Consider the following 57,234-nt stretch of genomic DNA (forward strand, 5'->3'; position numbering starts at 1 on the left):
AGCTGCAGCTGCGCGAATCCCCCGCTCGCTTGCGCCAATGGGTGATGCCGCTCGCCGCCAACTACGGCCTCGATTTTTTGCGCCTGCGCAGCGGCAGCGAGCTGGATCTGCTGCCAGCGCAGGATCGTGCGGCCCTCGCCGCCGGGTGCAGCGTCAGCCACTTCGTGGTCTGGTCGCGGGAGCAACTGCTGGCGCTCTCGCCGGCACTGGCCAGCCGCGCCGTGCTGGAGCGGGAATATGATCCGGTGGCGGGGCAGGAGACCCGTGGCCTGGTCAGCCTCTCGCTGACCCCGGTGATGGGGCGGGACGGCAGCCTCTGGGGTGTGCTGGAGGGGGGCGAGCTCATCAACGGCAGCACCCGGCTGGTGGATGAGCTCAAGGGTCAGGTGTTTGCCAAGAACACCCTGCCGGCCGGCAGCATCGGCACCGTCACCCTGTTTCTCGGCGATCTGCGGGTGAGCACCAACGTGCCCGCCAGCAGCAGTCGCCAGCTGGGGCGGGCGGTGGGCACTCGGGTGTCGGCGCCGGTGCGCGAGCAGGTGCTGGGGCGCGGTGAGCCCTGGATTGATCGCGCCTTCGTGCACGACGCCTGGTATGTGTCGGGCTACGAGCCGCTCTTGGGCGCCAATGGCGAGCGCATCGGCATGCTCTACGTCGGTTTTCTCGAGTGGCCCATCATCCGTACCTACCTCACCAACCTGCTGGAGCTGGGCTCCGGCGTGGTGGTGTTGCTGCTGCTCTCCGGCCTGCTGGTCTATCGCGGCGCGCGGGACTTGTTCACCCCTATCGAGCGGATGCACAAGGTGGTGCGCCAGGTACAGGCGGGTCAGCCGGCCCGCATCGGCGTGCTGGCCCTCGACCCCGATCACGAGCTGGCTCAGCTCGGTCGCCAGTTCGACGCCATGCTGGATCAGCAGGCGGCGCACCAGCAGCAGCTGGCCCGCAGCGCCGACGAGCTGGAGCAGAAGGTGGCCGAGCGCACCCAGAGCCTTGAGCAGAAGACCGCCGAGCTCGAACACCACATCCACATGTTGACCCAGGCCCGCCAGCAGCTGCTGATCAGCGAGAAGCTGGCGGCCCTCGGCGAGCTCTGCGCCGGGGTGGCCCACGAGATCAACAATCCGCTGGCGGTGATCCTCGGCAACGTGGAGCTGATGAAGCTGGAGCTGGGGGAGGCGGCCGCGCCGGTGAGCGAGGAGCTGGCGCTGGTGCTGGCCCAGATCGAGCGCATTCGCGCCATCACCCGCAGTCTGCTGCAATATTCGCGTCCCGGCGACTACGAGACGGCGCCGGTGTGGCAGCACCTCACCCCCATCATCGAGGAGAGCCTGACCCTGGTGCGTTCCGCCCTGCGCCAGCAGCAGGTGAACCTGGTGGCCGATCTCAGGGCCCAGCAGCCCATCGAGGCGGATCGCCAGCAGTTGCTGCAGGTGCTGATCAACCTTTTGGTCAACGCCAGCCATGCGTTGGGGGAGCAGGGGGAGATCCGGGTCGAGAGCCGCGACTGGCTGGATGACGCCGGGGCCCTGCAGGGGGCCGAGGTGCGGGTCATCGACAACGGCAGCGGCATCGAGGCCGCCATCATCGACAAGATCTTCGACCCCTTCTTCACTACCCGTGCCACCGGTACCGGGCTGGGGCTGGCCTTGAGCCACCGCATCATCAGTCGCTGGGGCGGGGAGCTGTTGGTAGATTCCACCCCGGGGCAGGGCAGCTGCTTTACCATCCGCCTGCGCAGCCACGCCCGGCTGGCCAGCGGCGGCGAGCGCGCCCGGCTGGAGGGGTGGCGCATCGCCCTCAACGCCGAGGGGCGTGATGCAAGCGTCGAGCCCCAGCCATGACAACATCATAAAAAGCCCGCCGAACTTGAAGGGCGTGCATTGCCCTCAATGGGGAGGGTGACTGTCGCAATTCAGAGTGAGGCACAAAAAAGCCCGCCAAACTTGAAGGGCGCGTATTGCCCTCAATGGGGAGGGGGTGACTGCCGCAATTCAGAATGAGGCACAAAAAAGCCCGTCAATATTGGCGGGCTTTTTTACGGGCGAGTGAGGGGATACTTACTGCGGACTCCACACCAGCTTGCCGCTCTGGGTCAGGTCATAGCCGCCGAGGCGGGCTGCCAGCTCGCGCCCCTCGGGGGATTGCAGCCAGCCGATCAGCTGCTGCAGCAGGGTGCGAAAGAAGACCCCCTGCGGCATCACCAGATCGAAGCACTCCTGGGAGAGCGGCATGAAGTCGAGGGCGAATTCGGTGGCGGTGCTCTGGGCGCCGGGCCCGACGTCGGCATCGCCGCGGCTGATGGCGGCGGCCAGCTCCCGCTCGCTGTTGACCTCGAGGGTGCGATCCAGCCGGGTCAGTGACTCCCCTTGTGTTTGCAGCCACTCCTGCAGAGCGCGCTGGCTACCGGCCCCCTCCTGGCGCATGGCCCAGCGCCAGTCGAGCGCTTGTCTCGCCTCTTTCGGTTGCAAGCCCCGGCGCAGCACCAGCCCCTGCACCCGCCGAAATCCATGTACGATCACCCATTGTCGGTGGCCCTGATACTGCTGCACCAGCGCCGGATGGCGCAGGTGGGCCTCCTCGGCCTGACCCCAGTGGATGGCGCACAGATCCACATGGCCGCGTGCCAGCATCGCCAGCCCCTGCCTTGTGCCACACGGGGTGTAGCCCACCAGTGCCTGGGTGCCGAGCTGCTGGGCCAAACGACTGCTGGCGTAGTGCAGCAGCACGTCGTCCGAACCCACCAGCAGCAGCCGGTCGTTCATCACCCCCTCGTGGCAGCTGCCAAGCAGCCAGCGATCGAGCAGGGAGCGCGGAAACAGCCACTTGCCGGTCGCCTTGGTGGCTGGGATGCGCGCCTCGTTGGCGAGCTGGTAGACCTTCTTCTCGTTGAGATCGAGGTATTCGGCCACCTGCTTCACGTTCATAAACTCGTTCATGGCTTGCGTTTGGCCCTCTGGCTGGTCTGATCGAGATACAGCGCGATCTGTTCGGCACTCATCAACTCGTTCATGGCTTAATCCCGCATCCCGCGACCGGCCGAACTGGGCGCCAGCACCGGCGGCTTCTCGTCCAGCACCAGCTGGTCATGGCCGCTGAATACCTCGAAGTGGCGCCCCTTGGCGCGGGCAATCATGGTGATGCCGAGCTGACGGGCCAGATCCAGCCCCATCTGGGTGACGCCGGAGCGCGACAGCAGCACCGGAATGCCCATCTGCGCCACCTTGATCACCATCTCCGAGGTGAGTCGCCCGGTGGTGTAGAAGATCTTGTCGCTGCCACACTCGCCGCGCATCCAGAGCTCGCCCGCCAGGGTATCCACCGCATTGTGGCGCCCCACATCCTCGACAAAGGAGAGAATTTCGGCGCCGCGGCAGATGGCGCAGCCATGGACGGCGCCCGCCATCTTGTAGGTTTCGTTATGGGCCGACAGCGCCTTGAGCAGGGCATAGAGGGTGCTCTGTTTAAGCTCAGGCGCCGCCAGTACCACCCCTTCAAGTTTCTTCATCACGCTGCCATACATGGTGCCCTGACCGCAGCCGGAGGTGACCGTCTTCTTCTCCAAGGATTTGTCGAGATCGGCTGCCTGCTGGCTGCTCACCACGGCGGCGGCCTCGCTCTCCCAGTCGACGATCACCGACTCGATAGCCGAAATATCCTCGATAAAGCCCTGATTTTTCAGGTAACCCAGCACCAGCGCCTCGGGGCGGGCCCCCAGCGTCATCAGGGTTACTATCTCCTTCCAGTTGAGGTAGACCGTCAGTGGCCGCTCACAGGCGATTTGGCGGGTTTGCAGCGTGCCCTGCTCATCCATCACCTCGACGGCCATGGTGAGCTGGGCGGCAGCATTGCTTTTGATAAAGGTCGGTGTCATGGGCCCCTCGCGACCGGTTGCCGGGATCTAAGGGGAGGGATACAGCAAGTTTTGTTCCAGATTATGTGAAATTAATGGTGGTGGGTACGAAATGAGTGTTGGATCTTAAATCATTAATATGCATTCATTAGAAATGCAATATGGTCTAGACGAGTTCCCTTGACTAAATGATAATATTGATAATATTTCTATGGGGCAAAGAAAATGTCGGGTGATGAAATTAAGTACGGGGCTATTCTAGTCGATACATCAATTTTTGATGGTAATGGATTAAAGCTAGAAAAGGGATTGTTAGGGAAATTGGCACAATTTAAGAAAAGCCCTATAGAATATATTTTACCTGATGTGGTAAAAAATGAAGTTCAGCGACACCTAGAAACTAGGATTAGTACTTCGCGTGCAGCTTTAGAAAAAGCACTCAATGAGGCTGGTGACCATCTATTCTTCGATGGTAGTGAGTTGAATGATGCAAAGAAAATGCTCATTGACAGTAAAGAGGTTAATGGGCTTGCTGAGAGCAGAATGAATAAATTTATAGATTCGACAGGAGCTTTAGTCCTAGAAACTGGAAGTTATGTTTCAGTCTCTGACTTACTTTCTAAATATTTTTCCAATGAGCCACCATTTGCAGAAACAGGGAAAAAGAAAAATGAATTCCCTGACGCTATAGTTCTTATGGCTGTTGAAGCATGGGCTGATAAGAATGATGAATATGTTCTAGCTATTGCCAAGGATGGAGATTGGAAAAGTTTTTGTCAGGACTCAACGAGAATCGACTATCAAGATGACTTTTCTCGTGGCTTGGAAGTTTTTAACCAAACCAATGCACCATATACGTTGTTAGCAAATCTTGAAGCAGCTTTAATTTCAGGTTCAGCCTCGAAGTTTCTTGCTGCAATAAGCTCACGTTTAGAATCTGCCTTGGATGGATTCACTCCAGATCAAGAAGCTGATTCAGCGTTTTATTGGGAAGCTGATGGTAGTCATGGCTGGTTTAACGATTTTTCGTTGCTTGAACATGAGTTTCGTATAGTTGATAAGGATGAGGACAGGGTTGTGTTAGAAGCTTTGGCCTCAATTTCCGTGGAGGCTGAAGGTGAGTTTTCATTATCCATGTATGATTCTATAGATAGAGATCATGTATCGATGGGAGGTGTAACTGTACAGGTGGTACGTGAGTTCGAGTCGGAAATACTAATTACAATTTCGGGTGATCTAAATGGACCGATTGATGAACTGTCAATAGATGAGGTTGAAATTGTAAGTCCTATAAATACCATTGATTTTGGATATATAGAGCCAGAATATGATGATTACGAAGAATAGTTTCATATCATGGGCCAAATCGTAGGTTGGCGCAGAACGAAGTGAAGCCCAACATTTACTGCGAATATTCTTATCAAGGCAATAATCGGATAATTCAGGCTTACTCGATTATTGCCATCCCCTCGCTCCTGCACAGGTTGATGGGTTTTACGCCGCATGTTTGGCTTCGCTGCGTTCTGCACCAACCTACGCCCGCACCAACCCATGTCCCGCACAACGCGCCAACCTGTATCAAAGCCCCCATCAACCTCCAAACCGGCCTTGGCCCCACTCTTGCTATGTCTTATCCCATTGATGGCCGTGGCTGCCCTGAATCTCCTGCCGTAACCAGCCCCGAACGGGGTGGTTCACGGGGGAGGGCGGCCCGGCAGAGACCTTCTGATGGGAGCCGTGACAGTGCAAGACACCACCAATACCTTGCCCCCGCAGCGCTGGCTGCAACTGGAGTTAAAGGCCATCGACAGCCAGGTTGGCCGCTGGCAGAGCCGCCGTTTTGAGATAGCTGCGCTCCATCCCGCTGAACCTGAGACTGCCGGTGCCTTGCCCCTTACCCTGTTTCGCGATGAGCGGGGGGATTATCGCTTCAATCTGAGCTCCGGCTCGCCCCGCCTCTTTGTGACCGGAAGCCGCGTTGACAGTGGCTTTGTGGCCGATGGCCTCACCCTGAGCCAGACCGTGGCCGCCGCCTATATGGATGGCGAGCGGCAGGTGCTCTCCTGCCCGCTGCCCGAGGCGCTGCAAGCCTGGGTGGAGGCCTTTATCGGTCGTCACGGCGAGCTGCTGGAGGCCCGTCGCAAGGGCAAGAAGGGCAAGGGGCGGGCGCAGGATCAGCTGGGTGTCGATACGGTAGGTCAAGCCAGCTGCGGCGCCGTGAAAGCCACCGGCCCCGATGGTCGCGCGTGTGGCAGCGACGCCGGAGCCAGTGCCGGAAACAAGGCCGGAAACAGCGCCCATGAGTGAGTTCCTCAAGCGTTGGTCGTCTCGCAAGAGTGAGGCGCGCAAGCATCAGGCATTGCAGCCACGGCAAGAGGTCATTACTGAGGCGCTTGCACCCCCCATCGATGGCAGTGGCGAAGCTGAAATCCCAGATACTGCGCCAGATAGCCCCGTAGTCAGCACTGACAAGGGGAGTCGTGAGCAACTTATCATTGAAAGGGCTGAGAGTGGCGAACTGCAGCTGAAAACGGCCCAGCTGGGCAAGGCCAAACTCCCCGACAGGGAGGCGCTGCGGGCCATGTTTCGCAGCCATAAACCGGATGGACTCGACGACTACACCCAGGATTTCAGCCAGCCCGAATTGCTGCCCGCAGCCCTGAGTGCCGGGCTGCGCAACTGGCTGGTGGAGCAGTCGACGGCGCCCGATGGGGAAGCCCCTCACTCAACCGCTGCCGCACCCGAACCGGCGATTGTGGCCGTCACGGCCATAACCAGCGAACCGCAAGGGTTGGCTGATAACCATTCTCAAAACCCCACCGACGATCGGGACATTTTGGTTGACCATGATGGACAAAATGTCCCAACCAAGGGTGGGGGAATGGAGCATTTGGGATCCTGACTCCCTGCCAGTCACTTTTTTCCTGGGGGAGTTGGCTCGGCTCTTGCTCTCCCAGCTGACCAACAAGCACGCCATCCCACGAGGTGGCGCGCACAGGAGTGCATGTGAGCATCGAACAACCCATAACAACATCCGTCGCAACTCTGACCGCCGATGGCGTGGCCGCGCGCAACGAACATGCCCGCGCCCATGCTCTGCAGCATACGGTCAAGACCGACAACCTGATCCCGGCCACCGTCTCCTACCAGAGTCAGGGGCGCCTGCTGCTGGTCGGCCCGGAAGACTGCATTCGCCGCGCCGCCAGCCTGCTGCCCCAAGGCGTGATGCCGACCCTGCTGGTGACCGAATCCGTTTATGACGCCGAGGCGGCGGATCTCGAGGCCATCTTCGAGGCTACCGCCGCTCTGGATGCCCTGACCCTGCGCGAGCCAAGCCTGACCGGGTATCTCGGTCAGTTCCAGCTCACCGGCCTTAACGGTCAGGGTGAACGTATTTCTCTGGCGGCGCTCTGTTTTACTCAGCAGGCCGCTGCAAATGGCGAACCGCGTTTCGATCTGGTGGCCGATCTGGGCCGCGTCCCGCTGTTTGCGCTGGAGCGCCCGCCGGTCGGCTATCTGCATCTCTTTGATGACGCGGACCTGGCCGAGCGGCTCGCCGAGCTCTGTGCCCTCACCGGTATCTTCGACAAGCCGCGCTATTTTCGCCTCGACCCCGAGGCCTGCGCCTTTACCGCCCGCGGCGTGCCCGGTTGCAGCCGCTGCCTCGATGTCTGCCCGACCGATGCGCTCAAGCCCATCAATGGTCGCATCCAGATCGATCCCCATCTCTGTCAGGGCTTCGGCAGCTGCGCCTCGGCCTGTCCGACCGGGGCGATTGCTTATCACCAGCCCGACGCCAACACCAGCGGCGACTATCTGCTGCGCTTGCTCAAGCATTATCGGGAGGCGGGCGGCGAAGCGCCCCAGTTGCTGATCGCCGGTGAAAGCGAGCGCGAATGGGTGGAAGCCGAACTCACCCGCCTGCCCGCCAACTGGCTGCCGATCTGGGTGGAGGAGAGCGCGAGTTTGGGTATCGAGAGCTGGTTTGCCGCCCTCGCCTATGGCGCCAGCGCGGTACGCATCGCGCTGGGCGACGATGCTCCCGCCAGTGTACGGGCTTTGGTTGAGCGGGAGCTGGCGAGCGCCGCCGTGCTGCTGGCGGGCGCCGGTCTTGCTGCCGATCGCATCGCCTTGTTTAACCCGGATGCCGAATTAGATAAGCCGATCTCCGGTGAGCCGACCCTTGCCCTGCTGGACAAGCCGCTCAAAGGAGACAAACGGGAGAACCTGTTTGCCGCCTTCGATGCCCTCTGGCAAGCCAACAATGGCGGCCGCGAGCCGCTGGCTGTGCCCCACGGCGCCCCTTACGGCAGTGTCGAGCTCAAAGAAGCTGACTGCACCCTCTGCATGGGCTGCGTGGCGGTCTGCCCGAGCCGCGCCCTGCATGCAGTGGGCCATGCCCCCGGCCTCAACTTTATCGAGCAGGATTGCATCCAGTGCGGCATGTGCGAAAAGGCGTGCCCCGAGCAGGCCATCGTGCTGATGCCCCGCCTGCAACCCGTGCCCGAGGCGCGCCGCGCCGTGCAGAGCCTTAAAGCCGAAGAGGCGGCCTGCTGCATTCGCTGTGGCAAGCCGTTTGCGCCGGCCTCCCTTATTCGCCGCATCCAGCAAAAACTGGCCGGTCACTCCCACTTCCAGAACGAGGCCGCCCAGCGGCTGCTGATGTGCGAGGACTGTCGGGTCAAGGATGTGTTTGCGGCGCTGGCGGCGGATCCCGTCTCCCAGCTCAAGGTGTGAGGGGCTCTGATGACTGAACAACGCAATGACTACCCGGAGGCGCCGGCAATGACCGACCTGGATCGCAATAGCGCCGACATGTACGCCCTGCTGGCGAGCCTCTGGCGCGCCGCCCCCCGTGGCGAGCAACTCGCCTGGCTGCAAGGCCTGCAAGCCATGCCCGGCCCCTTTGCCAGAGGACTGGGGCTGGTGCAGCTGGCAGCCAGCAGCCACCACGAAAACGAGCTTGCCGAGGAGTATCAGGATCTCTTTATCGGGCTGGGGCGCGGGGAGATAGTGCCGTTTGCCTCCTGGTATCTCACCGGCTCCTTGATGGAGCTGCCGCTGGCGGTGCTGCGCGCAGACCTGCAGTCCCTCGGTTTCGAGCGCCAGAGCGGGGTGTGCGAGCCGGAAGATCACCTGGCCGCCCTCTGCGAGGTGATGGCGGTGTTGATTGCCGAGCAGCACCCGGAGCGCAACCGCTTCTATGAGCGCCACCTTGCCCCCTGGGTACTGGCCTGCTGCCGCGATCAGCAACAGGCGAAAGGGGGCAGCTTCTACCGGGCGGTCGGGGCGCTTGCCGAAGACTTTTTCAAGCTGGAACAGGAACTGCGCCTGCCCTTTGGCAGCCCGGTGGTGACGCAGCCATGACGCTGCGCCACCCACTCATAGCAAAACCGGCTCACCGCAGCCGACCATAACAACAGAGGTCACAGAAAGATGAGCGATGAACAGCTGAAAGACCCGTCCCGCCGCAATCTGATCAAGGGGGTGGGGGTGGTTGCCACCATAGGCGTGCTGGCCGGTGCCACCGGCCGGGTGGTGGGCAAGGAGGTGCTGACCCACGACACCGAGCCGGACAAGGGTTATCGGGAGACCCCTCACGTTCACGACTTTTATCGCACCCTGCGCGGCACCGACTGAGCCGACTCAGTGAAGGAGAACTCATGAAACTGACGAAACGTGCCGAGCAGCCCCAGGCGGGCGAGCAGGGCAGCTTGCAAGGCGGTTTGCAAAATAATGGGGCCGCTCGCGGTCAGGGGCTGACCCGTCGCGCCTTTATGGTCAACTCAAGTCTGGTGGCCGGTGGCGCCGTGGCCGCCGGTTGGCTGGCGCCTGCCATGATGCAACGGGCCGAGGCCAAAACCGTGGCGGCCGAGGTGCCGGTCGAGGTGAAGCGCACCATCTGCTCTCACTGCTCGGTGGGCTGCGGCGTCTATGCCGAGGTGCAAAACGGCGTCTGGACCGGGCAGGAGCCGGCCTTCGATCACCCCTTCAACTTGGGCGGTCACTGCGCCAAGGGGGCGGCCCTGCGCGAGCACGGCCACGGCGAGCGTCGCCTCAAGTACCCGATGAAGCTGGTGGGCGGCAAGTGGCAGCGTCTGAGCTGGGAGCAGGCCATCGAAGAGGTGGGCAATGAAGTGCTGCGTCTTCGCAAGGAGTCCGGCCCCGACAGCGTCTACTGGCTCGGCTCCGCCAAGCACTCCAACGAGCAGGCCTACCTGTTTCGCAAGATGGCCTCCCTGTGGGGCACCAACAACGTGGATCACCAGGCGCGCATCTGCCACTCCACCACGGTGGCCGGGGTCGCCAACACCTGGGGCTACGGCGCCATGACCAACAGCCTGAACGACATGCACAACAGCAAGTCGATCATGTTTATCGGCTCCAACCCGGCGGAGGCCCACCCGGTCGCCATGCAGCACATCCTGCTGGCGAAAGAGCGCAACGGCTGCAAGATCCTGGTGGTCGACCCGCGCCGTACCCGTACCGCCGCCAAGGCGGACATGTACCTCTCCCTGCGTCCGGGCACCGACGTCGCCTTTATCTGGGGCATGCTCTGGCACATCTTCAAGAACGGCTGGGAAGACAAGGAGTTCATCCGCACCCGCGTCTACGGCATGGACGAGGTGCAAAAAGAGGTGGCGCGCTGGACCCCGGCCGAAGTGGAGCGGGTAACCGGCCTCAACGAACAGCAGGTTCATGGCGCCGCCAAGCTGCTGGCCGACAACCGCCCCGGCTGCGTGGTCTGGTGCATGGGCGGCACCCAGCACACCACCGGCAACAACAACACCCGTGCTTACTGCATCCTCGAACTGGCCCTCGGCAACGTGGGCAAGAGCGGGGCAGGCACCAACATCTTCCGCGGTCACGACAACGTGCAGGGTGCCACCGACTTTGGCGTCACCTCCGACTCCCTGCCCGGTTACTACGGGTTAGAAGAGGGCTCCTGGAAGCACTGGGCCCGGGTGTGGGACGTTGATTACGAGTGGATCAAGGCCCGTTTTGACAACAAGGCCTACAACGGCAAGCTGCCGATGAACAACAACGGCATTCCGGTCTCCCGCTGGGTGGACGGGGTGCTGGAGAACGCCGATCTCATCGAGCAGGGCTCCAACATCCGCGCCATGTTCTACTGGGGCCATGCGGTCAACTCCCAGACCCGCGGTCCCGAGATGAAGAAGGCGATGCAAAAGCTCGACATGATGGTGATTGTCGACCCGTACCCCACGGTCGCTGCCGTCATGAACGATCGTACCGACGGCGTCTACCTGCTGCCAGCCACCACCCAGTTCGAGACCTATGGCTCCGTCACCGCCACCAACCGCTCCATGCAGTGGCGCGACAAGGTGGTCGAGCCGCTGTTCGAATCCAAGGTCGACCACGAGATCATGTATCTCCTGAGCAAGAAGCTCGGCTTTGCCGATGAGCTGTTCAAGCACATCAAGGTGGAGAACAACGAGCCACTGCTGGAAGACATCACCCGTGAATACAACCGCGGCATGTGGAGCGTGGGCTACACCGGCCAGAGCCCGGAGCGGCTCAAGGCGCACCAGCAGAACTGGCACACCTTCCACAAGACCAACCTCAAGGCCGAGGGCGGCCCGGTCAGCGGCGAAGTGTACGGTCTGCCCTGGCCCTGCTGGGGCACCCCGGAGATGAAGCACCCCGGCAGCCACATCCTCTACGACACCAGCATTCCGGTCTCGGAGGGGGGCGGCGGTTTCCGCGCCCGTTTCGGCATCGAGTACCAGGGGGTGTCACTGCTGGCCGAAGACTCCTGGCCGAAGGGGAGCGAGGTGGAAGACGGCTATCCCGAGATCACCGCCGATCTGCTGAAACAGCTTGGCTGGTGGGATGAGCTGACCGAGGCCGAGAAAAAAGAGGCCGAGGGCAAGAACTGGAAGACCGACCTCTCAGGCGGCATCCAGCGGGTGGCCATCAAGCACGGCTTCGTGCCCTACGGCAACGCCAAGGCGCGCTGCGTGGTGTGGACCTTCCCGGATCAGGTGCCCAAGCACCGCGAGCCGCTCTACACCCCGCGCCGGGATCTGCTGGCCGACTACGCTACCTGGCCGGACGCCAAGAGCCTGTGGCGCCTGCCGACCCAGTACGCTTCGGTGCAGGAGAAGGACGTCAGCAAGGAGTTCCCGATCATCCTCACCTCCGGCCGTCTGGTGGAGTACGAGGGGGGCGGCGACGAGACCCGTTCCAACCCCTGGCTGGCAGAGCTGCAGCAGGAGATGTTCGTCGAGATGAACCCGGCGGATGCCAACGACGTCGGCGTGCGCGACGGTCAGGATGTGTGGGTGGAGGGGCCGGAAGGGGGCCGGGTCAAGGTGAAGGCGCTGGTGACCCCGCGGGTCAAACCTGGGCTCGCCTTTATGCCGTTCCACTTCGGCGGCCACTTCGAGGGCCAGGATCTGCGCGCCAAATATCCGGAAGGGTCAGACCCCTATGTGCTGGGAGAGTCGGTCAACATAGTCACCACCTATGGCTATGACCCGGTTACCCAGATGCAGGAGACCAAGGTCACCCTGTGCCGTTTTCGCCAAGTAGGAGCCTGATCTCATGGCCAGAATGAAATTCATGTGTGACACCAAGCGCTGCATCGAGTGCAACGGCTGTGTGACGGCGTGCAAGAACGAGAACGACGATGCCCTGGAGTGGGGCATCCAGCGCCGCCGGGTGGTGACCCTCAACGACGGCCTGCCGGGGGAGACCTCCATCTCGGTCGCCTGCATGCACTGCACCGACGCCCCCTGCATGGCGGTCTGCCCGGCCGACTGCTTCTATCACACCGACGACGGCATAGTGCTGCACAACAAGGATCTCTGCATCGGTTGCGGCTACTGCCTGTTCGCCTGTCCGTTCGGGGCGCCCCAGTTCCCGAAGACCGCCGCCTTTGGCGATCGCGGCAAGATGGACAAGTGCACCTTCTGCGCCGGTGGCCCGGAAGAGGATCACAGCGAGGCGGAGCGCCAGAAGTACGGTGCCAACCGCATCGCCGAGGGCAAGCTGCCCATGTGTGCCGAGCTCTGCTCCACCAAGGCGCTGCTGGCGGGGGATGCGCAGGTGATCTCCGACATCTTCCGTGAGCGGGTCGCCTATCGCGGCGCCAAGGAAGCGGGCTGGGGCAGTGGTGAAGAGCTGTTTTACGACGCCAGCAAGGCGGGCAAGGGAGGGGCGGCATGAAAACCTGGCTAATGGCCCTGTTTGCCGCCCTGCTGCTGGTGAGTACCGCCAGCTTCGCCGACGCCGAGAAAGAGGCGGTCGGCTTTGCCGGCGCCGACTACTGGCGGGCGGTGAAGGACGGGCAGGAGGGGGTGACCACCTCCCGCTCGCCGGAGCACGGGGTGCTCATCTCGGTGCCGGGCCAGCTCTGGTTCGAGGTGAAGACCAAGTGGGTGTCGCCGCTCGGTGCCATCGCCATCTTCGGGTCGCTCGCCATGTGCGGCCTGATGTACTGGGCGGTGGGGCCGACCAAGCTCTCCAAACCGCGCACCGGGCGCAAGCTCAAGCGCTGGAGCCGGCTGGATCGGGCGCTGCACTGGACCACGGCGGGCATGTTCCTGACCCTGTCCGGGTCAGGGCTGGCCATCATCTACGGCAAGCACTTCATCAAGCCGGTGGTGAGCATCGGGGTGTGGGAGAACTGGATCTGGTTCGCCAAGGTGTTCCACAACTACGTGGGGCCGCTCTTCTTCCTCTGCCTGATTGGAGTGCTCATCAAGTGGTTTCGCCACAACATCGTCAACATGGTGGACGTGCGCTGGTTCATGAAGGCGGGCGGCATGCTGGGGCCCCACAAGGGCAGTCACCCCTCGGCGGGCTTCTCCAACGGTGGCGAGAAGGCGATCTTCTGGCTGCTGATCTGGTTTGGCGGCATCGTGGTGGCGACCGGGCTGTTTCTGGACTTCCCCATCTTCGGCCAGCTGCGCCGCCAGATGGAGTGGGCCAGCTTCATCCACATCGTCGGCGCCCTGATCCTCATCTGTGGCTTCATCTTCCATATCTACATGGGCCTGTTCCAGCTGGAAGGGGCGCTGGAGGGGATGATCAGCGGCGAGGTGGACGAGACCTGGGCCAAGGAGCACCACGACCTCTGGTATGAAGAGGTGAAGCATCAGCTCGACCAGCCCGACACGGGCAAGTCAGGCGGGCGCTGACCGCGACATCAGGATGTAAAGAGAAGGGGCGCTGCGGCGCCCCTTTGTTGTGCCTGCCGCTCAGAGCGGCGGCTGCAGCGGCAGCCGGATGCGGTAGCAGAGCCCCTCGCCGGGCGGGCTGGTGACGGCGAGCTGACCGTGCAGGTTGTTCTCCACCAGGTTGTGGATGCGACAGGCGCTCAGCCCGCAGTGGCAGGGGGCGCCGCGCAGGGTGGTGAAGAAGGGCTCGAACAGGTGGGTCAGCTGCTCGGCCGCCATGCCGGGGCCGTTGTCCCGGTAGATCAGCAGCAGCTCGCTGCCGGCCCGCTCCACCTGCAGGGAGAGGCGGTGCTCCCCCGGCCCCTTGAAGGCGTGCTCCATGCTGTTCTTGATGAGCTCCTGCACCAGGTCGAGAAACAGCGACTCGGGGGCGGTCAGGGTGACCTCCTCGCCGCCCAGCTCGGCGTTGACCCTGGCGATGAGAAACTCGGGGGTGAAGGCCTGCAGCAGCTTGCGCAGGCTCTTCTGTACGGCAAAGGGGGTGGCGGGCAGTTCGGTCTGATCCCGGGTCAGCTCCTTGAAGCGGGTCACCAGCAGGGCGACCCGGCGCAGGCTGGATTCCACCAGCTCGGTGCCCTCCTTGATGTCGGTGAGCTGCTGCTGGAGCAGGCGCTGCCCCAGCATGCCGTTTTGCACCGCGCTGGCCAGCAGATCGCCGGCGCCGTGAATGAGGCTGGAGGCGGTGATGCCGATGCCGATGGGGGTGTTGATCTCGTGGGCGATGCCGGCGGTGAGCTGAAACAGGCTCTGGTAGAGCTGCACCTTGGCCTGCTGGCGTCCCAGCTCCTTGAGTCGCAGCTGGTTTTGCACCCGGGCCAGCACCTCGAGCTGGTGGAACGGCTTGGAGACATAGTCGCAGCCGCCGGCCTGAAAGGCCTGTTCGAGCGCCCCGATCCCGCTGTTGGTACTGATGAAGAGCACCGGCAGGCACCACTGGCCCGGCAACTGCTTGATGCGGCGGCACGCCTCGTAACCGTCCATCACCGGCATGTTGATGTCCATCAGCACCAGATCGGGGGGGAACTCGGTGGCGGCATCCACCGCCTGCAGGCCGTCGGTGGCCTCCCGCACCCGGTAACCCGCCTCTTCCAGCAGACTGCGCAAGATGTAGCGGTTGGATGCCATGTCATCGACGATCAGGATTTCACTCATCTGTTTGCTCTCTCCTGCCCCCGGGAACCTCTCCCTGCCGGTGGCCTGCTGTTGAGCATAGTTGGACGCTCTCTGTGGCGCGTGGCCGGTATGAGACCATCATCCACCTCGGCGCGGATTTTGGCCGCAGGGTATGCCCAAGCTCACAAAACTAAACAGGCAAACGTCATATGATTGATTTCATTATGAGTCTTGCTCTCCTGCCGAACGGCAATTTCACGTAAATCAAAGAGAATGACTATGGCTACCGGACAATATCTGCTGTGGAAAGATGCACAGGGACAAGATTTTCGCCCCGTCGCACTGACTGGCACCGATCTGCTCAACGATCGCAATCTCAACAAGGGCACCGCCTTTACCGAACAGGAGCGCGCCGACTTCGAGCTCGACGGCCTGTTGCCTCCCCAGGTGCAAACCTTCGAAGCCCAGCTGGATCGGGTCTATCAGGGCTTTCTGAGCGCCTGCAGCGACATCGAGAAGTATCAGAACCTGCGGGCATTGCAGGATCGCAACGAGACCCTGTTCTACGCCCTGCTGGCGCGCCACGTGGAGGAGATGACCCCCATCATCTACACCCCGACCGTGGGCAAGGCGTGTCAGGAGTTCAGCCACCGCTACCAGAAGGCGCGCGGCCTCTACATCACCCCGAAGAACGTCGATGACATGGGCTCCCTGGCCCGTCAGCTGGATGCCAAATCGGTGCGCATCATCGTCGTGACCGACAGCCAGGGGATCCTGGGGATCGGTGACCAGGGAGTGGGCGGCATGGGCATTCCCATCGGCAAACTCTCCCTCTATACCCTGGCTGCCGGCATTCACCCCGCCTGCTGCCTGCCCATCGCGCTCGACGTGGGCACCGACAATCAGGCGCTGCTGGATGATCCCATGTACCTGGGTCAGCCCCACAAGCGCATTCGTGGCAAGGAGTACGACGACTTCATCGACAAGTTCGTGGCCGGGGTCAAGCGCCACTTCCCGAACGCCGTGCTGCAGTGGGAGGACTTCAGCAAGTCCAACGCCTTCAACAATCTCTCCCGTTATCAGCAGTCGCTGCCGTCGTTCAACGACGACATCCAGGGCACCGGGGCCGTGGTGCTGGCGGGCATCATAGGGGCGGTCAAGGTCAAGGGCGAGACCCTGGGCCAGCAGAACTACCTGGTTTATGGCGCCGGTGCCGGCGGGGTCGGGGTGGCGGATCAGATCTGCGCGGGCATGATCCGCGAAGGGCTGGACCCGCAGGCGGCCCGCGATCGCATCTACATCCTGGATACCCAGGGGCTGGTGTGTGACAACCGCGAGGGGCTCGACGAGTACAAACGCCGCTACGCCAAGCCGGGCCTGCTGCTGGCCGGCTGGGACACCGAGGTGCCCGGCAAGGCCAACCTGACCGACGTGCTGCGTCACGTGCCGATCACCGTGCTGCTGGGCACCAGCGGCTCGGGCGGCGCCTTCAAGGAGGAGCACGTGCAGCTGATGCAAAAACACTGCGCGCGCCCCATGGTGTTCCCGCTCTCCAACCCGACCGCCAACTGCGAGGCGCTGCCGGACGACATCTATCGCTGGAGCAAGGGCAAGGCCATCGTCGCCACCGGCAGTCCGTTCAAGGATGTGCACTACGAAGGGCAGGAGTTCCGGGTCGGTCAGGGCAACAACGTCTTCATCTTCCCGGGGGTGGGTCTGGCGGCCATCGTCAGCCAGATCCGCGAGATCACGCCGGACATCTTCACCACCGCCGCCTTTGCGCTGGCGGAGTGCGTGAGTGAGGTGGACCTGGCCAAGGGGGCCGTTTATCCGCGCATTCGCGAGCTGCGCAACATCTCGGTGCACGTGGCGACGGCGGTGCTCAAGGACATAGTGCGGCGGGATCCTTCTCATCCGCTGATCGGTCAGGATCTGCAGCAGCACATCCTCAACCACATGTGGGAGCCGGTCTACCTGCCCTATCGCCGGGTATGATGGCCGTAAGCTTGCAGTTGCAATAGAAGAGGGGTGGCCACGGCCACCCCTCTTTTTTGTTACCTGAGCTGTCAGCCGCGCAGCGGCAGCCAGTGCCCCACCTTGCTGCGGCAGGCGGTGTCCTGCCACTGCTGACTGGCCTGGCCTATGTAGAGCTGCTCGCGGTAGTCGCGGCACCAGAGGCCGTTGGGGTGGCGAAAGGTGCGCAGTGGTGTGACGCTGCCCGAGTGGCGGTTGGCTGGGTTGAACCAGGTGAGGCTCTGGCCCTTGGGGCGGGTTTGCAGCGCCTCGGCCAGCGCCTGATTGGCCAGCGCCACGTCCTGCTTGTCCATCTGGTGATAGAGCGGGGCGGCTGGCTGGGTGACACAGGCGGACAACCACATTGCCAGGCAGATCAGCAGATAACGGTTCATGGTTGCACCTTGCTGTTGAACCCTTGCTGGATCAGCGCTTGCTCCTGCGCATCGGTCAGGGTCTGGCCGCGATCGTCTATCGTGCCGTCGCCCCGGATCTCGTTGCCGTTGTCGTCGACCGTGCCGTCGCCCCGGATCTCGTTGCCATTGGCGTCGACGGCGTCTACCCCCTTGTCGTCGACCGTGCCGTCACCCCGGATCTCGTTGCCGTTGTCGTCGACCGTGCCGTCGCCCCGGATCTCGTTGCCATTGGCATCGACGGCGTCTACCCCGTTGTCATCGAGGCCGTTGCCCAGGCCACGCCCGCCACCATGACGATCTCCGCCGCCGTGGCGGTCCCCTCCGCCATGCTGCTCACCACCGGCATGCCGAGCGCCCCCTGCATGCTGCTCGCCGCCGGCATGTTCCCCACCGCTGTTGTCCTCACCGCCATGGCTGCTGCCGCCATCGCTGTCATTGCCTCCACCACTGCTGCCGCCGCCATCGCTGTCGCTGCCTCCACCGCTGCTGCTACCGCCATCGTTGTCACTGCCTCCACCACTGCTGCCGCCGCCATCGCTGTCGCTGCCTCCACCACTGCTGCTGCCGCCATCGCTGTCGCTGCCTCCACTACTGCTACCGCTACCACCTCCGCCGCTACTTCCTCCTCCACCGTTTCCACTGCCATCGCCATCCTTGTTGTGAACGATCAGCCCATTGGCGACATAGCTGTGGCTGCCATCCAGGATCAGGTTGAACAGTGCGGTGGTGGGCGGGGCGTCAAGCCAGCAGAGGGACTCCACCAGCAGTGGGGTGGGGTGAGGTGCCAGCGCCAGGCTGCCTGCGCTGCCGTGTTCCGACCAACCCAGCAGATACATGCCGGTAAAGAGCGGCAGCACAGCGAGGGTCGGGTTTTCGCTGTGGGTCATGGCCGGGGTGATGGCCGCCCAGCCGCGGGTGGTCAGCAAGGGGTGTTCGGCGGTGAAGAAGGGGGCCAGCCGGTTGAGCCCGTACAGCCGGCGCGCTCCCAGTAGTACCCGCTCGACCGCCAGGATCCGGTTGCTGTGGCCATATTGATCCCGCACCCGTTCACCGACCCGCAGGGTCTCGATGGGACGTTCCTCCCCATCGGCCATCAGGATGCGGGTGCCGGCCACGAAACAGGACTTGGCATAGGCCTGATTCAGCTGCCATTGATGGTGGCTGAAGTCATAGCTCAGCGGGGTGGCAAACAAGGCCAGGGCGATGGCCGAGCCCACCAGCAGTCGACGCTGGCTGGGCTTGAAAGCGGGCAGTGACATGGGGGACTCCTTGTCCGGCTGGGTTCACGCCATCAAGTATAGAGGGGGCCGGTGGCGGGGCAGGGGCAACACCTGACAACAAAACCGCGTGGAAAAACGATTGGCGTCGGCGATAAAAGTGCGTAAAATCGCTTCCTCGATGCTTGTAGCAACGAATCCCGCCTAAAAAGCCAGTTTCATGCCCTCCCCAAGCAGTAAGAGGCAACAAATGACGCCGAATGGCTCATTCAGTGCCTTGAAAAAGTCTTGTGATAACTGAAAAGTGTCAAATATCCCTGTCAGTTATCAAAAAATTAAGGACATCCATGTTTTCCTTAGTCAAGCAAAGTGTCGCCGGGCTGCAAATCCTGTTTGTCGCCTTCGGTGCCATGGTTCTGGTGCCCCTGCTCACCGGACTGAACCCCTCCATGGCCCTGCTTGGCGCCGGTGTGGGCACCCTGCTGTTCCAGCTCTGCACCCGCCGCCAGGTCCCGATTTTCCTCGGTTCCAGCTTTGCCTTCATCGCCCCCATCATTTACGCCACCCAGACCTGGGGCCTGCCCTCCACCATGTTCGGTCTGTTTGCCGCCGGCTTCATGTACTTCATCCTGGCCGCGCTCATTCGCGTGCGTGGGATGGGCTTCGTGCACAAGCTGCTGCCGCCGGTGGTGATTGGTCCGGTGATCATGGTGATCGGTCTGTCGGTCGCCCAGGTGGCCTGCAACATGGCGATGGGCCGCGCCGGTGGTGAGCAGGTCGTGCCAGCCTCGGTTGCGCTGACCCTGGCCGGCATCTCGCTGGCGGTGACCCTGATTGCGGCGGTGTTCTGCAAGGGCTGGATCAAGCTCATTCCCATCCTCTCCGGCGTCATCGCCGGTTACGTGGCCGCCGTGCTGATGGGTCAGGTGAGCTTCGATGGCATGGTGAACGCCCCCTGGTTGGCGCTGCCCCACTTCGTGACCCCCGAGATCAACTGGGCTGCGGCGCTGTTCATGCTGCCGGTGGCCATCGCCCCCTGTATCGAACACATCGGCGGCGTGCTGGCCATCGGTGGCGTGACGGGCAAGGATTACACCAAGAACCCGGGTCTGCACCGCACCCTGGCCGGTGACGGCATCGGCGTCTGCTTCGCCGGCTTCATCGGTGGTCCCCCCGTTACCACCTACGCCGAAGTGACCGGCGCCGTGATGATCACTCGCAACTTCAACCCGGTCACCATGACCTGGGCCGCGGTGTTCGCCATCATTCTGGCCTTCTTCGGCAAGTTCAACGCTCTGCTCACCTCCATCCCGATGCCGGTGATGGGCGGCATCATGCTGCTGCTGTTCGGATCCATCGCCGCCATCGGTCTCAAGACCCTGGTGGAGTCCAAGGTGGATCTGGGGCTGTCGCGCAACATCGCCATCGTGGCCGTGACCCTGACCGTGGGTGTCGGTGCGCTGGAGATGAAGATCGGTGACTTCGCCCTGGCGGGCGTGGGTCTGGCCTCGGTGGCCGCCATCCTGCTCAACCTCATCCTGCCCCAGCACTCCGAAGAGGGGGCCATGGAGAGCGCCAAGGATTAAATCCCTGCGTTGACTTGCATTGAGATGATGAAAAAGAGGCCACCCCAGGGTGGCCTCTCTGTTTTGTCGGTGCGCCGGGCTCGGGGCTAAGTGCTCAGAGCTCAGGGCGCCAGCGTCAATACCCGCACCCACATGGCCCCTTCGCCCACCGGCTGGCGTGCCTGCAGGGTCAGGGCGCCGCTGGCCGGATCGATGCGGTGCAGCGCCAACTGGTGGGAGGCTTGCCCTGCCGCCAGTAGCCAGCGGCCCTGCCCGTCGATGGCAAAGCCGCGCGGCATGGTTTCGGTGGGGAAGTGGCCGACCACGCTGAGCTCGCCATCTGGCGCAATGGCGAACTGGGTCAGCAGGCTGCTGGCCCGCTCGCTGCTGTAGAGAAAGCGTCCATCCTGCGTCACGTGTAGATCTGCGCCCCAGTACTCCCCCTGATATCCGGCGGGCAGCATCTCCAGACTCTGGCACAGTGTGATGCCGCCATCGGCGCTGTGTCGGTAGCGGTTGATGGTGCAATCGAGCTCGTTCAGGCAATAGAGGTCGCCATTGCTTGGATGCAGCGCCAGATGGCGCGGGCCGGCGCCGCTGGCGGTCTGCAGATCCCCCAGCGGATGGGGGCGCAGCCGACCCTCCCGGCAGAGCACGAAGCGGCGGATACGGTCCTCCTTGAGGCAGGCGACCAGCACCTCCTGCTCGCCCTGGCCATCGGCGGCCAGCAGGGTGACCGAGTGGGCGGCCTGCAAGCCGTCGAGCTGCTGGTGGGGCGGTGCTGCCCGACTGGTGCTGCCGATGGCGGAGACGGTGACGTGATTGAAGGCATAGGATGCTGCCAGCAGGAAGCGGCCGTCGGCCGAGATGGCGGTGTGGGAGGCGCTGCCCGCCAGCGGCGCCGAGCCCGGCTCGCTGAGTCGGCCATCCACACCAATCCGGTAGCTGATGAGCGCAAAATCGGGCCGCACGGCGGCATGGAGCCAGTGTCCGTCCGGGCTGATCACCAGCGGCTGGACCTGGCCCGGGGTGTCGACCACCTGCAATGGCGCGAGCTCCCCGTGCCCGGCCAGGGCGAATACATGGATTTGCTGGCTGGCGGGACTCGCCACATAAACGACCTGCTGCATCTGCTCTCTACTCCTTGTCATGGGCAACGGCGGTCATCTTATCCTCTTTCGGGCCTGCTCTGGCCTACTCTTTTGCCCGCCCCGGGCAGACCACCTGACGGGCCTTGAGGTGATAGAGCTCCACCTGCGGGTGGCTGAAGAAACCCACTTCCCACGGGTTCTTCTGCACGAAAGCGGCGCGGATGGGTTCGAACAGCGGGTGATCCTGCGGGATCTGGTAGGCATCGGCGGCGATGATGGTGTAGTTCCACTCGATGGCGCGGGTGTAGGTGAACACCGCCCGCGAGTCGATGGCGAAGTGGCAGCGGCCGTCGCGCTTGAGCAACTGCGACTTGAAGGTCTCGGGGAAGGTGATGAAGAAGATATCGTCCTCATCGGAGGAGAGAAACGCCAGCACTGTGGTGTGTGGCTGGGACTGGGCCCGGGTCACCAGCACCCCGATCTTGTTCTCCACTTCGCGCAGGTCAGGCACCGGCAGGCCGGTGAGCGGGGTGACCGGCAGCTCGCGGGCGGGGCGTTCATCGGCCGGATGTTGATAGTCCGGCCGGGCGAAGCCATAGACCACCCGGTTGCCGTACCAGAGCTCGAACTGCAGCGGGGTGACCTGCACCTTGTCCGGGGCGGTTTTTGTTATCACCCCCTTGTAGGAGACGCGGTAGATGCTCAAGGAGGCGTCGTACTCGTCGACCCCGGTGCGGTTGTCCAGATGCAGGGTGATCTTCTCCCCCACCGCCAGCTGGTGCCCCTTGGGAAAGCTCAGTAGCAGCTCGTCGCCGGCCTGGATCTCGACCCCGCAGATGTAGACGCCGGTCTCCTTGCTGGCGGGGTCGACATAGGTGGCGGCCACCCCGAGCAGGGGAGAGCCGAGAAAAGAGAGCAGAGTGGGTTGGGAACTCATTGGCGCACCTTGGCAAATGTGGGGGTTGGCCCCTCAGTGTATCGCGGCCGACCTCGATTGGCAGGTCGGCGAGCAGGGGATAAGCGCTTCAGGCTAGCGGCAAACGGTGTCCCATTCTGGCCGGCACGTCACAAAACCAGCGTAGATGGCTGGCCGCCGACCATAAAAAAGGCCCCTTGCGGGGCCTTCGAATGGCATGGCGTGCTGCCTTAGCCGGGCTGGGCACCCGGCAGGGCGGGAGGCTGGGCGGAGTCGGACTCCACCTTCTGCTCTTCGCCCTTCATGTTCTTGATGTAGACGTCCATCTGGTTGAACGCGATCTCGATGCCGTTGGCCTTGAACAGGGCGTCGATCTTGCGGTTCAGCTCATCCACCGCCGGGTTGCGATCGCCGAGCTCGCTCACGAAGAAGCGCAGCTCGTGATCCAGGGTGCTGGGGCCGAAGGTGAGGAAGTAGACGATGGGGGCCGGGTCTTTCAAGACGCGGCTGTTGTCGTCCGCCGCCTGTTTCAGCAGGGTACGGGTCAGCTCCAGATCCGAGCCGTAGGCCACCCCTACCCGCACGATGACGCGGGTGACGGTGTCGCTCAGTGACCAGTTGATCAGCCGTTCGGTCATCAGCACCTTGTTGGGGATGATCACCTCCTTGCGGTCGAAGTCGGTGATGGTGGTGGCGCGGATGCGGATCTTGGAGACGGTGCCGGAGAAGGTACCGATGGTGACGGTGTCACCGATCCGTACCGGACGCTCGAACAGTATGATGATGCCGGAGACGAAGTTGCCGACCACCTCCTGCAGACCGAAACCGATACCGACCGTCAGACCGGCGGCGAGCCACTGCAGCTTGTCCCACTGCATACCCATCAGGGAGAGGGCGGTGAGGGTACCGACCCCGATCAGCACGTAGTTGAGCATGGTGGTGATGGCGTAGGCCGTGCCCTGGGCCAAACGCAGCTTGGAGAGCACCAGCACCTCCAGCAGACCCGGCAGGTTGCGGGCCAGCGACCAGGCCGCTCCCAGCATGAAGATGGCGGTCAGCACATCGCTCAGGCTGACGGGGTAGAGCACCGCATTGGCGCCGGAGCCCACGCTCTTGTGCCACAGCACCATGCTGTCGAGGTAGGAGAAGACCGCCACCAGATCGGACCAGAGCCAGTAGAAGGCGACGCCGAACACCAGCAGCAGCACGGTGCGGGTCAGACGCAGGGACTGCTGGCTGACATCCTCCAGATCCATGGGCTGCTCTTCGATGGACTCACCCCCTTCCGCATCTTCCGAAGACTTGTGCTCGCGCTTGGCCACCGCACGGCGATAGGCCAGACGGCGGGCCGCCAGCTCCAGCCCGCGCAGGGCGGTACGGTAGACCAGGCTCCAGATGATGATGAGGTAGAAGGATTCGATCAGCCGGCCGGTCAGCTTGAGGGCGGTGTAGTAGTAACCCAGTCCCACCAGCACCATCAGCGCCACCGGTGCCAGCGCCAGGGCGATGGCGGTGATGGACTGCTGCATGCTCGCCTCGCCCTTGATGCGGGCGCGGGAGATGGGGAACACCAGGTAGGCGGCCAGCCCCAGCAGGGCCAGGGTCAGCGCCTGACCCACCACGTCGTTGCCCAGCGATGAGGGTTCTACCACTGCCTTGGTCGACAGCATGATGAGCGGCAGCAAGGGCACCCACAGGTAGCGCATGCTGGTGCGCTTGGCCTGCAGTTCGGCTCTGGCAATGCGGAAATGGGTCTCGGCAATGCCGCCCGGCCTCATCACCGCCAGATAGACGCTGAACACCAGGTAGCCGAGCGCCAGGTTGAGGGTGATCTGGAAAATCAGCTTGGGACTGAGCAGGCCGCAGTAAGTGAGCCAAAGACCGGCGGCCAGAATGAACAGGCTGCCCGGCAGGCGCTGCAGCACGGTAAACAGCAGGGCACGCGGGGTGTGCCACTGGCTGTCCTGGCGAAAACGCCCCAGATCCTTGGTGATCTTCTTCTGCCGCTCCACCAGCGCCGGGCGCTTCCAGATCAGCAGACCGCCCACCAGCAGCAGCGGGAAGGCGAGCAGGGAGACGGGCAGCAGCATCTCGCCCCAGCCGCTCCAGTCCGGTTTCAGCACCCAGTCGGAGGCCTGCTTGTAGGCCTGGGCCGGCCAGTTGATGAACCACTTGCCATCGATGGGCTTGTTGCTGCTCACCCAGAAGATGTGCTGCTGCAGGGTAAATTCGATGGAGGAGTAGATCCGTGCCAGCTGCTGCTGAGTCAGCTGCAGGCTGATGGCGTTGGTCAGCTGGGCATCCAGCTGGCGGTTGAGCTGGTCGAGCAGGCTGATGCGGGTGTCGAGCAGCTTGGAGAGGCTGGTTCTGTCCTCCTCGCTCACCGGCTCGCTGCTGTTCGCGATCAGGTTGTCCAGATACTGGGTCTTCTGGAACAGCTGGTCGCGCTGCTGGCTCAGCTCGAACTGGGCCAGGTGCAGGTCGGCGATCTGCTCTTCCAGGTTCTTCACCAGCGTGGAAGGCGATGACTCCAGCTGCTGGTAGAGCTGGTAGAGAATGCGTGACAGCAGCAGGTTGCCCTTGAGCATCTGCACCTGTTCGTTGAGGTTGCGCTCGGTCTGGGTGCCGCGCTCCAGCCAGCTCTTGGCCTGCAGGTTCTTCTGTACCAGCGAGTTGAGGTTGGTGGTGGCGCTGACCAGCTGCTGGCTGAGCTGATGGTTGAGCTCCTGCTCTTTTTGTACCAGCGGATTGTCATCCGCGGCGACCAGCTCGCCGGTCTGTTCGGCGGTCTTTTCGGTGTCACCGAGGCGCTTGGCACTGCTCTGCTCTTGCAGCAGTTGCAGCTTCTGCTCTTCGCTCGCGAGGCGGGCGCTCTGGTAGTCGCGCTGCTTGACGGCGAGATCCTGCATGCTGGTGCGGTTGTCCAGCTGCTGTTGCAGGTTGGCCAGTTGCAGCTCCTGCAAGGCCAGCTCGGCGCCCAGCTTCATCTTCTCGGCACCGCTCACCCCATCACCGGCGTTGAGGCGGGTACGGATCTCCTGGCTGCGCTGATAGGCGCGGCTCATCAGGGCCTGGGCCCGTTCCGGCAGGGTTTGCAGGCTGGTGATCTGGCTGCCGATGGTGCCGAGGGCTTCCTGGGCATCCTGCATGTTGGCCATGACGTCGGGCTGGCGACTCTCCAGCTCGCTCAGGCTCATGCTGGCGTATTCACTCTTGATCTGCTCGGCACTCTTGTTCTGGGTCAGGGCATCGAGCTTGGCGCTGATGTCCCTGAGCTCGGCCGGCAGAGAGCGGATGCGCTCGCTCTGGCTCTTGGCCTTGCTCTTCTCCTTCTCGATGCTGTCGAGCAGGGTGAGGGTGTCGGTCAGGAATTTCTGGTCGGCCTGCTGGCTGACGGTGAGGGTATCAGACTTGCCAAGGGCATCGAGCGCCCGCTGCACACTGGCACGTGAGGGCACATCCTGCGCCATGGCCTGCGGGGCGCAGAGGCTGACGAGTAAGCAGAGCAGCGGCAACAGGGTGGCCGAGGCTCTTTTGAAGCGTGTTGAGAGCATAAAACTTCCGGGTTATTACGCGATATTTGGGAATTTTCCCACTTGGATTAAATCCGCGTGGATTCTAACACCGGGCAGGAATGGGCAGCAGGGGGGCAGATAAAAAAAACGGCGCCCGCAGGCGCCGTTTTCAGCTTGTTCAGTTCCGATTAAAGAACGTGAACAGAAGCGGTGTTGGTGGTGCCGCTCGGTACCAGGGCACCGGAGACCATGACAACCACGTCACCCTTCAGACCCATGCCGCTGGCCAGCGCCGCTTCTTTACCGATGCGATAGAAATCGTCGGTGGAGGCGATGCTGTCAACCACGTGAGCAACCACACCCTTGGTCAGTACCAGCTGGGCAGCGGTCTTCTTGTTGGTGGTGATGGCCAGGATCCAGGCTTTCGGGAAGTACTTGCGGATGGCCTTGGCAGACTTGCCGCCTTCGGTGGCAACCACGATCAGCGGGGCGTCCAGCTTCTCGGAGGTCTCTACCGCGCCTTTACATACGGCTTCGGTGATGCGCAGCTTGTTGCTGTCGTTGGCAGCAGACAGGTTGGACGGCATCACGGCATCGGTACGCTCGCAGATGGTGGCCATGATGGTCACGGCTTCCAGCGGGTATTTGCCCTTGGCGGACTCACCGGACAGCATGACTGCGTCGGTACCGTCCAGGATGGCGTTGGCCACGTCGCCGGCTTCGGCGCGGGTCGGACGCGGGTTCTTGATCATGGAGTCCAGCATCTGGGTAGCGGTGATGACCACTTTGCGGGCTTTGTTGCACTTCTCGATGATCATCTTCTGGGCGAAGATAACTTCTTCAACCGGGATTTCGACACCCATGTCGCCACGAGCAACCATGATGCCGTCGGAAACAGCCAGGATCTCGTCGAAGTTGTCCAGGCCTTCCTGGTTTTCGATCTTGGAGATGATCTGGATGTTCTCGCCACCGTGGGCTTTCAGGTGCTCACGAATTTCCAGCACGTCTTCTTTCTTGCGAATGAAGGAGGCGGCAACGAAATCAACGCCTTGCTCGCAACCGAAGATCAGGTCGCGCTTGTCTTTCTCGGCCAGGGCCGGCAGCTTGATGGAGACGCCCGGCAGGTTGATGCCCTTGTTCTCGCCCAGATCGCCGTTGTTCAGTACTTTACAGATGACTTCGCGCTCGGTGATCTCGATGACGTCCAGACCGATCAGGCCATCGTCAACCAGGATGCGGTTGCCGACGCGCAGGTCGTTGGCGAAACCGGCATAGGTCACGGCTACTTTGTCTTTGTTGCCAACCACGGTCTGGTCGGTGGTGAAGGTGAAGGTCTGGCCAGCGACCAGGGCAACGTCGTTGCCGCCTTCCAGCTTGATGGTACGGATTTCCGGACCCTTGGTGTCCAGCAGAATGGCTGCGTGCTTGCCGGTTTCGGCCATGACAGCGCGCAGGTTGCTGATGCGACCACCGTGCTCGGCGTAGTCGCCGTGGGAGAAGTTCAGGCGCATGACGTTCATGCCGGCGTCCAGCATCTTGGCCAGCATTTCTTTGGATTCGGTCTTGGGACCGATGGTGCAGACGATTTTGGTCTTTTTCATGTCAGTCTTCATGGTTAAGGAGTTTCCGCCGTGCAATATACACCAGTTTTTGGATACTTTTTATGATCCAGAAACAACGTTTTGACCAGATAACGTTTTCTTTTCAGGGATAACGTTTTCCTCCTGGCTACTTTTTAGGGCATAAATTAACTGGTCCGCGCAGATTTGGCATAAATGTCGCCATATGTATCTCGGCGCCGGCCCGCCTCGTCAGATGTTGTAAAATGACGATCCCGTCCCGTCATCAAACCGTCATCGGTCCTCGACAAGAATAGACACTCTGCTGCCACCGTAGTGCCGCGAAGAGTGTCGCAAGATGGCCCCTTATCTGTTGCTGTTGTCCGTTGCCCTGCTGGGCGTGCAGGCGCTGCCCGCCAGCTGCTGGCCGGCGGATCCCGCTCCTCGCGATGGCGCGCTGCGCGCGTTCGAGCGCCTTGAAATGCACCAGGCCCAGGCCGCCACGGCCCGCGCGCAGCAAGGCTTGCCGCACCCCAATACCCCGCTTGACGGGGTACATCGACGGTCCTGAGCGGCAGATGCAGAGACACAAGAGGGAGGCCTGGCCTCCCTCTTGTTTTAGGTGCGTCACCTCGCCTTGGCGGCTCAGTTTATCTTGCCCATCTCGATGGCGAAGCTGGTGGCCAGCTGGGCGAACTTGAGGGCGTGGGCAGCCGAGGGATCAGAGTTTTGCAAGGTGTCCTGGGCGGTGTGGATGTTGGGGTTGTAGTCGTTGAAGCGCGACTCGAACGGCATGGCGGCCGGGTAGCCCTGATTGTGCCAGGAAGCGTGATCCGAGCAGCCGTAACCGCAACTGTCATAGCCGTAGCGGATCTGGGGCAGATAGGCGTCGAGCAGCTGGGCCAGATAGCCGGTCAGCCCCTTGTCGGTGTAGTCGGTCATGAAGACGATATCTTCCGCTGAGCCCTGGTAGTTGGTCATGTCCAGCTGCAGCGCCGCCAGTACCTTGGTGTTGGCCGCCTTGTAGCGGGTGGCGATGTCCTTGGAGCCGCGCAGCCCCACCTCTTCCGCCGCATAGCCGATGAACTGTAGGGTGCGCTCCGGCTGGCGGCCCTGCTCGGCGATGACCCGCAGCACTTCGGTCAGGGTGGCGATGCCGGAGGCATCGTCATCGGCGCCGGGGGCCAAGGTGCGGCTGTTGGGGGCCGAGCCCGCGGTGGAGTCGAGGTGACCACCGAGCACCACCACTTCGTCCGGGTAGCGGCTGCCCTTGAGGGTCAGCACCACGGATTGCTGCGGATAGCCGCTGTGCTTGACCCGACTGACGCTGGCCCAGGGCAGGGTGGCGCTCAGGGTCTGCCACTGGCCGGCCACCCAGTCCGCCGACTGCACCCCTGTGGTGGTGGTGTAGTAGCGGTTGCGCCAGCTGGCGAGCTGGCTGATGGTGCCGACTATGTTGCCCTGATCCAGATAGGGCAGCAGCCGGTTGACGCTGGCCCCCTGGGTCAGCGGCGGGGCGCTGAACAGGTTCTGGCTGATGGGCTGGGCCATGCTCTGCAGGGCGTCGGCCAGGGTGCTGTGCACCACATAGCCGCCGCAGCGCTGGTGCCCTTCGTGCATCAGGTGGGAGAGGGTGCCAAGTTCGCTCGCCTCGACCTGGGCCAGCTGGACCGGGGCGCCGCTGGCGCTGAACAGGGGGGCCAGCTTGGCCTTGACCTGCTTGAGCTCGACGCCGCTGTCGGCACCGACCGTGATCCAGACGGGCTCGGCGGCCTGTACGGCGAGGGGCAGCAGGGGAAGCAAGAGGGCGGTCAACAAGGGTTTCATAGCGGATCCTTCCAGAGTGAGTTGCAGGCATGTGTGCCAAGTGGGTGTCATAAGACGACTGGCCCAGTCTAGCCAAGGTAGCTGACCGGCGAATTTGCCCATCTGGCGCGACCCTACCCCCGTCCGGTGGGGGCCGCTGCAGGATCTGCTGTCTACTGCGTCCCGCTGGGGGTAACCGCTGGAGCTTTGTGCTGGCGAGGGGAAGCTGTGCAGCGTGCCCGCCGCAGAGGCGGTGCACAGCCCTGACCTGGGGGGCTGACAAAGGGAGTCAAATTGTGCCATATCGGCGCGAGACGCCGGCGGGCATGGGTGGGGAGGGGCCTGGGTACCCAGAAGCTCGGGTGTAAAAAGAGGCGTAAAAAAGAGGGGCCAAAGCCCCTCTGGTTCACTGGATGGCGGTTTATGCGGTGGCCTGTGCCAGCATGCCGAGGGCTATCTCCCGCTCGCCCATGATCACCTTGTCCGCCCCCTGCTTGGTGAGGAAGCTCACCTCGTCGTCGCTGTGGGCACGGGCAATCACCCGGATCGCCGGGTTGATGAGCTTGGCCTGGGCGATGGCCTCGCCGGCCTCGAAGCTGTTGGGGATGGCCACCAGCAGCCAGCTGGCGTCGGTGATGGCGGCGCGGCACAGCACCTCGTCATCGGCCACGTTGCCGTTGACGTGGGGAATGTCGGCCTGGCGCAGGCTCTCCAGCCGGTGCGGATCCTGCTCGATCACCACCAACTCGCGCCCGGCCTGCTGCAGGCCGCTCACCAGCAGGCGGCCGACCCGGCCATAGCCCACCAGTATGGTGTGGGCCTTCATCTCCACCGCCGGGCATTTGCACTCTGCCAGCACCTTAGCGTTGTCGGCGTCCGGGTGTTTCTCCAGGTAGCGCTCGACGGCGTTGAACACCAGCGGGTTGAGCATGATGGAGAGGCTGGCGCCTACCAGGATCAGGTCACGGGCCCCTTCCGGCACCAGCTTGAGCACGATCGCCAACCCGATGAGGATGAAGGAGAACTCGCCGATCTGGGCCAGGCTGGCGGAGATGGTGAGGGCGGTGCGCCGGCTGTAGCGGAACAGTCGCACAATGGCGTAGGCCGCCGCCGACTTGCCGAACATGATGATGAACAGGGTGGCCAGCACCGCCAGCGGCTCGGTCAGCAGCACCGCCGGGTTGAACAGCATGCCCACCGAGACGAAGAACAGCACGGCGAAGGCGTCCTGCAGCGGCAGGGTGTTGTTGGCGGCGCGGTGGCTCAGCTCGGAGCGGTTCATGACGATGCCGGTGAAGAAGGCGCCGAGGGCGAAGGAGACGCCAAACAGCTTGACCGCGCCGAAGGCGATGCCGAGCGAGCAGGTCAGGACCGCCAGGGTGAACAGCTCGCGCGAGCCGGTGCTGGCGGTGTGGGCCAGCAGCCAGGGAATGAAGCGGCTGCCCACCACCATCATCAGCGCCACGAACAGGCTCACCTTGCCGAGGGTCCAGCCCAGATCCAGCGCTATGCTCTGCCAGCTCAGGGTCTGCTCGCCGAACTGGATGTCCGCAATGATCGGCAGCATCACCAGCGCCAGCACCATCACCAGATCCTCGACGATAAGCCAGCCGATGGCGATGCGCCCCTGCAGGGTTTCTAGATTCTGGCGGCTCTCCAGCGCCCGCAGCAGCACCACAGTACTGGCGGTGGAGAGGGCGAGGCCGAACATCAGGCCGGCGACCGGATCCCAGCCCAGCAGGGAGGAGAGCCCCATGCCGAGCAGGGTGGCGACCGCGATCTGGGCGATGGCGCCGGGGATGGCGATCCGCTTCACCGACATCAGATCGCGGAAGGAGAAGTGGAGCCCCACCCCGAACATCAGCAGGATCACCCCCAGCTCCGCCAGCTCGGGCACCAGCTTCATGTCGGCCACATAACCCGGGGTGAAGGGGCCCGAGATCACCCCAGCCGCCAGATAACCCACCATGGGGGAGATCTTGAGGCGCTGGGCAAACATGCCGAGGATGTAGGCCAGCACGAAGCCGCCGACCAGGGTGGTAATCAGGGGAAGGGAGTGGTCCATGTCGTCACCTCGCTAATGGCAGTCAGGGGGCTACCAGATCACCGCGCGGGCGAAGAGGGCAGCTGTCAATGAGCAGGGGGCGAAAGAGACAGATGCTGGCCGCATGCACAGAGGGTGTGTCTGGGGGACAACAGTTGCCGTTTCTGTTGAAAAATAATACGTTTTTGGTAGAAAAACAATATTTATCCACATTTAAGACTTAATTTGCGATTAAAACTGTATAAGTGGCTGTTTTGAGGTGAAAGCGCGCTTCTCTGGCGGTCAGGCTGGCAACAGTAATCAATCGGTGATGGTTTTTCTGGTCGCAGCTGGAGGAGGGAGGAGCACAAAAAAGCGGCCGGTCGGCCGCTTCACTGCGTGGGGTTCCGAGTGCAGATGTAGCCGAGCTCACTGGCCCTTGGCGATCCCCTCCCGGCGCGGATCGGCGGCGCCAAGCCAGCCATCGGCGTTGCGCTGCACGCCCTGCAGGCCCGAGGTCTGCTCGCTCAGCACCACCTCGTGCCCCTTCGCCTTGAGCGCCTCGACCACCGCGGCCGGGGTGCGGCCCGCCTCCAGCTCGGTGGGACCGTTGCGACTGCCGAAGTTGGGCAGATTGATCGCCTGCTGCAGGTTGAGCCCCCAATCCTGGGTGCCCAGCAACGTCTTGCCCACGTAGTTGATGATGGCGGAGCCCCCCGGCGAGCCCAGGCTCATCTCCAGCTCGCCGCTGCTCTTGTCAAACACCAGCAGGGGGGACATGGAGGAGCGCGGCCGCTTGCCCGGCTCCACCCGGTTGGCCACCGGCAGCCCGGCGGCGTCCAGCGAGGTGAAGGAGAAGTCGGTGAGCTGGTTGTTGAGCAGGTAGCCGTTGACCATCAGCCGCGAGCCGAAGCCGTCTTCGATGGAGCTGGTCATGGAGACCGCCATCCCCGCCTTGTCGACGATGGAGACGTGGCTGGTGGAGGGGAGCTCAGGGGTAGCATCCTGGCCGCGAGCCGGCGCCAGCGGCGGGGTGCCCGCTTTGGCCAGGCCCATGGAATGCTCGCCGATGAGGGCGCCGCGCCGGGCCAGATAGTGCTTGTCGAGCAGGCCGCTGACGGGGACCGCCACATAATCGCTATCCGCCACGTACTGGTTGCGATCGGCAAAGGCGAGCCGCGCCGCCTCGCTGTAGAGGTGGATCGCCTCGGCGGAGGCGACCGGCTGGCCCTGCTCCCCTTGCACCGGCTTGAGGGCCGCCATGTCGCGGCTCTCCAGCATGCCGAAGATCTGGCCGAGTGCAATGGTGCCGGACGAGGGGGCCGGGAAGCCGCACACCCGGCTCTGGCGATAGTCAAAGCAGAGGCCGTCGCGCAGCTTGGCGCGGTAGCTGGCGAGATCGACCGCACTCAGCACCCCGGGGTTGGTCGGGTGGGCGTGCACCTTGGCCACCATGGCCTCGGCCAGCGGGCCGCGATAGAAGGCGTCCGGCCCCTGGCTTGCCAGGGTTCGCAGTACCTTGGCCAGCGCCGGGTTGGTCAGTCGGGTTCCCGCCGCTTTGGGGCTGCCGTCGGCCTGATAGAAGTAGGCCCGTGCGTCCGGGTCCTTGGCAAGGTAAGGGTCCTTGGCCAGCAGCGCGGCCAGCCGCGGGCTTATCACGAATCCCTGCTCCGCGAGGGTGATGGCGGGCTCGAACAGCGCAGCCCACGGCAGCTTGCCGTAACGCTGGTGGGCCAGCGCCAGCGCCCGCACCGTGCCGGGGGCGCCCACCGAGCGCCCGCCCACCACGCCGTCGTAGAAGGCCATCGGCTTGCCATCCTTCATGAACAGCTGATCGGTAGCGGCGGCGGGGGCCGTCTCGCGGCCATCCACCGCCGCGACTTTCTGGCCATCCCACACCAGCATGAGGGAGCCGCCACCGATGCCGGAGGATTGCGGCTCCACCAGGGTCAACACCAGCTGCACCGCGATGGCGGCATCCACCGCGCTGCCACCGGCCTGGATCATCTGGTAGCCCGCTTCCACCGCCAGCGGGTTGGCGGCAGCCACCATGAAGTCGCGGCCTTGCCAGCCTTGTTTGTCCTGCCAGCCGCTGGCGGCCTCCGGCGCGATCAGGGTGTGGGCGGGGGGAGTTTGCAGGCTCTGCTGAGCGGCGCAGCCGGCCAGCAGTGCGAGGGCGATGGCCAGCCCCAGTGGTTTGCGCAACATGACACTCTCCTTGTCTGTTTTATGAGCATGAGTGGTGGACTATGTCACGATTGGCGCTAATGGCTCAAGTTGTTGAATCAGATCAACAAGTTACTCATCTATCAACAAGTCACGCCGGCGTACGTCCATAAAAAAACCGCCCGGAGGCGGTTTTTTGCAATCAGGCTGAGCCAAGTCGCTTAGATGGACTGCTCTTCACCGCCCAGGGCGGCAAACAGGGCCGGGATGAACTGGGCCAGCTCGGCGGTGACCAGGGCGAAGTCGGCATCCAGACGGGCGGCCGGATCTTCGCTGGTGACGTCATCGTTCTGCTCGCGCAGCTCTTCGCTGAATTTCAGGCGCTTGATGGAGAGATCGTCCCCCAGCACGAAGCTCAGGGTTTCGCCCCAGTTGAGGGCCAGCTTGGTGACCAGCTTGTCGTTGGCTAGGTGGTTCTTGATCTCGTCCGTCATCAGATCCTGCTGCTTGCAGCGGATGATGCCGCCGTGCTCCATGGCGCTGCGCAGCTCGGCCTCGTCCTCCAGGGTGAAGGAGGCGGGCAGGTTGCCCTCGTTCAGCCACTCGGTCATGGTGATCTCGGGCGGGTTCTTGAGGGCCACCGGTACCACCGGCAGGGTGCCGATGGATTTGCGCAGCAGGGCCAGCAGGTCGTCCGCCTTCTTGGCGGAGCCCGCGTCCACCACCATCAGGTTGTCGGCCGGATTGATCCAGGCGAAGGTCTGGCTGGTGCGGCTGAAGGCGCGCGGCAGCAGGGTGTGGAGGATCTCCTCCTTGAGCGCTTCCTTCTCTTTCTTCTTGAGGGCGCGGCCCTGCTCGAACTCGATCGCTTCTACCTTCTCCGCCAGCATCTCCTTGACCACGGTGCCGGGCAGCATCTTCTCTTCCTTGCGGGCACAGATGAGGATGTGGCCGGCGGCGGAGTGGGTCAGGGTGGAGCCGAATTTGCCAAGGGGCTTGACCCACCCGAACCGGGAGATGTCCTGGCTGCCGCACGGGGTGAAGGCACAGGCTTCCAGCTGGGTTTCCAGCTGCTCGACGGTCAGCTCGAAGGGGCGGGTAAAGCGATAAATCTGCAGGTTTTTAAACCACATGGCGTCCTCGGTCTCATAGATTGTCCGGCGGGCATTGTACTAGAGAGGCGCTTTGTGATCAGCCAATCATTCTTGTTAAATAAAGGGCGATCGACTTCACAGGGAGTCATATTCGTCCCCAAAGCCGTCATCAAACTCCCCTAGACTGCGGATGTTCAGGTTGTTAACAAGGATACCAATATGCTGAGGGCGAGTCGGTCCGACGACATGGACGAGATCGTCGAAATCTGGTTGCTGGCCTCCCTGCAGGCCCACGACTTTGTCGATGCCTCCTGCTGGTGGCAGGCTCAGGAAGATCTGCGCACCCGTTATCTCGATCACGCCCGCATCTGGGTGTTCGAGGAGCGCGGCGAGCTGCTCGGTTTCATGGCGCTGGTGGATGACTACCTGGCGGCCCTGTTCGTGCGCCCCGACCGCCAGGGGCGGGGGGTGGGCCATGCCCTGCTGCAGGAGGCCAAATCCAAGGGGGCCCGGCTGCATGCGCGGGTGTTCGTGGAAAACGATCTGGCGGTGCGCTTCTATCGTCGCCACGGTTTCGTGATCGAGGGGGAGGTGGCCGATCCCCTCACCGGCCATCCCCAGTACCAGATGTGCTGCGAGCCCGCCTGAATCTGCCGGCCGCGCCGGGTATGGCTTGAAAAAGGGGAGGCATATCCTCATCTTGTCTGCATCGGGTGCCGCTGACACCTCCTCCATACGAGCCGTTTTTCATGAAGATCCTGCATACCGCCGACTGGCATCTTGGCCATCAACTCCATGGCCACGATCGCCGTTTTGAACACGATGCCTTTCTCGACTGGCTGGCCGACACCATCAAGCGCCGCGACATCGACGCCCTGCTGGTGGCGGGCGACCTGTTCGATACCGCCAATCCTCCCGCCAGCGCCTGGCAGCAGCTCTACCGCTTTCTGGCGCGGCTGCGCGCCGAGCACCCGGCACTGGAGATGGTGCTGATCGGCGGCAACCACGACTCTCCCTCCAAGCTGGATGCCCCCCACGAGCTGCTGCGCGCCTTCGACCTGCATCTGGTGGGCAGCATCAGCCGGGACGACGAGGGGCGCCTCGAGACCGAGCGCCTGCTGGTGCCGCTGCGAGGCAAGGATGGTGAAGTGGCCGCCTGGTGCGCCGCCGTGCCGTTTCTGCGCAGCAGCGATCTGCGCCCGGAAGGGCTCAGCGAGGGGCAGGACAGACTGATCGAAGGGGTACGCCAGGTCTATGAGGCGGTGCTGAGCGAGGGGCGTGCGCGCTGCAATCCGGATCAGGCCCTCATCGCCATGGGCCACGCCTATCTGGCGGCGGGCCAGCTCTCCGAGCTTTCAGAGCGGCGGGTGCTCGGTGGCAACCAGCATGCTCTGCCTGCCGAGCTGTTTGCCGCCGCCGACTACACGGCGCTGGGTCACCTGCATCTGGCCCAGAGCCCGGCCGAGGGGGTGCACTACAGCGGCTCGCCGCTGCCGCTCTCGCTGGCCGAGGCGAACTACAACCATCAGGTGCTGGAGGTGACGTTTGAGGGGGGCAAGCTGGCCCGGCTTGAGCGGATCCCGGTGCCCCGCGCGGTGGAGATGATCCGGCTGCCCCAGAGCGGCCTCGGCGAGGCGCTCCAGGCCATCGAGGCGCTGGACCTGCCCGCTTGCCCGCAGCAGGCGCAGCCCTTCCTCGAGGTGCGGCTGCTGTTGCCCAAACCCGAGGCCCGCATCCGCGAGCGCGTGCTGGCCGCCATCGGCGACAAACCGATGCGCCTTGCCCGCATCACGACCAGTTATCAGGGCTCAGGCCAGGGGCTGGCGGATGGTGCCGGCCAGCGCCGGCTGGATGAGCTCTCCCCCACCGAGGTGTTTCGCCTCTGCTATCAGCGTCAGTTCGACGGGGAGCCGGAGGCCGAGCTGGTGGCGTCGTTTGAAGAGATCCTGGAGCAGGTGAAGGAGTCCAGCCAATGAAAATCTTGTCGCTGTCAGGGGAGAATCTGGCCAGCCTGACCGGTCAATTCACCATCGATTTTGCCGGTGGCGCTCTGGGGGCCGCCGGCCTGTTTGCCATCACCGGCAATACCCGGGCTGATGGGGGCAAGAGCACGCGCGATATCGGGTCGGTATGGATGGAGGCGTGTGGCGTATGAAGATCCTCTCTTTGAGTGGTGAGAACCTCGCCAGCCTGACCGGTCAATTCACCATCGATTTTGCCGGTGGTGCCCTGGGGGCCGCCGGCCTGTTTGCCATCACCGGCAATACCGGCGCCGGCAAGAGCACCCTGCTCGATGCCATCTGTCTGGCGCTCTACGACGAGATGCCACGCTTTATCGCCAATCGCAAGAACGTGGCCGAAGTGGGCCGCATGGATGACGAGGAGAAGCTCAAGGCCAACGACGTGCGCGGCATCCTCAGCCGCGGTCACGCCAGCGGTTTCGCCGAGGTGCAGTTTCGCGGCTGTGACGGCCGCATCTGGCTGGCCCGCTGGGCGGTACGCCGTGCCCGCAACCGCGCCGAGGGGCGCTTTCAGGCCCAGGAGCGCAGCCTGACCGACGTGGCATCGGGCCAAGTGTTCAGCGGCAGCAAGCGGGAGCTGCAGGATCGCATCGACGAGCTGGTGGGGCTCTCCTGGGAGCAGTTTCGCCGCGCCGTCATCCTGCCGCAGGGGGAGTTTGCCGCCTTCCTCAAATCGAGCGCCGACGAGCGTTCGGCCCTGCTCGAACGGATGACCGGCACCGAACTCTACTCCGCCATTTCGATTCAGACCCATGAACGGGCGCGGGAGGAGCAGCAGAAACTGGCCGCCATCAGCCAGCGGCTCGGCGATGTGGCGCTGATGGACGAGGCGACCCGCGAGCAGTGGGTGAGCCAGCAGGCCAGCCTGGCCACCAGCCTCAAACACGAGCAGCAGCAGCAGCAGCTGATGCAGGACTTGCGCGATCTCAACGGCCGCATTGCCGCCCAGTTGCAGGCCTGTCAGGAGGGAGAGGTGGCCCTTGCCGCGGCCGAGGCGGCCCACGGTGCGGCCGCCCCCGATCGCGAGGAGTTCGCCCGCGCCGAGCAGGCCCAGGTGGCCCGCGCCGATCACGACGAGCTGGCCCGCCTCACCCTGGAGGTGCAGCAGCAGGAGAAGGCGCTGGCCGAGCTTGGTCCCGAACTTGGCAAGCTGGAGGAGCAGACCCAGCAGAGCGCCCTCACCGAACAGCAACTGCTGGCGGAGAAGATCGCCGCCGAGCGCGAGTGGGGCGCCCTGCAGCCCGAGCTCAAACGGGCGCAGGAGCTCGACACCCGCATTCGGGAAAAGCAGCAGCAACTGCAGAAGATCCAGCAGGAGGGGGCACAGGAGCGGGAGGTGCAGCTCACCCTGGAGCAGGGCTGGCGCCAGCAGCGCCAGCAGGTGGAGCAGCTCAAGGCCCAGCACCGGCAGTGGGGGGCCTGGCTTGAGGAGCACAAGGAGCTGGCGCCGGTGGCCCGCCAGTGGCAGCCCCTGCTCACCGCCATGCAGGATTGGGCCGAGGATGCCGACAGGCTGCAGCAACTGCTCACCCTGCGCGAACACAAGCTGCGCGCCCTCAGGCAGTTGCAACATCAGCTGGAACAGGGGCAGCAGGAGCGCGACTACTGGCAGCGCGAGCAGGAGCGACTGCAGCAGCAACAGCACGAGCTGCAGGAGCAGCAGTGGGAGGGGCGTCTGGCCAAGGCGCAGGAGCAGTGGCAAGGGCAGACCGAACAGCTGGGCCAGCTGCGCCAGCTGCTGGAGCTGGCCGACTATGGCCGCAATCACGGCGAGCAGCATGGTCGCCTGCAGCAGGAGATCGCCCAGCTGGAGCAGGCGCTCGGCAAGCTGGCCATCCTCGGCGACGAGCTGACGCCGGCCCGCGAGCGGCTCGCCCTGCAACGGGACGAGGCGCGCCATGCGCTGGAGCAGTCCCGCGCCATCGCCAGTTTCGAGCAGCATCGCCACATACTGCGCGATGGTGAACCTTGCCCGCTCTGCGGCGCCGAGGAGCACCCCTATCACCAGAGCCAGCCACAGGTGGCCGGCATTCTGGGCCAGCTGGCGGAGCGCGTCCGCAGCCTGGAGCTCGAGTGGGAGCGGCTCAATCACCAATACATTCAGTGCGAGAGTGAGCGCCAGGAGCTGGCCCGCCAGCTGGCGGTGCGCCAGCAGCATCTGCCTGAGCTGGAGACGCGCGCCGAGCAGCTCACCCAGCGCTGGCAGCAGCTGGGCGGTGCCGAGCTGCTGGGCCATCCGCTGCCGCTGCGTCAGAGCCCGATCGAGTGGAACGAGTTGATGAATACCCTGCTCGGCCGCGGCCAGAGTCTGGAGCAGGGGCTGGCCCGCAGCCAGCAGCAACTGCGCGAGGCCCAGCAGGGGCAGCAGCAGTTGCAGGCGGTACGCCAGCAGCTGAGCCAGCTGGCCAGTCAGCACCAGCAGTTCGAGCAGCAGTGGCAGGAGGCCGACCGCCAGCGCATCGCCCTGGAAGGGGAGGTGAAGGCGATGGGCGAGCAGGAAACGACCCTGCGCCAGCGCCTTGAGCAGGGGGGCAGCCGGCTCGACGAGCAGATGGGAGGCCAACCCTGGCGTCAGTGGCTGGGCAGCCAGCAGTGGCATGAGTGGCAGCGGGCCTGCGAGGCCTGGCTGCACGGTCAGAGCGAGTGGGAGCGGCTGACCGGCGAGATTGCCAGCCTCACCCCGGCCCTGAGCGCCCAGGAGGCGCGCCTGCAGACCCAGCGCGAGCTGCTGCACAAGCTCGAGCGCGACTACAAGGAGCATGAACAGCAACGGCAGGGGCTGGTCACCAGCCGTGCCACCTGTCTGGGGGGCGAGGAGATTGCCCTGGTCGAGAGCCGCTGGCAGCAGCGGCTGCAGCAACTGGCGAGCGAGCTGGAGACGATGCAGGGGGCGGCCCGCGCCTTGCGCGAGCGCCAGACCGAGCTCAAGACCCGTCTCAGCCATCTGGAGCAGGAGAAACAGGTGAGCAGCCGGCGGCGGCGGGAGGTGCTGGGGCGCTGGGCTGCCCACGCCAGCAGCTTCGGCATCGCCGAATATGACCTGCGCCGCCTGCTGGCCATGAGCCCGGATGAGCTCAAGGCGCGCCGCGCCGCCTTGCAGGCGCTGGAGGATGCCCGTGCCGAGGCGCGTACCCGTTTGACCGAGCGGCAGCGGGCGCTGGCGTTGGAGGAGAGCAAGCGGGATCGTTACCGCGAGCACCACCCCGAGCTGGCCGCGTTGGCGCCACAGGAGCTCGACAGCCGGCTGACGGCGCTGGAGGCGCACTGCCGCGCCCTCGACGAGCAGCTGTTCCAGTGCAAGAGCACGCTGGCCCAGGCCGAGGCGGCGGCCCTCAAGGCGGGCACCTTGCAGGAGGAGCTGGCCGCCCAGCAGGCGGTGGCTGATCACTGGCAGCGCCTATCCGACCTTATCGGCTCGGCCAGCGGCGCCAAGCTGCGCACCTTCGCCCAGAGCCTCACGCTGGAGCGGCTGCTGCTGGAGGCCAACGCCCAGCTCGCCGAGCTCTCCCCCCGCTATCGACTGGAGCGGGTGCCCGGCACCGATCTGGCGCTGCAGGTGGTGGATCTCGACATGGGGGACGAGGTGCGCTCGGTGGATTCCCTCTCCGGCGGTGAAAGCTTCCTGGTATCGCTGGCGCTGGCGCTGGCCCTCTCCAGCCTGTCGTCGCGCCAGACCCAGGTCGAATCGCTGTTTATCGATGAGGGCTTCGGCACCCTGGATCCCGACAGCCTGGATCTGGCGCTCTCCAGCCTTGATTCCCTGCAGGCGGCCGGCCGCCAGATCGGGGTTATCTCCCACGTGCAGACCCTGGTGGAGCGGATCGGCGTGCAGGTGCGGGTGGAGGCCCTCGGCGGTGGCGAAAGCCGGGTGGTGTTGCCCGGATGACGATGTGTCGCCCATGACCATCCATGAACAAACAGGCCCCTGTCAAAGGGGCCTGTTTGTTGGTGTGCAACCCGTCGCCGGTTATTTGCGCTCGGGCAGCATATTGGTCAGGGTGTTGTCCTTGAGCACATGGTGGTGGTAGATGGCTGCCGCCGCGTGCAGGGCAATCAGGGCATAGCCAATGTTGGCCAGCGTCTCGTGCAGCTCCTTGATGGTGCCCTTCAGGCCGTCGTCGGGGGCGATGAGGGCGGGGAGCTCCAGGCCGAAGAAGGGGATGGGCTTGCCGCCTGCGCTCAGCAGCAGCCAGCCCAGCAGCGGGGTGAGGATCAGGAAGCCATAGAGTGCCAGGTGGGCGAGCTTGGCCAGCGTGAGCATCAGGGGGGAGAGCTCGGGCACGATACGCGGTGATGGGCTACCCGCGCGCACCAGCAGGCGCACCACCACCAGTGCAAGGATCAGCAGACCCACCATGAAGTGAAATTCCTTCATCAGGTCGCGGCCGGCCGACCCTTTGGGGAAGATGTCCCTGAACTCCATCAGCGCATAGACGGCGATCATCAGCAGCAGGGTCAACCAGTGCAGCCCTATGCTCAGGCTGCCATAACGTTGTTCGGTATTTTTCAACATGCTCATATCCTTCTCGGGGCTCGCATTGCATCAAGGGTGGTCGCAGCGGGCATCCTGCCCCCGTACCATTCCTTTTCATGTTACCGCGCAGATGTGTCAAAACCTTGATCTCGGTGTGTTTTTTAACATCTTATTTGCAACTCGCCCGACGCACTCTGTACCGAGTCTATGCTTCTGATCAACAGGGCCATGCCGGCCAGGGTGGTGAGAGGTTGCATCATGAAGCATCTGAGAGTGGGCGTGCTGGCAGGCTTGATGCTGCTTGCCATGCTGCTGGGGATGATGGGGGTCGACGAGGAGCGGCTGGCTGCGGCAGAACCTGGCCGACCGACTCATTTTTCAGCCTATCTTGGTTTGTTGCCGGGGCTCATCGATTCCAACGGCACCGGTCCCTTCGTCGACCTGGTCAAGGCCATCGCCGGGCTGGATGACGGGGTGGAGGTGAGCGTGATGGTCTACCCCATGTCCCGTGCCACCCGCAGCGTGGTGGTGGGGGAGGCGGACTTCAACCTGCCGGCGCTGCGCAACCCCTACATCGACGAGTCCATGCTGCCCTATCGCTTCAGCTCGGCGACCTTTGGCAAGGTGACCCACGTGCTCTACAGCAACAGTGCGACGCCCATTACTCCCGCCATGGTGCTGGGTTACGAGTACACCAAGCGGGATCTGCTCATCGAGGGGGTGACCGACTTCTGGCCCTTCTCGGTCAAGCGCTCCCTCTCGCTCGAGCAATCCCTCGGCAAGTTGAGCCGGGGCCGCATCGATGCTTTTCTGTGGGCGCAGGAGGAGGCGGATTTCACCCTGCGCAAGATGGGGCTGACCAATATCCATCGGGTCTATTTCGGCGAGTTTGACGATGTGTTCATCATCCCCAAGGGGTCGAAAGGGGATGCGGTCGACCGCTTCCTGACCCAGTCCATCGAGCGGCTGAGGGCCTCCGGTCAGCTCGACAAGATCTACTCCGGCATTCACGGTCCCTATCAGGAGTGGCAACCGGGAGAAAATGCTGCGACCAAGGCGGTCAGAGCCGCGCAATGAGCGCTTTACCCGCGATCAGCGCTCACTTACCTTGGAACGGTACCTTGGTAAAGGAGTTACCTTGAACATCACCGATCCTGTGATCCTGACCGAGCTGCAGCAGATCCTGTTTCGCTCCTTCGACGTGATCCCGTTTCCGATCCTGATATCGGAATCCGCCTGCAGCGAGACGCTGGACAGCATACCCACCCGACTGTCGGAGATCCCGGCCCGTCATCACAGGTTCGTGAACCGGGCCTTCGTGACTCAGCTGGGTTACGATCTGACGGATCTGCCCGACATGGCCAGCTGGTTTGCCACCGTCTATCGCGATGAAGAGAGCAGGGCCCAGGCGATTGAGCGCTGGAACCAGGCGGTGATGACCAGTCTGGCCAACGGCGCGGCGGTGGCCGAGATGAACGCCTGTCTCTACTGCAAGAGCGGCCAGCAGCGCTGGTTTACCATCACGGCCCAGCTGACGGCGGATGCCATGCCGGGCTGGCACATAGTGACGCTGCGCGACATCCACGACCTGCACTGTATGATCGAGGAGGTGAGCCGGCTCTCCTGCACCGATCCGCTGACCGAGCTCGGCAACCGGCGTGCTGCTGGCCAGCAGTTGCAGGCGCTCTGGTTGCAGGGGGAGTCCTTCTCGGTGATCTTGTGCGATATCGACCACTTCAAGCAGATCAATGATCGCTACGGTCATCCCGCTGGGGATGCGGCGCTGTGCGAGGTGGCCCGCATCATGACGCGGCAGCTGCAGCCCGCAGAGCATCTGGCCCGCTGGGGCGGGGAGGAGTTTCTGTTGATCCTGCCTGGGGTGGATGCCGAACAGGTGGTCGAGCGAGCCGAGCAGTTGCGCCGGCAGTTTGTCGACCATGTGGTGGCGTGGGAGGGGCAGCGTTTTTCCCTGACGATGAGTCTGGGTTGTGCCACCCGAGGCGATGGCCATAGTAGCGACAGCCTGCTGCAAGTGGCGGACAAGGCGCTCTACCAGGCTAAGAGCAACGGCCGCAACCGGGTGGTATTTGGCAGGGCCTAGCCGGAAAATGCCCATAAAAAAACCGAAGCCAGGGCTTCGGTTTTTTGTTGCGGCGACGGGCGCTCGGCCCATGCGGCATTATTTCTTGATGCGGATCACCGGGGTCTCGCCCACGGTCACGGCACCCGTCATCTTCACCAGCTCTTTGATCTCGTCCATGTTGGAGATGACCACCGGAGTCAGGGTAGATTTGGCTTTGGCTTCCAGAACGGCCAGATCGAACTCGATGATGGTGTCACCGCGCTTGACTTGTTGACCTTCCTGGGCGATGCGCTTGAAGCCTTCGCCTTTCAGTTCAACGGTGTCGATACCGAAGTGAACGAACAGCTCGATACCTGAGTCGGATTCCAGCGAGAACGCGTGGTTGGTCTCGAAGATCTTGCCGATGGTGCCGTCGCACGGAGCAACCATCTTGTTGCCAGCCGGCTTGATGGCGATGCCGTCGCCGACGATCTTCTCGGCGAAGACTACGTCGGGTACATCTTCGATCGGTACGATTTCGCCTGACAACGGGGCAAAGATTTCGATGCCGCCGGTATCAGAACTGTCATCGGAAACCAGTTTCTTCAGTTTATCAAACAGACCCATAGTAAAAGCTCCTAGAGATGATTGTCGCTGTTTGCAGCCGATCTTAGCAGACTGCCTTCTGCTTAATAAAGTTATCTACACAGGCTTCGATTTCGGCGGCGGTGGCAAAGCTCAGCGCTTGATCAGCCATGGCCTTCACATCTTCGAAGTTGGTGTTGCGGATAAGCTTCTTGATACGCGGTACAGAGATGGCGCTCATGGAGAACTCATCCAGACCCATACCCAGCAGCAGCAGGGTGGCACGCTCGTCACCAGCCAGTTCACCACACATACCGGTCCACTTGCCTTCGGCGTGGGATGCATCGATAACCATCTTGATCAGCGTCAGGACGGAGGGTGACAGCGGGTTGTACATGGCGGAAATCATCTCGTTACCACGGTCGACAGCCAGGGTGTACTGGGTCAGGTCGTTGGTACCGATACTGAAGAAATCCACTTCCTTGGCCAGATAATGAGCCATCACGGCAGCAGCCGGGGTCTCGATCATGATACCCACTTCGATGGATTCATCAAAGGCTTTGCCTTCGGCGCGCAGTTCGGCTTTCAGCGTCTCTACGGTGGCCTTCAGGCTGCGGAACTCTTCGACAGAGATGATCATCGGGAACATGATGCGCAGTTTGCCGAAGGCAGACGCACGCAGGATGGCCCGCAGCTGGGCGTGCATGATGTCGGCGCGATCGAAGAAGATCCGCACGGCACGCCAGCCCAGGAAGGGGTTCATCTCTTTCGGGAAATTCATGTAGGGCAGTTCTTTGTCGCCGCCGATGTCCATGGTGCGCACGATGATCGGCTGATCCGGCATCGCTTCGGCCACTTCTTTGTAGGCTTTGAACTGCTCGTCTTCGGTCGGCAGCGCGTCACGGTCCATGAACAGGAACTCGGTACGGTACAGACCCACGCCTTCGGCGCCGTTGCGGATGGCACCTTCGGTATCCTTGACGGTACCGATGTTGGCGCACACTTCGACCTGATGGCCATCCAGGGTGATGGCAGGCAGATCTTTGAGCTTGGCCAGTTCATCTTTCTCGGCCTGGAACTGGGCCTGGAATTGCTTGGCTTCGTTCAGCTGTTCGGCAGTCGGATTGATGATGATCTGGTTGTTGATCGCGTCCAGCACCAGCACGTCACCATTCTTGACGCGCTCGGTGATGTCGTTGGTACCCACGATGGCCGGCAGCTCCAGGGAGCGGGCCATGATGGAGGTGTGGGAAGTACGGCCACCGATGTCGGTGACGAAACCCAGCACGTATTTCAGGTTGATCTGAGCGGTTTCGGACGGGGTCAGGTCTTTGGCGACCAGGATCACCTCTTCGTCGATGGTGCTCAGGTTGACAACGGCGATGCCCAGTACGTTCTTGACCAGACGGGTACCGATGTCACGGAAGTCGGTGGCACGCTCGCGCAGATAGGGGTCATCCAGCTCGGCCATCATCTTCGCGTACTGCTCGATGACCTCGTAGATGGCCTTGTCAGCGGTGGCCTTGTTGTCTTTGATGAAGGATCTGATATCCCCTTCCAGCTCTTCATCTTCGAGCAGCATGATGTGGCCTTCGAAGATGGCCTCTTTTTCTTCACCGAAGGTGCGACCGGCCATCTCTTTGATGGCTTCCAGCTGTGCAGCTGACTTGGTGCGGGCTTCGAGGAAGCGGTTGATTTCGGCATCAATCTGTTCGGCAGCGATTTTGCCCTGATTGATAACGATTTCATCTTCTTTCAGAAGAAGCGCCTTGCCGAATGCGATACCGGGGGACGCAAGAATGCCAGATATCATAATCCTTCCTATTAAAACGACTGTGGGGGAGGAATAAAGCTGGATTACTCCAGCTCGTCCATCAGGGCAACCAGCTTCTCAACGGCTTTCTGAGCGTCCGGGCCGTCGGCCTGGATGGTCACGTTGGTGCCTTTGGTCAGGCCCAGGGTCTGCAGCTTGAACAGGCTCTTGGCGCTGGCGGATTTGCCACCGGAGACCACAGTGATCTCGCTTTGGAATTCTTTGGCTTCTTTCACGAACTGAGCTGCCGGACGGGTGTGCAGGCCGTTTTCAGCAGTAATAACAACAGACTTCTCGTACATGGTTTCACCCCATATTATTGATATTTTTTGGTGTGAGGGATGCTTTTGACGCTTCCTTCTCGCACCGTGTCAGTATGGATATGTTGTAAAGTAACGAAATCAGACCTGCAATGGTTTAATCCAGGTCAATTTTCTGTGCAGTATTCGGTGTCTGCCTCAACTCTTTTCCGTTATCGCTCTACAAGCCGCGTCAATGCTGGCTTGAAATTATTTTATAACGAAAAATAACACTTTGTTACTTTGTGATACCTAGTCGGCAAACACCTCGTGACGCGGCACAGGATATGAGATTTATCACAGAATGTCTGCTTTTTTTGTCGCTGGGTTGCTTGTTATTTTACCCCGAAAAATAAGGGGTCGACTGGCGCTGCCAAGTGCTCAGTCTAGCTCATAAAGAAACGGCGCTCCTGGGAGCGCCGCTGTTTTGAAATAATCCGATCACTTATTGCTGCAGTTCCTGCTCGCTGAATACTCCGGCAAACAGGGCGCTGGAGAGGTAACGCTCGGCGGCGCTCGGCAGAATGACAACGATGGTCTTGTCGGCAAACTCCGGCAGCTCGGCGAGGCGGGCTGCGGCCACCACGGCGGCGCCTGAGCTGATCCCGGCCAGGATCCCTTCCTCTTCCATCAGGCGGCGAGCCATCTCGATGGCGTCATCGCTGTTCACCTGCTCGACGCGGTCCAGCAGAGTGAGGTCCAGGTTGCCCGGGATGAAACCGGCACCGATACCCTGGATCTTGTGGGGACCCGGCTTGATTTCAAGGCCGGCCAGACGCTGGCTGATCACCGGTGATTCGCTCGGCTCGACGGCGACGGAGACCACCGCCTTGCCCTTGGTCTGTTTCAGGTAGCGGGAGACACCCGTGATGGTGCCGCCGGTGCCGACGCCAGCCACGAACACGTCCACTTGACCATCGGTGGCATCCCAGATCTCGGGGCCTGTGGTCTTCTCGTGGATTTCCGGGTTGGCGGGGTTTTCAAACTGTTGCAGCAGCACGTATTTGCCCGGCTCGGATTCGAGGATCTCGTTGGCCTTGGCAATGGCGCCCTTCATGCCGAGCGGCCCTTCGGTCAGCACCAGATTGGCGCCGAGTGCCTTGAGCAGCTTGCGGCGCTCCAGGCTCATGGTGGCCGGCATGGTCAATGTGATGGGATAGCCACGGGCGGCGGCCACGAAGGCCAGAGCAATACCCGTGTTACCGCTGGTGGGTTCGATGATCTCCTTGCCCTTGGTCAGGACGCCGCGTTTCTCGGCATCCCAGATCAGGTTGGCGCCGATGCGGCACTTGACGCTGAAGCTCGGGTTACGGCTCTCAATCTTGGCCAGCACGCGGCCCTTGGTAACACGGTTGAGACGAACCAGCGGGGTGTGACCTATGGTCTGGCTGTTGTCCTCAAAAATTTTGCTCATGGTGCTATCCCTGTTTGTTACGGCGATGAAACAAGATTACCCTGTGGTTTCTGAATGAGAAGTGACGATTTGTTATAACAATATGTTATTACAAGATATAGAGCTTATTCTTTCTTATTGAGGCCTCGATCTCAAAAAGGTCTCTCATCGTCAAAGGAATGGACGTTATGGGATTTGCAGGAAGCGATCGCTATCTCGCCTCTGAATCGCTCAAGATGGCGGTCAATGCTGCCATCGTGCTGGAAAAACCTTTGCTTATCAAAGGGGAACCCGGCACAGGCAAGACCGAGCTGGCCGAAGCGGTGGCTCGCCATCTGGGCACCGAGCTGATTGCCTGGCACATCAAATCCACTACCAAGGCCCAGCAGGGGCTCTACGAATATGATGCGGTGGCCAGGCTGCGCGACTCCCAGCTCGGCGACCCCAGGGTAGGGGAGATCAGCCACTACATCCGTCGTGGCAAGCTGTGGCAGGCCTTCACCGCCGACCAGCGCCCGGTGCTGCTCATCGATGAAATCGACAAGGCGGACATCGAGTTCCCCAACGATCTGCTGCAAGAGCTGGATCGGATGGAGTTCGACGTCTACGAGACCGGCGAGCGCATCAAGGCCCAGCAGCGGCCGGTGGTCATCATCACCTCCAACAACGAGAAGGAGCTGCCGGATGCCTTCCTGCGCCGCTGCTTCTTCCACTACATCCGCTTCCCCGACAAGGCCGAGATGCAGGCCATCGTCAAGCTCCACTACCCAAACCTCAAGGAGAGCCTGCTCGGTGAGGCGATGGATCTCTTCTTCGAGCTGCGCGAGGTAGAGGGGCTGCGCAAAAAGCCCTCCACCTCGGAGCTGCTGGACTGGATCCGGCTGCTGTTGGCCGACGATATCGCCCCCGAGGCGATGCGCACCCGCGAGCCGGGCAAACTGGTGCCTGCCCTCTATGGCGCCCTGCTCAAGACCGAGCAGGACCTGCATCTCTTTGAGAAGCTCGCTTTTCTGGCCAGACGCGGCAGCTGACCCATGCTGATCGACTTTTTTACCCATCTGCGCCGTCACAAGCTCCCCTGCAGCCTGCGCGAATTGCTGGACTTGCACGCGGCGCTGGCAGCCCGGCTGGCCAGCCTCGACATGGACGAGTTCTACCAGCTCTCCCGCTGCCTGCTGGTGAAAGACGAGGCTCACTATGATCGCTTCGATCGCGCCTTCGCCGAGTATTACGAAGGGTTGGCCGCCATCCCCCTGTTACCGGAGAGCCTGCCCGAGGAGTGGTTGCGCCAGGAGTTCGAGCGGCTATTGAGCCCAGAGGAGAAGGCGTTGCTCACATCCCTCGGCGGGCTCGACCAGCTACTGGAGACCCTAAACCAGCGCTTGAACGAGCAGAAGGAGCGTCACGCCGGCGGCAACAAATGGGTAGGTACCGGCGGCAGCAGCCCGTTCGGCCACGGCGGTTTTCACCCGGAAGGGATCCGCATGGGGGGAGAGGGCCAGCATGGCAAGGCGGTCAAGGTGTGGGAGGCAAGGCATTACCGCAACTTCAGCGACGACTCGCCGCTCGGCCAGCGGGCCATTCAGCTGGCGCTGCGCAAGCTCAGGCGCTGGGTGCGCCGGGGCAATCCCGACGAGCTGGATCTCGACGACACCATCCAGAGCACGGCCAGACAGGGCTGGCTCGATGTGAAGCTCAGGCCCGAGCGCCACAACGGGGTCAAGCTGCTGGTCTTCTTCGATGTGGGGGGCTCCATGGATGCCCACGTGGCCGAGGTGCAGCGCCTCTTCTCGGCCCTGCGCCACGAGTTCAAGCATCTGGAGTACTTCTACTTTCACAACTGTCTCTACGACTTCGTCTGGCAGGACAACGCCCGCCGGCACGAGGCGCGCTTCGATACCCTGCGCCTGCTGCGCACCTACGGCAGCGACTACAAGGTGATCCTGGTGGGGGATGCCACCATGGGCCCCTACGAGATCACCTGGCCTGGCGGCAGCGTCGAGTATTGGAATGAGGAGGCCGGTCAGGTGTGGCTGGCCCGCCTGCAGCAGCACTTTCCAAAGCTGGTGTGGATCAACCCCACCCCGCGCCGGGAGTGGCTCTGGCACCCCTCCATCAAGCTGATGAACGAATTGATCGGCGGGCGCATGCACCCGCTGACCCTGGCGGGTCTGGCTGCGGCCATCGACCAGCTGTGACCCTCTCTACCCGAACAGACCAACAAGCCGGGAGTGAACCCGGCGAGGAGCAAAGATGACCTCTATCGTGATCAGTGGCTCAGGCCTCTATACCCCTCCCTTTGCCGTCAGCAATGAAGCGCTGGTGGCCGCCTTCAACCAGTACGTGGATCTCTACAACGAGGAGAACGCCTCCGCCATCGACGCCGGCCAGTTGCCCGCCAAGCAGCACTCGAGCAGTGAGTTCATCGAGAAGGCCTCCGGCATCAAGAGCCGTTATCTGGTGAGCAAGGAGGGGGTGCTGGATCCCGACATCATGCAGCCGCTGCTGCCTGAGCGGCCCGATGACAAGCCCTCCATCATGGTGGAGATGGCGGTGGCCGCCGCCGAGCAGGCGCTGATCGCCGCCGGTCGCGAGCCCGGCGAGATCGATCTGGTGATTGTCGCCGCCTCCAACATGCCGCGCCCCTATCCGGCCCTCTCCATCGAGCTGCAGCACTATCTGGGGGCGGGCGGTATGGCGTTCGACATGAACGTGGCCTGCTCCTCCGCCACCTTCGGCATCAAGACCGCCGCAGACATGCTGGCGGCCGGCAGCGCCAAACTGGCGCTGGTGGTCAATCCGGAGATCTGCTCGGGGCACCTCAACTTCCGCGATCGGGACAGTCACTTCATCTTCGGCGACGCCTGTACCGCCGTGCTGCTGGAGCGGGAGGCCGATTGCCAGGCGGCCAACCCCTGGCAACTGGTGGCCAGCAAGCTGGTGACCCAGTACTCCAACAACATCCGCAACAACTTCGGCTTCCTGAACCGACTCAGCCCGCGCACCCGCTACAGCGACGACAAGCTGTTCCGCCAGCAGGGGCGCAAGGTGTTCAAGGAGGTGCTGCCACTGGTATGTGACCAGATTGCCGGCCAGCTCGATGAGCAGGGTTGGGCAGCAGACACCCTGAGCCGGCTCTGGCTCCATCAGGCCAACCTCACCATGAACCAGTTCATTGCCCGCAAGCTGCTGGGCCACGATGCCAGCCAGCAGGAGGCGCCGGTCATTCTCGACAGCTACGGCAACACCAGCTCGGCGGGTTCCATTATTGCGTTCCATCTGTACAATCGCGACCTTTCCGCGGGGGCCCGCGGCGTGCTCTGCTCGTTCGGGGCCGGTTACTCCATCGGCAGCCTGCTGCTCACCCGTTTGTAAGGGGGCCGAGCAGCGGCAAGCAACAAAAAACCACCCGAACGGGTGGTTTTTTTATGGCTGGTTCACTGGGCCGGCTCGATGGCGAGCACCAGGCAACTGGGCTCGCTGATGCGAAAGCGTACGTTGCAGTCAAACAGCCTGACGCCGTACTCCTTGTCATCCGGCTTGCCCTTCTTGTAGGCGGGGCGCGGATCCTGGGCCAGCACCTCGCTCACCAGCAGACGCAGCTCGGGGTGGGCCTTGAGCCAGGGTTGCAGCTGCTGCTCCGCCTCGGGGCTGAAATTCACCGCCAGCGGCGGGGTGGGGGCATCGGGGGCGAACCCGCCGCGAGCATCCGGCAGGCTGTCGGCATACGGGATATAGGGCTTGATGTCGACGATGGGAGTGCCATCGAGCAGGTCCACCGCCCCCAGCTCGAGCCAGAGTTTGCCGCGCTCACGACCGACCCCGTGCAGCTCGACCACCGAGAGGCCGAGCGGGTTGGGGCGAAAGGTGGAACGGGTGGCAAACACCCCGACCCGCTCGTTGCCGCCCAGGCGCGGCGGGCGCACCGTCGGGTGCCAGCCCTGCGCCATGGTCTGGTGAAACACGAAGCTGAGCCAGAGGTGGGAGAACTGCTCGATGCCGCGCAGTACGTCCGGCTGATCGTAGGGAGGCAGCAGCTCGAGGCGGGCGCGGGCCGATTTGACCAGACCAGGCTGGCGCGGGATGGCGAACTTCTCCTTGTAGGGAGAGCGGATGATACCCAGGGTGTCGATTTCGAACTTCATGGCGGATCCTGACTGAAAACCCCGGCAATGTAGCACAGCGGCCCTCAAAACGCAGGCTTGCCCGCCGGCCGGTGGCTGCCTGCTTGTCGTGATCCCGCTCCCATCCCGGCCGTTTCGGGGCTGTATCGCGCCGCCAAGTTGCGTAGGGTGGGCGCAGGATGAGTGAAAGGCGCGTCCGCCAGCAGGGCGGCTTGCTACAACCGGCGTGACCGCAGGAGAGGGGCCGCGTCGCACAGGAGAGACAGGGATGAAACTGCTGATCATCGGCGGCACCGGATTTCTGGGGCGCCATCTCACGGCGCTGGCGCTGGACTGGGGCCACGAGGTGACCTTGTTCAATCGCGGCCGTCGCCAGCACCCGGACTGGCGCGAGCTCACCCAGCTGCAGGGGGACCGGGATCAGGACCTGACCCCGTTGCATCGCTATCAGGGAAGCTGGGATCTGGCCATCGACACCTGCTGCTATCGCCCCGAACAGGCGGCGAGCCTCTCGGCCGCCCTGCTTGGGCGCTGCGAGCTGTTGATCTTCATCTCCACCATCAACGTCTATCGCGACTTCGCCCAGCCCGGGCAGGACGAGTCGGCGCCGCTGCACGCGATTGCCGAGGGGGAGATGCCAGAGGATTACGGCCCACTCAAGGTGCTGTGCGAGGCCACGTATCGGGCCCGTTGGGGCGAGCGGCTCTGCGTTTTGCGCCCGGGTGTCTTGTGCGGCCCTCATGACCCCACCAGCCGGCTGGCCTGGTGGGTGAAGCGGGTGCAACAGGGCGGCCCCTGGCTGCTGCCGGGGCAGGGGGAAGACCGGCTGCAATATCTGGATGTGCGCGATTGCGCCGAGTTTGTGCTGCGGGCCGCCGAGCAGCAATTGAGCGGCATCTTCAATCTGCTCAAGCCCGGTATCGCGCTGAACGACTGGGTGGATCGCCTGGCCGCCAGGCTGGCACCTGCTACCCCTATCGTGCCCGAATGGGCACCCTGGCCCGCGCTGCTGGCCGCCGGGGTGGAGCCCTGGCAGAGCTATCCGACCCTGTTGCCCAATGAGCAGCCCGAGTATGCCGGTTATGGCCGCATCAGCGCCGAGGCGGCCATCGTGCAGGGCCTCAACTTTCGGCCACTGGAGGAGACGGTAGCGGATGTGGCCGAGTGGCTGGCCGGCGCGCCGGATGCCGCGGTGGCCGCCGGCATCACGGCCGAGCAGGAGACGCGGCTGCGTCAGCTTGTCTGGTAGAAGTCTGCAAGTGCGGCAGCAAAGCAAAAGGGCATCGAGAGATGCCCTTTTCTGTCTGGTGTGAGCGCCGCTACTCGGTGCGCATGGTGGCGCCAGCGGCGGTCAGTTGCTCGCGCAAGATGGCCCGATGACAGCGGGACTCCTGCTCGCAGTAGCAGCCCACCGACAGATTGGTGGTGTGGGAGAGGGCGGCCAGCAGTGCCAGATCGTGCCTGGCGGCGGGGGTTGCCAGCTCGGCCTTGTACTGTTTGCAGAAGGCGCTCCACTGGGCGGGCGTCTCGGCAGCCTGGCCCAGCTTCATGGTGTCGTTGCTGGGGGCGAGATTGGGGAACCAGACGTCATACCAATCCTGGCTGGCAAACTCGGTTTTGGGCACGCCGCGGGGCGGGCGGCGCACGGTGCCGATCCGCAGCCCCTCGTCGGGCAGGCGGGGCGTGCCGAGGCGAACGATGGCCAGTGCCATGCAGGCTCCTTGCAGTTGACGCTTATTTCTCGGTGGCGACTTTCAGCGCCTGGCCGTAGCAGATCACCTGCTTCAGGCAGCCCGGGGTGTCGCTGAATTCGGCGCACTTGTCGAAGGTGACGCCGTTGCCGCCCATGTCGGCCACGCGGCGGCGGGCCAGGGTACGGGCCTCGCCGGCGTTGGGGATCGGCTGCTTGGCATCGCTCTGGCAGGACTCCCCTTCGACGGTGCCGAGGTAGAGGTAGTTGAGATCGGCCAGCTGGCCCTGTTCATAGATCTGAACGCTGCCCGGCTTGAAGTACTCGTCGAAGTTCTCTTTGTCCAGATTGCTGTTGAAGGCAAAGTCGGCGCAGCCGGAGGCAATCAGGGGCATCATCAGGATCAGGCGTTTCATCGTCTCGTATCTTGTGTCGGTGATGAGGACAGTAGCAAGGCGCAGGCGCTCCATGTCGGCATCTTGTGGAATAACGAAGGGGCCATTATAGGGGCCAGTCGACGGTGTCGACCAGCCCCATTTTTAGCCGTATGGGCGGGGTGTGACCAGGATCCGGCCGTGTGTTGCCCGTGCAGCTTCACGCTGCCGGCAAAGATGACTGGCCTGCTGTCATGAGAGAGGGGCGCATCGGGCGCCCCTCTCTCGTTGCTCATCAGGCCGGCGCCAGCCGCTGATGCAGGCTGCGGTAGTAGTCGTCCGCCAGCAGCGTCTGATGGGGGGCGCAGAGGCGGATCTGCCCCTCTTCCATCAGGGCGATCCGGTCCATCTGCTCCAGCCCCAGCAAACGGTGGGAGATGAGCAGCAGGGTGCGATCCGCCCCCAGCTTGAACAGCAGATCCATGATCTCCCGCTCGGTCTGGCTGTCGAGCCCCTCGGTCGGCTCATCCAGCAGCCAGAGCGGCGCGTCGTGCAGCAGGGCGCGGGCGATGCCGATGCGGCGGCGCTCGCCACCGGAGAGCGGCCGGCCGCCATCCCCCAGCCAGGCATCGAGCCCGCTGTCGCTGTGGCCGTTGTCATCTTCCAGCAGATTGGCAAGGCCGACCTGGGTCAGCACCTGCACCAGCTGCTCGTCACTGGCATGGGGGGCGGCCAGCTTGAGGTTGCCGCGCAGGGTATCGGCAAACAGGTGCACCCGCTGGCTCACCACCGAGAGGGAGGCGCGCAGTGCCCCTTCGCTGTAGTCGGTGAGCGGCTTGCCATCGAGCAGGATCTTGCCGGCCTGCGGGTTCCATTCGCGGGTCAGCAGTCCCATCAGGGTCGATTTGCCGCAGCCGGTCTGGCCCAGCAGCGCCAGCTTTTCACCGGCCTGCAACTGCAGTGTGCAGCCACGCAGCACCGGCTGCGGGTTGCCTGGGTAGCTGAAATAGAGGTCGTTTATCTGCAGCGCCCCCTGTGGCGCGTGGCGTTCTTCGTGGCCCCACTCGGGGGCCTTGGCCTCCTGCAGGATCTCGTTGAGGCGGCGGGCCGAGGTGAGGCTGGTGGAGAGGTGCTGGAAGGCGCCGGCCAGCGGCATCAGCGCCTCGAAGCTGGCCAGGGTGGCGAACACCATCAGCGCCGTGATGGGATCCGGCGCGGCGCCTGCTACCCCGTGACCGGCCAGCCACAGCATCAGGGTGAGGGTCCAGCCGCTCAGCAGTTGCACCGAGCAGTTGGCCAGCCCGCTCACCCGGGCCATGCGGGCCTGGGCCTGGATCAGCGCCTGTTCGGCCTGCTGCAGCTCGTCGCGCGCCCGGGGGGCGGCGGCAAACATCTGCAGTTCGGCCTGGCCGTCCAGATAGTCCACCAGACGGGTACGCAGGTTGGACTTCTCGGCGATCAGCTGGCGGCCAGGCTGGCGGCCCAGGAAGTAGAACACCAGCGGCAGGGCCAGCATGCCGAACAGCAGGATGGCGCCCAGTATCAGGGCCAGGTCGGCATCGAACAGCGAGAGGAAGAACACCAAGCCGGCGGTGCTGAGCAGGGCCGCACCGATTGGGGTGACCAGCCGCAGGTAGACGTGGTCCATGGCGTCGATGTCGGCCACCAGCCGGTTGAGCAGGTCCGCCTGGCGAAAGCCTGCCAGGGCACCGGTGGAGAGCGGCGAGAGCTTTTGCCAGAACCAGACCCGCAGCCGGGTCAGCACCCGGAAGGTGGCGTCGTGGCTCACCACCCGCTCACCCCAGCGGCCGGCGGTGCGGATGATGGAGAAGAAGCGTACCCCGCCAGCCGGCGTCATGTAGTTAAAGGTGTCGCGACTGGCGACCGCCATCCCCGCAACGGCGGCGGCGGAGAGGAACCAGCCGGAGAGCGACAGCAGTCCCATCCCGGCGACCAGGGTCACCAGGGCCAGCAGCAGGCCGAGGGAGAGGCTCAGCCAGTGCTGGCGATAGAGGCGCAGAAACGGCAAGAGATCAGTCATCGAGAGAACCCTCGTTACGTTGGGAGAGCAGGCGGGCAAACGGCCCCTGCGCAGTACTCAGTTGCTGGAAGCTGCCTTGCTCCACCAGCTTGCCGCGCTCCAGCACCAGGATCTGGTCCATCTTGGTGAGCTGGTCGATGCGGTGGGTGATCATCAGCAGGGTCTGGCCTGCGGCGGCCTGTTCGAGCGTGGTCATGATGGCACGCTCGGAGTGACGATCCAGGCTGGCGGTCGGCTCGTCCAGCACCATCAACTGGGTGGACTTGAGCAGGGTTCGAGCCAGGGCGAGGCGCTGGGCCTGGCCGACCGAGAGGCCGCCGGCCTGATCCCCCACCGCATAGTCGAGCCCCTTCTCCATGACAAACTCCCACGCTTGAGCCCGTTTCAGGGCCTCCTCCAGTTCGCTGTCACTGGCCGCGGGGTTGGCCAGCAGCAAGTTGTCGCGCAGCGAGGCGTGGAACAGCTGCGGGTTCTGGGAGAGCCACCCCAGCTGGCGGCGCCACTGGCTCATGTCGAGGCTGGCCAGCTCCTGGCCGTTGACCTTGAGCTCGCCGCGATAGGGGGCAAAGCCGAGCAGGGCGTTGACCAGCGAGCTCTTGCCGGCGCCGCTGATGCCGATGAGGGCGGTGCGCGAGCCGGACGCCAGGGTGAAGTCGATGGGGCCGACCAGCACCTTGCCCTCGGCGCTCAGCACTTCAAGGCTTTTGGCTTCTACCTTGATGGGGGCGTCGGCATGGAAGGGCGCATGGCCTGAGGCGGGTTCCGTCACCTCGGCTTCGAGAAACTCCAGCAGCTGTTCGGCGGCGCCGATGGCCTGCGCCTTGGCGTGGTAGTGGGCGCCGAGTTCGCGCAGCGGAGCGTAGAACTCGGGGGCCAGAAACAGCACGAACAGGCCGGTAAACAGGGTAACTTTGCTGCCATAGTGGCCGAAGTTCAGGTGATCGATATAGGAGAAACCGAAGTAGACGGCCACCAGCGCCACCGAGAGGGCGGCGAAGAACTCCAGCACGGCGGTACTGAGGAAGGCAAGACGCAGCACCTCCATGGTGCGTTCGCGAAAATCTTCCGACGCATCGCGAATGGCATCCCCTTCCGCCTGGGTGCGCATGAAGAGCTGCAGGGTGCGCAGCCCCTTCAGGCGATCGAGGAAGTGGCCGGAGAGACGGGCCAGCGCCTGGAAGTTGCGGCGGTTGGCATCGGCGGCGCCGACCCCCACCAGGATCATGAAGAGGGGAATGAGGGGCGCCGTGCCCAGCAGGATCAGGCCGGCGGCCCAGTTGACCGGGAACACGGCCACCAGGATCACCACCGGAATGAACACGGCAATCGCCATCTGCGGCAGATAGCGGGAGAAGAAATCCTGCATGTTTTCAATCTGCTCCAGCAGCAGGCTGGCCCAGCTGCCGGCCGGTCGACGCTGGATGTAGGCCGGTCCCAACCGGCCGAGGCGGGTGAGTACCAGCTCGCGGATGGCCTGGCGCACCGCGCTGCCAGCCTTGAAGCTGGCTACTTCACGGCCATAGGCCAGCACCGCCTTGCCGAGGGTGACCAGCAGCAGGGCGATGAAGAGGGGAATGGATTGCGCCGGCGTGGTGCCCTCGATGATGAAACCGTGCAGCAGGGTGGCCAGCAGCCAGGCCTGTGCCACCATCAGGATGCCCTGACCCAGGCCAAAGCCGATGGAGAGGCCGATCCAGCGCCGGCCGTGGCTCGATTGATTGCGCAACCAGCCATAGAGTCGTTTTTGCGTTTTTTTATCCATTACCACCATCCTCGCGTCGAGTGGCGCAAGACTATCCTCGCCCCCCA

General features: G+C 63.3%; 45 protein-coding genes and 1 pseudogene (1 of these 46 cut by a window edge). 23 read left to right on the forward strand and 23 right to left on the reverse strand.

From position 1 onward, the window contains the following. Positions 1–1,841, forward strand: the 3' portion of a protein-coding gene (locus tag PG899_RS08275; protein ID WP_190283978.1) for a sensor histidine kinase. Its footprint begins 253 nt before the window's first position; only the last 1,841 of its 2,094 coding nucleotides appear in the window; the start codon falls outside the window, past its left edge; the stop codon is at positions 1,839–1,841. A 216-nt stretch (positions 1,842–2,057) separates the two neighbouring features. Here PG899_RS08275 and PG899_RS08280 read toward each other — a convergent pair whose 3' ends face one another. Both PG899_RS08280 and PG899_RS08285 read right to left on the reverse strand, forming a co-directional pair. Next, positions 2,058–2,924, reverse strand: a complete 867-nt coding sequence (locus PG899_RS08280) for a helix-turn-helix transcriptional regulator (RefSeq protein WP_270697333.1) — start codon at positions 2,922–2,924, stop codon at positions 2,058–2,060. Positions 2,925–3,013: 89 nt separating this feature from the next. After that, positions 3,014–3,871, reverse strand: a complete 858-nt coding sequence (locus PG899_RS08285; protein ID WP_190283980.1) for a formate dehydrogenase accessory sulfurtransferase FdhD — start codon at positions 3,869–3,871, stop codon at positions 3,014–3,016. A gap of 204 nt (positions 3,872–4,075) precedes the next feature. Between PG899_RS08285 and PG899_RS08290 the strand changes: the two genes are divergently transcribed. The 9 genes from PG899_RS08290 (at position 4,076) to PG899_RS08330 (ending at position 14,016) form a co-directional block, all read left to right on the forward strand. Then, positions 4,076–5,197: a PIN domain-containing protein gene (locus PG899_RS08290; RefSeq protein WP_124253151.1), complete on the forward strand. Its 1,122-nt coding sequence runs from the start codon at positions 4,076–4,078 to the stop codon at positions 5,195–5,197. A 381-nt stretch (positions 5,198–5,578) separates the two neighbouring features. Then, positions 5,579–6,157, forward strand: coding sequence for a DUF3305 domain-containing protein (locus PG899_RS08295; protein WP_270697334.1), 579 nt, complete (start codon positions 5,579–5,581; stop codon positions 6,155–6,157). Next, positions 6,150–6,752, forward strand: coding sequence for a DUF3306 domain-containing protein (locus PG899_RS08300; RefSeq protein WP_190283982.1), 603 nt, complete (start codon positions 6,150–6,152; stop codon positions 6,750–6,752). Before PG899_RS08295 ends, PG899_RS08300 begins: the two co-directional genes overlap by 8 nt. A 104-nt stretch (positions 6,753–6,856) precedes the next feature. Continuing rightward, the gene (locus PG899_RS08305) at positions 6,857–8,587 is read left to right on the forward strand and encodes a 4Fe-4S dicluster domain-containing protein (RefSeq protein WP_190283983.1); all 1,731 of its coding nucleotides are present in this window, start codon (positions 6,857–6,859) and stop codon (positions 8,585–8,587) included. A gap of 9 nt (positions 8,588–8,596) precedes the next feature. After that, entirely contained in the window at positions 8,597–9,217 is a 621-nt protein-coding gene (locus PG899_RS08310; RefSeq protein ID WP_043119278.1) for a TorD/DmsD family molecular chaperone, read from the forward strand. Between the two features lie 69 nt (positions 9,218–9,286). After that, positions 9,287–9,490 (forward strand): transcriptional initiation protein Tat, encoded by a 204-nt coding sequence (locus tag PG899_RS08315; RefSeq protein WP_005303194.1) that lies wholly within the window; start codon positions 9,287–9,289, stop codon positions 9,488–9,490. Positions 9,491–9,513: 23 nt separating this feature from the next. Continuing rightward, positions 9,514–12,414 carry a formate dehydrogenase subunit alpha gene (locus PG899_RS08320; RefSeq protein WP_197984396.1) on the forward strand — a complete coding sequence of 967 codons (2,901 nt, stop codon included), beginning with the start codon at positions 9,514–9,516 and terminating at the stop codon, positions 12,412–12,414. Between the two features lie 4 nt (positions 12,415–12,418). After that, positions 12,419–13,042, forward strand: a complete 624-nt coding sequence (fdh3B, locus tag PG899_RS08325; protein WP_011706855.1) for a formate dehydrogenase FDH3 subunit beta — start codon at positions 12,419–12,421, stop codon at positions 13,040–13,042. Beyond that, entirely contained in the window at positions 13,039–14,016 is a 978-nt protein-coding gene (locus tag PG899_RS08330) for a formate dehydrogenase subunit gamma (protein ID WP_190283984.1), read from the forward strand. Before fdh3B ends, PG899_RS08330 begins: the two co-directional genes overlap by 4 nt. Positions 14,017–14,076: 60 nt before the next feature. Here PG899_RS08330 and PG899_RS08335 read toward each other — a convergent pair whose 3' ends face one another. Beyond that, complete coding sequence (locus PG899_RS08335; RefSeq protein WP_190283985.1) at positions 14,077–15,207, reverse strand: hybrid sensor histidine kinase/response regulator; 1,131 nt, start codon at positions 15,205–15,207, stop codon at positions 14,077–14,079. Positions 15,208–15,447: 240 nt separating this feature from the next. On the opposite strand from PG899_RS08335, the gene PG899_RS08340 reads away from it, so the two are divergent. After that, a complete protein-coding gene (locus PG899_RS08340) occupies positions 15,448–17,163 on the forward strand; it encodes an NAD-dependent malic enzyme (RefSeq protein ID WP_011706852.1) in 1,716 nt (571 codons plus the stop codon). Between the two features lie 71 nt (positions 17,164–17,234). Here PG899_RS08340 and PG899_RS08345 read toward each other — a convergent pair whose 3' ends face one another. Next, complete coding sequence (locus tag PG899_RS08345; RefSeq protein ID WP_190283986.1) at positions 17,235–17,576, reverse strand: RT0821/Lpp0805 family surface protein; 342 nt, start codon at positions 17,574–17,576, stop codon at positions 17,235–17,237. Further along, positions 17,573–18,856, reverse strand: a complete 1,284-nt coding sequence (locus tag PG899_RS08350) for a hypothetical protein (RefSeq protein ID WP_190283987.1) — start codon at positions 18,854–18,856, stop codon at positions 17,573–17,575. Before PG899_RS08350 ends, PG899_RS08345 begins: the two co-directional genes overlap by 4 nt. Before the next feature lie 305 nt (positions 18,857–19,161). On the opposite strand from PG899_RS08350, the gene PG899_RS08355 reads away from it, so the two are divergent. Then, the gene (locus tag PG899_RS08355; RefSeq protein ID WP_016351527.1) at positions 19,162–20,400 is read left to right on the forward strand and encodes a uracil-xanthine permease family protein; all 1,239 of its coding nucleotides are present in this window, start codon (positions 19,162–19,164) and stop codon (positions 20,398–20,400) included. Between the two features lie 101 nt (positions 20,401–20,501). Here PG899_RS08355 and pgl read toward each other — a convergent pair whose 3' ends face one another. The 4 genes from pgl to pykF all read right to left on the reverse strand — a co-directional run bounded on the left by pgl (position 20,502) and on the right by pykF (position 27,502). Further along, positions 20,502–21,509: a 6-phosphogluconolactonase gene (gene pgl / locus PG899_RS08360; RefSeq protein WP_270697335.1), complete on the reverse strand. Its 1,008-nt coding sequence runs from the start codon at positions 21,507–21,509 to the stop codon at positions 20,502–20,504. Positions 21,510–21,573: 64 nt separating this feature from the next. Beyond that, positions 21,574–22,407: a hypothetical protein gene (locus PG899_RS08365; protein ID WP_270697336.1), complete on the reverse strand. Its 834-nt coding sequence runs from the start codon at positions 22,405–22,407 to the stop codon at positions 21,574–21,576. Between the two features lie 209 nt (positions 22,408–22,616). Then, entirely contained in the window at positions 22,617–25,940 is a 3,324-nt protein-coding gene (mscK, locus tag PG899_RS08370; protein WP_190283989.1) for a mechanosensitive channel MscK, read from the reverse strand. Between the two features lie 149 nt (positions 25,941–26,089). Continuing rightward, positions 26,090–27,502 (reverse strand): pyruvate kinase PykF, encoded by a 1,413-nt coding sequence (pykF, locus tag PG899_RS08375; RefSeq protein WP_010633307.1) that lies wholly within the window; start codon positions 27,500–27,502, stop codon positions 26,090–26,092. Positions 27,503–27,818: 316 nt separating this feature from the next. Between pykF and PG899_RS08380 the strand changes: the two genes are divergently transcribed. Continuing rightward, a complete protein-coding gene (locus PG899_RS08380; protein ID WP_190283990.1) occupies positions 27,819–28,031 on the forward strand; it encodes a hypothetical protein in 213 nt (70 codons plus the stop codon). Between the two features lie 74 nt (positions 28,032–28,105). Here the strand turns inward: PG899_RS08380 and PG899_RS08385 are convergent, their stop codons facing one another. The 4 genes from PG899_RS08385 to rdgC all read right to left on the reverse strand — a co-directional run bounded on the left by PG899_RS08385 (position 28,106) and on the right by rdgC (position 34,588). Then, on the reverse strand, positions 28,106–29,287 hold the full coding sequence (locus tag PG899_RS08385) for a M28 family metallopeptidase (protein WP_024944172.1): 1,182 nt from the start codon (positions 29,285–29,287) through the stop codon (positions 28,106–28,108). 400 nt (positions 29,288–29,687) lie between these two features. Beyond that, a complete protein-coding gene (gene ybaL, locus PG899_RS08390) occupies positions 29,688–31,331 on the reverse strand; it encodes a YbaL family putative K(+) efflux transporter (RefSeq protein WP_017409102.1) in 1,644 nt (547 codons plus the stop codon). 387 nt (positions 31,332–31,718) lie between these two features. After that, a complete protein-coding gene (gene ggt / locus PG899_RS08395; protein ID WP_190283991.1) occupies positions 31,719–33,497 on the reverse strand; it encodes a gamma-glutamyltransferase in 1,779 nt (592 codons plus the stop codon). Positions 33,498–33,676: 179 nt separating this feature from the next. Next, entirely contained in the window at positions 33,677–34,588 is a 912-nt protein-coding gene (rdgC, locus tag PG899_RS08400; protein WP_011706841.1) for a recombination-associated protein RdgC, read from the reverse strand. Between the two features lie 180 nt (positions 34,589–34,768). Between rdgC and PG899_RS08405 the strand changes: the two genes are divergently transcribed. From PG899_RS08405 to PG899_RS08420, 4 genes and pseudogenes are all read left to right on the forward strand, one after another. Further along, the gene (locus PG899_RS08405) at positions 34,769–35,197 is read left to right on the forward strand and encodes a GNAT family N-acetyltransferase (protein ID WP_011706840.1); all 429 of its coding nucleotides are present in this window, start codon (positions 34,769–34,771) and stop codon (positions 35,195–35,197) included. A 101-nt stretch (positions 35,198–35,298) separates the two neighbouring features. Next, positions 35,299–36,525, forward strand: a complete 1,227-nt coding sequence (locus PG899_RS08410; protein WP_190283992.1) for an exonuclease SbcCD subunit D — start codon at positions 35,299–35,301, stop codon at positions 36,523–36,525. Then, positions 36,522–36,662, forward strand: a pseudogene (locus PG899_RS08415) (exonuclease SbcC); the annotation flags it as partial. The gene PG899_RS08410 and the pseudogene PG899_RS08415, both read left to right, overlap by 4 nt. A 38-nt stretch (positions 36,663–36,700) precedes the next feature. After that, complete coding sequence (locus tag PG899_RS08420) at positions 36,701–40,456, forward strand: AAA family ATPase (RefSeq protein WP_190283993.1); 3,756 nt, start codon at positions 36,701–36,703, stop codon at positions 40,454–40,456. Between the two features lie 81 nt (positions 40,457–40,537). Here the strand turns inward: PG899_RS08420 and PG899_RS08425 are convergent, their stop codons facing one another. Continuing rightward, the gene (locus PG899_RS08425) at positions 40,538–41,083 is read right to left on the reverse strand and encodes a cytochrome b (protein ID WP_190283994.1); all 546 of its coding nucleotides are present in this window, start codon (positions 41,081–41,083) and stop codon (positions 40,538–40,540) included. Between the two features lie 219 nt (positions 41,084–41,302). Here PG899_RS08425 and PG899_RS08430 point away from each other — a divergent pair, with 219 nt between their 5' ends. Both PG899_RS08430 and PG899_RS08435 read left to right on the forward strand, forming a co-directional pair. Further along, a complete protein-coding gene (locus PG899_RS08430) occupies positions 41,303–42,121 on the forward strand; it encodes an ABC transporter substrate-binding protein (RefSeq protein WP_190283995.1) in 819 nt (272 codons plus the stop codon). A gap of 61 nt (positions 42,122–42,182) precedes the next feature. Beyond that, on the forward strand, positions 42,183–43,145 hold the full coding sequence (locus PG899_RS08435; RefSeq protein WP_270697337.1) for a sensor domain-containing diguanylate cyclase: 963 nt from the start codon (positions 42,183–42,185) through the stop codon (positions 43,143–43,145). 78 nt (positions 43,146–43,223) lie between these two features. On the opposite strand, the gene crr is transcribed toward PG899_RS08435, so the two are convergent. The 4 genes from crr to cysK form a co-directional block, all read right to left on the reverse strand. Next, complete coding sequence (crr, locus tag PG899_RS08440; protein WP_005303134.1) at positions 43,224–43,733, reverse strand: PTS glucose transporter subunit IIA; 510 nt, start codon at positions 43,731–43,733, stop codon at positions 43,224–43,226. 43 nt (positions 43,734–43,776) lie between these two features. Continuing rightward, positions 43,777–45,504 carry a phosphoenolpyruvate-protein phosphotransferase PtsI gene (ptsI, locus tag PG899_RS08445; RefSeq protein ID WP_190283997.1) on the reverse strand — a complete coding sequence of 576 codons (1,728 nt, stop codon included), beginning with the start codon at positions 45,502–45,504 and terminating at the stop codon, positions 43,777–43,779. 44 nt (positions 45,505–45,548) lie between these two features. Continuing rightward, entirely contained in the window at positions 45,549–45,806 is a 258-nt protein-coding gene (locus PG899_RS08450; protein WP_005303128.1) for an HPr family phosphocarrier protein, read from the reverse strand. Positions 45,807–46,248: 442 nt separating this feature from the next. Next, the gene (cysK, locus tag PG899_RS08455) at positions 46,249–47,217 is read right to left on the reverse strand and encodes a cysteine synthase A (RefSeq protein WP_011706833.1); all 969 of its coding nucleotides are present in this window, start codon (positions 47,215–47,217) and stop codon (positions 46,249–46,251) included. A gap of 167 nt (positions 47,218–47,384) precedes the next feature. On the opposite strand from cysK, the gene PG899_RS08460 reads away from it, so the two are divergent. Genes PG899_RS08460 through PG899_RS08470 form a run of 3 tightly spaced genes read left to right on the forward strand, consistent with a single transcriptional unit; the run spans position 47,385 to position 50,571 of the window. Then, positions 47,385–48,227 carry an AAA family ATPase gene (locus tag PG899_RS08460; RefSeq protein ID WP_270697338.1) on the forward strand — a complete coding sequence of 281 codons (843 nt, stop codon included), beginning with the start codon at positions 47,385–47,387 and terminating at the stop codon, positions 48,225–48,227. 3 nt (positions 48,228–48,230) lie between these two features. Next, on the forward strand, positions 48,231–49,394 hold the full coding sequence (locus tag PG899_RS08465; protein ID WP_077096379.1) for a vWA domain-containing protein: 1,164 nt from the start codon (positions 48,231–48,233) through the stop codon (positions 49,392–49,394). Between the two features lie 55 nt (positions 49,395–49,449). Next, positions 49,450–50,571, forward strand: coding sequence for a beta-ketoacyl-ACP synthase III (locus PG899_RS08470; protein WP_158196944.1), 1,122 nt, complete (start codon positions 49,450–49,452; stop codon positions 50,569–50,571). Positions 50,572–50,633: 62 nt separating this feature from the next. On the opposite strand, the gene tsaA is transcribed toward PG899_RS08470, so the two are convergent. After that, positions 50,634–51,341, reverse strand: coding sequence for a tRNA (N6-threonylcarbamoyladenosine(37)-N6)-methyltransferase TrmO (gene tsaA, locus PG899_RS08475; protein WP_158196945.1), 708 nt, complete (start codon positions 51,339–51,341; stop codon positions 50,634–50,636). Positions 51,342–51,588: 247 nt separating this feature from the next. On the opposite strand from tsaA, the gene PG899_RS08480 reads away from it, so the two are divergent. Beyond that, positions 51,589–52,569, forward strand: coding sequence for an NAD-dependent epimerase/dehydratase family protein (locus PG899_RS08480; protein WP_270697339.1), 981 nt, complete (start codon positions 51,589–51,591; stop codon positions 52,567–52,569). A gap of 70 nt (positions 52,570–52,639) precedes the next feature. Here the strand turns inward: PG899_RS08480 and PG899_RS08485 are convergent, their stop codons facing one another. From PG899_RS08485 to cydD, 4 genes are all read right to left on the reverse strand, one after another. After that, positions 52,640–53,032, reverse strand: a complete 393-nt coding sequence (locus tag PG899_RS08485) for a DUF488 domain-containing protein (protein WP_158196947.1) — start codon at positions 53,030–53,032, stop codon at positions 52,640–52,642. A 22-nt stretch (positions 53,033–53,054) separates the two neighbouring features. Continuing rightward, a complete protein-coding gene (rcsF, locus tag PG899_RS08490) occupies positions 53,055–53,426 on the reverse strand; it encodes an Rcs stress response system protein RcsF (RefSeq protein ID WP_010633326.1) in 372 nt (123 codons plus the stop codon). Between the two features lie 253 nt (positions 53,427–53,679). Then, positions 53,680–55,425: a heme ABC transporter ATP-binding protein/permease CydC gene (cydC, locus tag PG899_RS08495; protein ID WP_158196948.1), complete on the reverse strand. Its 1,746-nt coding sequence runs from the start codon at positions 55,423–55,425 to the stop codon at positions 53,680–53,682. Further along, positions 55,418–57,187, reverse strand: a complete 1,770-nt coding sequence (cydD, locus tag PG899_RS08500; protein ID WP_226031457.1) for a heme ABC transporter permease/ATP-binding protein CydD — start codon at positions 57,185–57,187, stop codon at positions 55,418–55,420. The genes cydC and cydD overlap by 8 nt, the downstream gene beginning before the upstream one ends. Positions 57,188–57,234: the final 47 nt, after the last annotated feature.

Source organism: Aeromonas sp. QDB39, from assembly GCF_027707585.1.
Classification (GTDB): domain Bacteria; phylum Pseudomonadota; class Gammaproteobacteria; order Enterobacterales; family Aeromonadaceae; genus Aeromonas; species Aeromonas hydrophila.

What these genes read in the sequence shown, in the direction of transcription:
- PG899_RS08280 (WP_270697333.1), bottom strand. Translation starts at nt 2,924, where the DNA reads ATGAACGTGAAGCAGGTGGCCGAATACCTCGATCTCAACGAGAAGAAG.
- PG899_RS08285 (WP_190283980.1), bottom strand. Translation starts at nt 3,871, where the DNA reads ATGACACCGACCTTTATCAAAAGCAATGCTGCCGCCCAGCTCACCATG.
- PG899_RS08290 (WP_124253151.1), top strand. Translation starts at nt 4,076, where the DNA reads ATGTCGGGTGATGAAATTAAGTACGGGGCTATTCTAGTCGATACATCA.
- PG899_RS08295 (WP_270697334.1), top strand. Translation starts at nt 5,579, where the DNA reads ATGGGAGCCGTGACAGTGCAAGACACCACCAATACCTTGCCCCCGCAG.
- PG899_RS08300 (WP_190283982.1), top strand. Translation starts at nt 6,150, where the DNA reads ATGAGTGAGTTCCTCAAGCGTTGGTCGTCTCGCAAGAGTGAGGCGCGC.
- PG899_RS08310 (WP_043119278.1), top strand. Translation starts at nt 8,597, where the DNA reads ATGACTGAACAACGCAATGACTACCCGGAGGCGCCGGCAATGACCGAC.
- PG899_RS08315 (WP_005303194.1), top strand. Translation starts at nt 9,287, where the DNA reads ATGAGCGATGAACAGCTGAAAGACCCGTCCCGCCGCAATCTGATCAAG.
- PG899_RS08320 (WP_197984396.1), top strand. Translation starts at nt 9,514, where the DNA reads ATGAAACTGACGAAACGTGCCGAGCAGCCCCAGGCGGGCGAGCAGGGC.
- fdh3B (WP_011706855.1), top strand. Translation starts at nt 12,419, where the DNA reads ATGGCCAGAATGAAATTCATGTGTGACACCAAGCGCTGCATCGAGTGC.
- PG899_RS08330 (WP_190283984.1), top strand. Translation starts at nt 13,039, where the DNA reads ATGAAAACCTGGCTAATGGCCCTGTTTGCCGCCCTGCTGCTGGTGAGT.
- PG899_RS08335 (WP_190283985.1), bottom strand. Translation starts at nt 15,207, where the DNA reads ATGAGTGAAATCCTGATCGTCGATGACATGGCATCCAACCGCTACATC.
- PG899_RS08340 (WP_011706852.1), top strand. Translation starts at nt 15,448, where the DNA reads ATGGCTACCGGACAATATCTGCTGTGGAAAGATGCACAGGGACAAGAT.
- PG899_RS08345 (WP_190283986.1), bottom strand. Translation starts at nt 17,576, where the DNA reads ATGAACCGTTATCTGCTGATCTGCCTGGCAATGTGGTTGTCCGCCTGT.
- PG899_RS08350 (WP_190283987.1), bottom strand. Translation starts at nt 18,856, where the DNA reads ATGTCACTGCCCGCTTTCAAGCCCAGCCAGCGTCGACTGCTGGTGGGC.
- PG899_RS08355 (WP_016351527.1), top strand. Translation starts at nt 19,162, where the DNA reads ATGTTTTCCTTAGTCAAGCAAAGTGTCGCCGGGCTGCAAATCCTGTTT.
- pgl (WP_270697335.1), bottom strand. Translation starts at nt 21,509, where the DNA reads ATGCAGCAGGTCGTTTATGTGGCGAGTCCCGCCAGCCAGCAAATCCAT.
- PG899_RS08365 (WP_270697336.1), bottom strand. Translation starts at nt 22,407, where the DNA reads ATGAGTTCCCAACCCACTCTGCTCTCTTTTCTCGGCTCTCCCCTGCTC.
- mscK (WP_190283989.1), bottom strand. Translation starts at nt 25,940, where the DNA reads ATGCTCTCAACACGCTTCAAAAGAGCCTCGGCCACCCTGTTGCCGCTG.
- pykF (WP_010633307.1), bottom strand. Translation starts at nt 27,502, where the DNA reads ATGAAAAAGACCAAAATCGTCTGCACCATCGGTCCCAAGACCGAATCC.
- PG899_RS08380 (WP_190283990.1), top strand. Translation starts at nt 27,819, where the DNA reads ATGGCCCCTTATCTGTTGCTGTTGTCCGTTGCCCTGCTGGGCGTGCAG.
- PG899_RS08385 (WP_024944172.1), bottom strand. Translation starts at nt 29,287, where the DNA reads ATGAAACCCTTGTTGACCGCCCTCTTGCTTCCCCTGCTGCCCCTCGCC.
- ybaL (WP_017409102.1), bottom strand. Translation starts at nt 31,331, where the DNA reads ATGGACCACTCCCTTCCCCTGATTACCACCCTGGTCGGCGGCTTCGTG.
- ggt (WP_190283991.1), bottom strand. Translation starts at nt 33,497, where the DNA reads ATGTTGCGCAAACCACTGGGGCTGGCCATCGCCCTCGCACTGCTGGCC.
- rdgC (WP_011706841.1), bottom strand. Translation starts at nt 34,588, where the DNA reads ATGTGGTTTAAAAACCTGCAGATTTATCGCTTTACCCGCCCCTTCGAG.
- PG899_RS08405 (WP_011706840.1), top strand. Translation starts at nt 34,769, where the DNA reads ATGCTGAGGGCGAGTCGGTCCGACGACATGGACGAGATCGTCGAAATC.
- PG899_RS08410 (WP_190283992.1), top strand. Translation starts at nt 35,299, where the DNA reads ATGAAGATCCTGCATACCGCCGACTGGCATCTTGGCCATCAACTCCAT.
- PG899_RS08420 (WP_190283993.1), top strand. Translation starts at nt 36,701, where the DNA reads ATGAAGATCCTCTCTTTGAGTGGTGAGAACCTCGCCAGCCTGACCGGT.
- PG899_RS08425 (WP_190283994.1), bottom strand. Translation starts at nt 41,083, where the DNA reads ATGTTGAAAAATACCGAACAACGTTATGGCAGCCTGAGCATAGGGCTG.
- PG899_RS08430 (WP_190283995.1), top strand. Translation starts at nt 41,303, where the DNA reads ATGAAGCATCTGAGAGTGGGCGTGCTGGCAGGCTTGATGCTGCTTGCC.
- crr (WP_005303134.1), bottom strand. Translation starts at nt 43,733, where the DNA reads ATGGGTCTGTTTGATAAACTGAAGAAACTGGTTTCCGATGACAGTTCT.
- ptsI (WP_190283997.1), bottom strand. Translation starts at nt 45,504, where the DNA reads ATGATATCTGGCATTCTTGCGTCCCCCGGTATCGCATTCGGCAAGGCG.
- PG899_RS08450 (WP_005303128.1), bottom strand. Translation starts at nt 45,806, where the DNA reads ATGTACGAGAAGTCTGTTGTTATTACTGCTGAAAACGGCCTGCACACC.
- cysK (WP_011706833.1), bottom strand. Translation starts at nt 47,217, where the DNA reads ATGAGCAAAATTTTTGAGGACAACAGCCAGACCATAGGTCACACCCCG.
- PG899_RS08460 (WP_270697338.1), top strand. Translation starts at nt 47,385, where the DNA reads ATGGGATTTGCAGGAAGCGATCGCTATCTCGCCTCTGAATCGCTCAAG.
- PG899_RS08465 (WP_077096379.1), top strand. Translation starts at nt 48,231, where the DNA reads ATGCTGATCGACTTTTTTACCCATCTGCGCCGTCACAAGCTCCCCTGC.
- PG899_RS08470 (WP_158196944.1), top strand. Translation starts at nt 49,450, where the DNA reads ATGACCTCTATCGTGATCAGTGGCTCAGGCCTCTATACCCCTCCCTTT.
- tsaA (WP_158196945.1), bottom strand. Translation starts at nt 51,341, where the DNA reads ATGAAGTTCGAAATCGACACCCTGGGTATCATCCGCTCTCCCTACAAG.
- PG899_RS08480 (WP_270697339.1), top strand. Translation starts at nt 51,589, where the DNA reads ATGAAACTGCTGATCATCGGCGGCACCGGATTTCTGGGGCGCCATCTC.
- PG899_RS08485 (WP_158196947.1), bottom strand. Translation starts at nt 53,032, where the DNA reads ATGGCACTGGCCATCGTTCGCCTCGGCACGCCCCGCCTGCCCGACGAG.
- rcsF (WP_010633326.1), bottom strand. Translation starts at nt 53,426, where the DNA reads ATGAAACGCCTGATCCTGATGATGCCCCTGATTGCCTCCGGCTGCGCC.
- cydC (WP_158196948.1), bottom strand. Translation starts at nt 55,425, where the DNA reads ATGACTGATCTCTTGCCGTTTCTGCGCCTCTATCGCCAGCACTGGCTG.
- cydD (WP_226031457.1), bottom strand. Translation starts at nt 57,187, where the DNA reads ATGGATAAAAAAACGCAAAAACGACTCTATGGCTGGTTGCGCAATCAA.